Here is a 51,322-nt window from a genome sequence, read left to right as displayed (position 1 = left end):
GCCCGAGGCGGGAGACGCTTCCGACGCGATCCGTAGAGCGACGCGATTCGCGAGCAGAAACGCGCTGCTTCGTCGCATCACCGCCCAACTTCGCATTCGCTCTCTCGCCCTCTGCGCGATGGAGCGCCATCGAGACAAATACAATCAAAGGGAATTCTACCGATGAGACGAACGATCATCTCCAACCGTTTCGATTGCCCTTTCCACCACCGCCTCTGGCGCAAACCGGCGGGCCGTCCGGTTCTGCCGCGCGTGCGGCACGCTCTATCAACAGGCCGCCAGCGCCGCATCGGCGCGGATCGCGGCCGACGACAAGGACATTGCACCGCCCCAAACCGTCAAGTCGCTCACCTGTCTCGACAACATTCTGAAAGGCGTCGGCCTCAACGTCGTTGGTCAATCTCCTCGACCCTACGAATCTATTCAACGCCATCGAAGGCCAGCTCTGCAACGCAGTCACCAACGCGTGGAAAAAGGCGCTCGGCAGCGCGCAATGCGGCATCACGCTGAGCGGCTTCAATCTCGGCGCCTTCAACTTCGGCGGAAGTCTCGGAGGCGGGCTCCTGCCCCAAGCTGAGCTTCGGCGGCGGAGGCCGCCCATGGGCTACATCGGCATCGGCGGGCCGGCGGCAGCGCAGTCTCTACGTCAATGGCTCCGGCGTGCGCCGACCGGGTACGCGCTTCCCAACTCGATCGGCCTCTGGTGAGGAACAAATCCTATGAACAAGACATCTCATCTTCTTTCCGCGACGACGGGCGTCGTCATCGGCGCCATCGTCTTCGGCGCCGCCCCCCGCAAATGCGCAATTGGCTGTCGTCGACGCGACGTCGATCGCCGTTCAGCAGGCGCTGCAAAAGCTTCAGGACCAAGCCAATAGTTTCTTGAACACGATCACGAGCCAGCTCGGCCTGAGTGGTCCGCTCGCGAGCCTCCTCGGCTCCAGCACCTATGGTGACGTCACCACCCTGCTCCGTCAGGGATTTACCCAAAACGCCAATTACGCGAAAGCGCAGTCTCCCGCCCAACGACAGATCGCCGACGCGTCGAATATCGCGATGGCGCGATTCGAACGCGACAAGCGAAACGCCCTGATCCGTGACGAGCATGTCGTCAGCCCATTGCATTGCGCTCATCTCGACAATGGCCAGACGATCACGGTCGGCGCGGGGCAATCGTGGAAAGTCGCCGCGGCTATCCAGACCGTCGCCGACCAACGCGGGGAAGCGGCGAAGGGAACGCCCTCCTATTATGGAGCCTCGCAGGCCGTCGAAGCGATCAATATGCTGCACTATTCGCGATACTGTTCTGCGGACGAAGCCGCCGCGGGCCTCTGCAGCGCTTCGCAACGGGAAAACGCCGACCAGCGCGCCTCGTCGCTGTTCGGCACAGGCACCTATGATGGCCAGGACGGCGTCAATTCCGCCAATGATTTCGTCACCCATCTGATCCAGCCCATCGTGCCGACGGCGCAGCGCGGCGGGCAAATGACGTCTCGTCGCGAAGGAAGCGTCGGTCCGTCGCCGTCAATACGAGTCGCGCATTTCGCTGGCGCGCAGCGTGCTCAATGAGGTCCTCGCCGCGCAGTCGCCGTCGATTCCGCTCAACGCCGCGCAGAAGCAGCAGATGCAGAACGAAGGCCTGACCGCCGTCGACACCGGCTCCTGGGTGCAAGCCCTCCAGCTCGACGTGCATCGCCGCTACAGCGACGTCAATTGGCGCGCGTTGCAGAGCATGACGCCCGCCGCGGTCGAACGCGAAATCGCCAACGAGCTCGCCGTCACCAATTACCTGCTCCTGGAAAACTACCGGATGGCGATGAAGAACGCGAGCGTCAACGCAACGACGCTGGCCGCCGTCGCGAACGCGACCTTCAGACCCTCAAGCCCGCCGTCGAGCTGCCGACTCCGAACCTCTCCAACTGATCGACCCATGCTCTCCATCACACGAATTCCTTCTCCATTTCTCTGCTCCACGAGGCTAGAATTCCATGCCGACCGAACCCGAGAATCCTCCCACAAGCCCGATCCGACCTCTGCTTCTGAAGACCGGCGCGTCGACGCGCCCAACGCGAACATGTCGAGGAGCTCCGCGCCGAGCTGAACGGCGCCATGAACCCACGCGAACGCAAAGCCATCAGCGAAGAGTTGACGCGCGCTCGCGACTATCTGTCGACGGTCGATCTGCTCGCTCGGCTCGAGGAACATCGGCCCCAGATCGAAGCGCGCGATCCGCAGCTCGCCGGCCGGATCGACCGCGTCGCCGACACGTTTCTGGATAATCCGCACGAGCGCTCCGTGATCCCAACTTCAAGACGGATCTCGCCTACGCGCTTCAGGATGCGGAAAAGCTCGTCGAACCGCTCCGCGTCGACAGGAATCTGCGCGATGAGCTCACGCAACTCGCCGCGTCGAGCCCCGGGCTCAAGAACGAGCAGATGCGCAGTCTTCTTCAAAAAACCGAGACGCTCGACGACCCTGATCTCGTCGCGCGCCTTCGCGAGAAGGCGGCGGAAATCGCCGCCAAATCGAATCAGGCGACGAAGGCCGTCCAGGGCGAAATATTCGCCCTGTCCTTCGAGGTGCTGGAGGCCAAGCGCCGAGAGCCCGCCGTAGCGCCGTCCGCCAGCAGTCCGATCGGCTCCGAGTCCGCTACGGCGAAGGCCTCTCGGGGACGTCGAACCGCCGTCGTCTGCTTCCGAAGCCGCAGCGGACACGGGGATCATTGCCGCGAGGCAGGCGGAGATCGCGGCCTTCGACGATCCCGCCGCTCCCTCGTGGTCCGTGACGTCCAGCCGTCCTTCGCCGGATCCCGAGGGGCCATCCGAGGCCGAGAGTTCGCGAACCTCTCCCGCGGCCGCCGACGATCTTCGCCACACTGCGCCCGTTGCCTCTACCGCGGCGCCGTCGGAGGCGAACGAAGCATCGGCCGCCGAGCCGGCCGAACAAGCCGCAGACATGCAGTCGACTCCTGCGGACAAAGCCAAAATCGAGATCGCGGCCTTCGACGCTTCGTCTCCATCGGCGGCGCGCCTTCGACCACGTCCGAGCCGGTCCGGGACGTAGCGAACCCGCAGCCGAAATCTCCCCAGGCTGCCTCTCTCCAAACGCCTGCTTCGGCTGCTGGAGGCGCGGCGGCGGCTTCGACGCCGGCCAATGACGACCGCAATCTCGCCGCCTCGGCCGCACGGCCGGCCTCTCCGGCGACGTCACCGAAGGCTCCTGAGCCGCCGGAGAGGCCGGAGGAGACCGATCCCACCACGAAACATGAAGTGCAAATCGTTCAGGAAAAGCTCGTCGTCCGGCGCGTGTTCGGAAAGGCGCTCGGAGTGGTCGGACGTTCCGCCAGCGCCATCGGCCGAATTCTCGAGGCCCCACGCCGTCTGCCCAAGCAGCGTTGCAGCAAGGCCCCCAACAGCCGCGCGAACCGTCGGCGCGTGAGAAGCAGGCAAACACCGAAGACGTCCAACGGCGCCTGCAGAACTTCGAGAACACGCGCATGCAATCCAAACGCAACGACTCGATGCTCTATGCCGCCGATGCGTCCGGGCGTGCGGCCCTCGACGCGATGGGCGCTCTTCGAGACGCGCCGGGAGCCGCGATCCTCAATCGCATTCAGGACGCCGCCGCCAACAATAGGGCGGCATGAATGCTGTGATCGAGGGGATGAAGGCTGGCGGCCCGTTCGAAGGATTGCGCAAGCAGCTCGATGTCGCCCTCAACGATAATAGCGCGTTCGGCGCTGCTTACGATCGAGCCGCTGATGCGCTCGTTCGCTATGGGAGTGATCGTGAACGAATTGTTTCGGCTCTAGGCTCCCATCCAAACTCCTCGAACTGGAACGAGCATTTCAAAAAGCTCGATACCGCCGTCGGTGAGGCTGCTTCCGTTCTGCCAAAGAAAGAGGGCGACGGCAGCATGCTGGAGCATCTCGGCGAAAAGGGCCGTGAGATCGTCGAAAAAGTGCTCGAAAAAATCAAAGCCGTCTTCCACCGCGATCCCGAAGCGCGGCCCTCTCCGAGCCCGGGACCCTGACGCCTTTTTGCTTCCCGAAATCGCTTTGCCCGATCGACACGCGAGGACATCATGTCACGCCGAATCTTCCCACCCTCTCGATCGCCCTCATCGCCATCGCTTGCGCCGCGCCGGCGATCGCTCAATCCGCCACCCCGGCGGCGCCGAACTACGACGTCAGCTGGACCGCCCTCGATCCCGGTCAGGACTGGGCGGCCGAAGTGATCAAGGCGGTTTTCCCGATCAACGGCAGCAGCTGCAACGGCGGCGCGCAATCCGCGACATGCACGGGCTCCGCCGCCACCGTGATCGGTGAGCTGCTCGGCGCTTCACCGGCTTCTCCATGGCTCTCGGCATGTTCTACGTGTGCTATTTGACCATCTGGAATATCTATCGCACCGCCGAGACCCAGCAATCTCCTCACCAATGCGATGACCTCGATGTTCGTGGTGCGGATCGCTTCGCGGCCATCATGATGTTTCCGATCACGTCCGGCTTCTCGATCGGCCAGGCCGCCGTGGTCCAAACCTCCATGTGGGGCATCGGCATGGCGGGACTTCAAAGTCGCGATCAAGGCCATCGGGCCGGATGCGATGGTCATCGCCACTCCGATCATCCCCGGCACGAAGAACATCGTCCTCGGCGTCCTGGAGAATGAGCTCTGCCGGGCCTTCGTCAATGAAGCGACCGCCAATCCGCAAATCGCGCCGGCGCCGACCCCGACGCTCGTCTCCGGCGCGACCACATGGGCTATTCACTGTCCCCCGGCAATCAGACGGGTTCGCCGAGCTGCGGCACGATCACAGTCAACCAGCCCACCGGCGCGCAGCAGCCGATCGCTGGCGTCAACACCGACATGACCGCCAAGCAGAGGAAATTCTCCAGAAGGTCATCACATCGGACATTTCGTCCCGTCGTCCGAGAGCGTCGCAAAGAACTATTGGCAGACGAAGCAGACCTCGGCGCTCACCCATTGCTGGCCGCCTATCAGAAGGCGACCCGCGATTACACGCAGCAGCTCACCGCCGCCGCCAGCGACATTCAGAAGCAGCTGCAGAACGCCATCAAGCCCCAGGATGCGCGCGCGGGAAAGCTCGGCCTCATCAACAATACGACGACAGACCTATCGACGCTCGGGTGGGCGTCGGCCGGGTCCTATTATCTGACCTTCGCTCAGTTGAACGGCCGCACGCTGTCCCTGCTCAACGACCTGCCCATCGTCAACGGCCCGAGCTACAGCGGCTGGAGCAATGCGCTCAAGACCGATCTCGCCCCGCTCATCCAGGCTAGCGACAATTTCCTCGCGCAGCTTCGCACCTATGTGAACACCGCCGATGGCGCCAACCCCTCCGACCGGCAACGCCGACACTTTCGGCAACGCCGCGGCTCGTGAAGGCGGCTCCTGGGTCGAACGGGTGTTTCGTTCGATCAATCTCAACGAGCCGCTGTTGAATTTTATCGCCAACAGCATCGGCCCGACATCGAACCAATGGTCCGATCCTTTCGGCTCGCTCATCACCCTCGGCCAATACCTCATGACTGCCTCGCTGACCGCCTTCGGCCTGGCGATCGCGGCCTCGTCCGGGACGGTTCAGACGGGAGCAGCCGCCTTCTCGCGCTCCTGACCGGAAATTTTGCCGGGGCGCGGCCGCGGCAGGACTGGCCACGGTCTCGGACGTGTTCAAGGCGCTGTTGACGCCCTTGTTCTTCGGTCTTCTGGCGCTCCTCATTCCCGGCATCATGATCGCCTATGTGCTCCCGCTCATTCCCTGGGTCATGTGGATCGCCGGCGTGACCGGCTATCTGATACTCGTGCTCGAGGCGGTGATCGCGGTTCCACTCATGATGGTCGCGCATATGACCTTCGACGGCGAGGGCCTGCACGGCCGCGCCATTCAGGTCTATGAACTGCTGTTCAATGTGCTCTTCCGGCCGGGTCCTGATGCTTCTCGTCTCTTCGCCGGATATTTCGTGTTCTCGTCGGTCTCATGGCTCATCCGCATAAGCTCGTGTCGCCGTGCATTTAGTTCTCGAAAAGGGCTGGTTCGTCACCAATCTGATCGGGGAGGTCGTGCTCCTTGCGATTTTTGTTTTGCTGCATATCGTGGTCGCGATCAAAGCCTTCGGATTGATCTCGCTCATCCCACATCATGTGCCGAAGATGCTCGGCTTCTCGCCGGCCAACCGCGTCGATATGGACGAGTTCAGCAAGGCGGCCGCATGGACCGGCACGCGAGGAACGCTGCGCACGATCGATCACTATGCGAGAAGTCGGCTGTCCGACTCGGCAGGACAAAATGTCGCGAATGATGTAGGATCGTCGTCAATCCCTGCGCTTTCCGCTCCGCGAAAGGGTATTACCGGCCCCGCCAATAGCTCGACGAAAAGTGGGGGCGTGGACTCGACCTTGAGCGCACAAACTGACGTTGGAGATCATAATAAGGAGGCCTGAGATGAGTGACGATGACGAGCCCGGCTCTGGAGGCGGCCTTCTCTGGTATGAGGTCGGGCACTCTGACGGCTATTCGAGCGGCGAGACCGATGGTTTTGAGAATGGCAAAAGGCGTGGCTTTCGCAACGGCGAACAAGCGGCCCTGCGCAATCTCAACGCCCGGCAGGACGCGGAGTATCGCGCCGGCTGGCGTTCGATCCATATCAATGATTTCAACGCCTGGATGGATCTCCTCAACGAGGAGCGGCGGCGCAATGCCGAGCTAGCGGTCGAGGTCCAGTCCCTGCGCGAATCTCTGGCGATTTCCGATCGCCGGGGTGAGGAACACCGCAGGAAGCTGTCGAAGACGCAGGATTTCAGAAGAGGGATGGAACAATCTCTTTGGACTTTGCTGAAAGCCGCCGAACAGGGCAAAACTAGCCGCCGGAATATGCCGAGCTCAAGTCCATCGTCTATCAGATGGTCAATGCGTGGTCGAAAGGCGAGATCCTTTGCAGCGCTGATGCCCTTGGGCCACGTATCTCGTTTCTTTGGAAAGCGCTCGACAGCTAATACACGCCAGATAGCTCACCAAATACGCGCAGCCTCGTCGCATGATTGGCCTCTCCAAAGGAGACCATCATGCGACACTTTTTTCTTCCCCTGATTTGCCTCTCCCTCCCGCTCGCGGCGTGTTCCTCGGGAAATGTCCACGCCCCAGCGGATTACGATGCGCCCCCCGCCCCCACCGTCCGGCATCCCTTCTATGACCCCTACGCAGCCTATGGCGAAGCCAACGCCAAATGGCGGTCGCCGGTGGTCGATAGAAACGGAACAGTGGTCAAGCCGGTCGAACCCTCCACCCAGGCTACGCGGCCCAACTACGAATCCGCGCCTTGGGCGACCGGGGCCGCGGGAGGCTCCCGCAACGCTCCCCCCGGCACGTTCTGATCGGGCGCCGGCGCGAGATCCTCGGCCGCGATCCGCCGCGTCGCTCGACCGTCTGACGTCGGCGGCCCTTGCCGGAAATGCGTCGGGCGATGCGCAGATAACTTCTGCGCATCGCCCGAGCAATTTTCGCCTTGTCGCAGATCGATCGGAAAGTGCGGCGTGTAGAGCGTTGCGCGGCGCGGTCATCGACGCCGCCGAGAGCAGGCGGCGTCGAGCCGACGATGAGCGTGCGGTTCAGCTCGGCCAGAATTGCTCGGGCGTGGTGAGATATTCCCACGCCGTCGCCAGCCGCCGCGTTCGGAGTTGATAATTTTGCAACGCGCTTTGGAACGCCGTCAGAAACAGAAACAAGCAGAACGGCGCAAACTCCAGCACTGGCGCGATGCTCCAGGAAGTCCACGGAGTCGTCGCGATCTCGAACAGCCAGTAGGCGAAGAGCGCCCACGCCGATCCGAAGAAGATATAAGCCGCCAGCGCGGTTTGTCGTCGACGGCGCTGCAAGAGCCCCTCGACTTGCCAGAGCTTCATTCCATGCAGAAACGCCGTTGCTTCGAGATTGATGCGACGATCTTCGTCGACTCTAAAGCGCGTGTCGCGTGGCGCTCCGCGACGAACCGCTCCGATCAATCGCGACAGCATGCGACCCCCTTCGGTGATTTCGGGCTTCGGAAATGCGCGTCCCGGAACGGAGCCGATCCATCTGACGCCATTCCATGCGCGGTTCAGCAGCGAGGCCCTTTTCGGCGCCGTCGTTCGTCTCGGGCTCCATTTATCGTGCTGCATGGCTCTCGCTCCCTATCGATGCGATCACCGCGTTCCAATCCTCCGGCAGCCCGTCGACGCGCCCTTCGGAGCCGTCCTGCTTGCGCCAGATCACCGTCGGCGTTCCGCGCAACCCGATCGCTTCAGCGATCGCCATGTTTCGTCGAAGCAGCTCTTCCGCTTCATACGACGCCGGCCCGTTGAAATCTCCATGCGACCAGGCCGACGCCATTTGGTCGGCTGGCTTGCTCAACATCGCCAAGGCGCTCTTGGTGCTGCGGCCTTCGTCCTCGTAGTCCAGCACAGACACAGGGATGATCGCGACGAGCACTCTCCCAGCGGCGATGAAAGGCTGCAATTGCTGCAGGGCGCGGACCGAATATCCGCACAACGGATCAATGAAGACGTAGATCCTCGGCGAGGCTTCTGAGCCGATCGTTCCGAACGTCGCGCTGCGGGCGGCCTCCAATGCCGAAACGGCTGTGGTCCGGCCGGCGTTGCTTACCGCTCCAGTCTCCTTCTCTCCGCCGATCGTCACCGTCGGCGCCACTCCCGGCAGAGGAGCCACTTGTTCGCGCGTGATGTTTTTTCCGCTCGCGTCCCACATCACCCCCGGGATCACCCGCTCGCTATCCGGCGTGACATAGAACACCTGGAACTGTCGTCCGTTGCGGACGAACAGCCCACGCATCCCATGGCTCGAGCCGAGCTCCGTCACGCGAGAATCTTTTCGTCCTGCGATCGTCAGCAACAGTTCGGCCGACAAATCAGTCTGCGCGCCCGCGACGATCGCCTCGCCGTCCGGTGTGACCTGCAAGATCATGAATTCTTCGCGCTGTCGCGCGACGACTGCGCGAAGGCCATGGGCCGAGCCGGCGTCGAATAGCTGCGCGCCGCTCCTCGCGAGATGTCTGAGCGCCGGCGTCTGCTCGACAAACTCCGCCGAAAGGGACGAAAGTTTTGACGCGTCGAGAGCCATGCGCGATGCGCGCTTCGGCAATTCGGATGTGGGGGCGCCTCTCGGCGCGTCTACGTCATTCTCTGTTCCAGTCCTGGATATCCCAGGTTCGGCCTGGGCAAGCGTCGAGGCGAATATCGCGGCGATCGTTAGCGAATGCGATTTCATGGTGGTCTCCTTTCGACCACCGGACGCTAGGTGACTCCTGTGCGAATAGGAGCCGCGAAAGTTCACGGCTTTCTGATCGAATATTTTGCCCTTCGAAGCCGCTCCCGTTCCATTTCCTCGCTGGCGGCTCGCAACATGATCGCCATCACTTCCGGTCGCCTCTCGCTGAAATCTGCATATTCCCGATAGACCGCCGCTTTGCCTATCATTTCGTCGTCGTTCTCTGGGACGGTCGCCACGATCTGATTAATCATATGCTCGATATATCGAACGTCATCGGCGTCGCATCGTTGGTCGCGCCGTTTTCGTCCTCTCAACGCTGGAACAGGCGTCTGTTGACGAGAGAACTTCATTAAGCGGGCGAGCGCTTCGTCGCATTCTCGAAGCAGCCCCCCTTGAATGAGCGCCTGCTGTTCTTCGTCCGGCAAATCTGTCGACTCTTGCGCGGCAATCGTGACGCGCGGCTGCTTGCGGCGCGGCAATGATGCGGTCATTTCGCGGCCCCCTGATCGATTGAAATTAAATTGCGTGACGCACATTCCGCGTCCGCTTTCAACGTCGCTGCATCGAATTCGACGCGCACACAAATTAGAGGTGGAACCGCGCGCGCCGCCTTTGTCACTGGTCTCCCCTGAGAATACAGCAAGCTGGCCCCTACGCAATGCCACGCGGCTCCTGCACCAGGCGGAGCCATTACAGCTACGCTTTGGCGCTAACTGCTTTTCGCGACTCATTCCTTTCGGGCATTGGCCGGCTGAGCGACTCGAAATTGCCGATCCTGTCGAGTGAGTCATTTCGTCGCAGCAAAGAATCCCGCATTCGCGTCGCCGCGCCAACTTCTTGCAACATTCGCGCAGAGCCGCGCCAAAATCGACGCGCGTCGATTCGCGACGAGCATGTCCTCCGATGCAAGGACGAGTCGGATATGAAGCGAAAAGCAGAAGTGAGAGCGCCGCCATTTATTTCGGCGAATTTCCCGCTTACGCTTCAGAACCCGGAGCGTTTCGGCGCCTTCTCGATTATAAGGAGCATTCATGACGTCTCCCGTCATGCCCCCCGAAGAGATTTTGCGATCCCTCACTCGCCGCTGTTTTTACGATGGGCCCGTGCCCGAAGACGCGATCGAAGAAGCTTGCCGCCGACAAGACGAGATGTTTCCTCTCTTCCTCGTCGAAATCGAGAAATTTCTTTCTGCGTCTCCACGAGAACGCATACGCAAGCACACGCCTGTGCATTTCATCTTTTTCATTCTGGGCGAATGGGGAGATCAGAGGGCCTATCGTCCGATCGCCCGCTTGATCCGATGTCCCCAATTCACCGAACACGTGGGCTTCGGACCCGTGTTCGACGACGTCGGCCACCGTGTCATCGCGGCCGTGTACGACGGGGATCCCGAACCTCTGTTCGAAGCGGCCCGCGACCCGAAGGCGGACAGACTCGCGCGCCACTACATCCTCTGCAACGCGCTAGCGATGCTCGTGCATCATGAGATGATCGATCGTGAAGTCGTCGCCAATTTCGTGATCGACCTATACGAAGAGCTCGGCGACTACCCCTTCGTCTGGTACGGCTGGGCGAGGCTCGCGGCGCGTCTCGGTCTGTCCGCGCTTCGGCCGCTCGTCCTCCAGGCGATCGCGGAGGAGCGATTCGACGATTATGCGATCCAGGAGTTCGACGACGAGTTGAAGCTCGCGGTCGCACGACCGGGCGCTGAGGATGTCGATGAAGAATTCTTGCCGTTCGAGGGCGCCTACGACGAGATCATATCGTATTTCCCGGCCGAGAACGCATTTGCCCCACCGGTCACGCGGACGCCGGGTGACCCCTCTCAATGATGCGTATGAATCATTTGCAATCAGAGTCGGGCGACAACGCCCCGCCAGCCGACTCGACCTGAACACCGCGACCACACCGTCAAACAAAGGAGAAGAAGCGATAGCGTTCGATTTTCACGGCATTGGTTTCGCCGCGTCCGTCGACGACGCATGCGGCCGAACAATTTTCAAACCAACGATCAGGAGTTTCATCGCGCAAAAGAATAGGCCTCCGAAACGTCGCCGCTCCGGAAGCCCCTGAACATTCGCAACGTCAGGGAATCATTTCCGAGCGTCACTGTCAAGAGTCGGCGCCGTTTTGGCGAGCGGATTTCTTTTGCCTGAACGAGGCAAAGGATCATGCAGACACATTTAGCGACGCCGTTCGGGCGGCGACCGTTGTCGCTCGCCATGGTGGCTACTCAGATTGAAGCCAGCGAATTTGCGGGCCGGCCCGGCGCGACAGACGCCGTCGTCCACAAATGGCGGCTGTTTCGCTCCCTCACCGAAGCCAAGGATCTGCTCGGAGTCACCGATCGGGCGCTGACCGTCCTACACGCCCTGTTGAGTTTCCACCCGGAGACCGCGCTCGCTCTGGCGGATAAAGGCGGCGCGCCCCTTGTCGTCTTCCCCTCGAACAAGACGCTGTCGATCCGCGCCCATGGCATGGCGCCATCGACCTTGCGCCGTCATCTCGCATGCCTCGTCGATGTCGGCCTCGTCATCCGTCGCGATTCCCCCAACGGGAAACGCTTCGTTCGCCGAGGCACAGGACAGATCGACGTGGTCTTTGGCTTCGATCTCTCGCCGCTCGTGGCGCGAGCGACCGAGATCGAGCGCCTCGCCGAGGAGGTGCGAGCAGAGGAGAGCGCGATCGCTCTCCTGCGTGAACGGATTTCCCTGATGCGGCGCGACATCGTCAAAATGATCGCAACCGGCCTGGAGGAGAACATGCCCGGAGATTGGGTAGAGTTGCATCGCCAATGCCTGTCGCTCGCGGGACGCTACGCGAGAAATCTCTCGAGAGCCGAGCTCGACGCCCTGGCGGCCGAGTTCGCCCTGCTCGCCGGAGAAATCGGCAAGCTGCTGGAAACGCGCGCAAAAGAAGGAAATATGAGCGCCAATGCCGCCCCAAATGAGCACCACCAACAGAAACAAATTACAGATCTCGATGATATTGACCTCGGCCTTCGAGAAGGCAGGCCCGAAAGGACCGAGCCGAGCGGTTCGGATCCCGGCGCCCCGAGAGCGGCGCGGAGCGATCCCTCCCGCGTCCACGGCCGGGCGGCCGGAGAGAAACGCGTCGCGCCACGCGCATACTCGCTCGCAATGACGCTCGCTGCGTGCCCCGATATCGTCGATTACGCCAAGGGCGGCGACATCGGCAATTGGGCGGAGTTTCGGGCCGCCGCCGCGATCGTCCGACCTGCGCTGGGCGTCTCGCCCGACGCCTGGGCGCGGGCGCTCGAGGTTCTGGGCGAGCACGATGCGTCGATCGTCGTGGCCGCGATTCTGCAGCGCGGCGATGAAATCAAAAGCGCCGGCGGTTATTTGCGCGTCCTCACGGCCAAGGCCGAGCAAGGCGAATTCTCTGTCGGGCCGGTGTTGATGACCCTGCTTCGGCGCAAAACGTTGAAGCCCGTCGCCTGTCGGCAAGCCAGCGGCTAACCGAAATCATTGTCTGGAAAAATGATTCGGCGGCCGAGGTCGCGGTGGAGCGGATCTCGCTCGACTGCGCCGCTACGCTGCCCCCGCGCCGGCGGCGCCTCGAGTCCGTCGCCCTCCTCTGGAGACGCCATCGCCATGACAACACGTCTGGGCGATGGCGCGGTTCGTAATTCGCCGATCATCCGCGAAAGCGCTCGAGCAGATTGCTATTGATGTTTATAGGGGATGGCGTTGCCGATCCCGATCATCCCGTTCGACATCAGCGTCGGAACGCACTCGGACGCTGGTCCCGGCGGAGTCCACTTCGTTCGCCATGGCCGCAAGACGTCTTTGTGAATCCAGGCTTTGATCCTGTGGCCTCCCCAGATGATCTCGACGAAGCCGTCGACCTCGTTTAACGGCCATTTTACGAATGCGGCCCCCCCACTATGCCCGATCAACTTGGAAGCCTCGGTCGGCGCCGCGAACACCGGAGGAACCGCGCTACGATCAAATCTCCGTTCTTCGGGGATGTAGACTCTGAAGCACTTATAGCCCTCGATCGGCCTCACCGAAGTAAAATCGCCAGCCCCTCCGGTCTGGATCACGAGGAGGCTTGCGGCAAAGATCGAGCTGAACAATGGTGTCATGATGCTTTCTCCTTCGCGTAATGCGGCTAATTCAGCACGGTCTGTCCGGCAGAAGGGCCGACGCGGTTGGCGATGGATTGTCGCCAATCGCCGACCGTCGTCGTTGCCGTGATGCCGTTCGCCGCCATCGCTTGAGGCGATAAGCGAACAATTGCCTCGAGGTTGTCGCCGTTCCCAGCATTGGCCAAGTCTACGGAGTTCGATGGTCCGAACTGGTAATAGCCTCGCACGTCGGTGAAGGTGGGGTTGTCGACACCGTTCTCTTGCAGATACGTGGCGCCATTGTATTCGTATTGCGCGGCCCCCCACGCTTGATTGGCGGGGTCGTTTTTGCCGGCCAGGCTCGTGTCGATTCCGGCATTCGGATTGTCGGCCGCCGCCTGATTGATCGTCTCCGTATAAGTCGCGTTGGTCATTTGAAACGCGCCTGAGACTGTACCCGCTCCCTGAACGTTTCTGCAGTTGGATTCCATCACGCAGGTGGCCGCGAGCGACGCGCAGCTTACGCCGATCATCGTCGCAGCGTTGCACGCCTGGCCGCCCCACGACTGAGCGTTCATCGTATGCAATGGATCGCATCCGCTGCACGCCGTGTAGTCGACGTTGCCGCCGCCGGGATTATTCCCTCCCCCGGAGCCGACATCGGTCGAGCCGATCGGATAGGTGAATTTTGGCGCGCCTTTTTCCAGATAGGTCGGACGCACTGTTTCCGGAAGACCCCTCTCGGTAACGGGAACAGGATCGCCGGCGAAGGAGGGGACGGCGAACGCCAGCAAGAGAGCGGCTGCGAGCCTGGACGCATTTCGACGGGCTATATCGCCGCGATGGGTTGGACGAAATATGACTGCGAACATGGGACCTCCTCGTGTCGGAAGACGTCCCGAGCCGAACATGGAGGTGCGCGTATCTCTATCGAGACTTCCCGATCACGGGACGGTCTTGCAATGCACGGCGAATTCGCGCGAAACTCTCCGGCGGCGCTTGACCTTCGCGGCGCCGCGCGATTGCGACGGGGACCGGCGCGGCCTACGCGCTCGACCATAATGAGTCGCGATCGCGCGAACCGGTTGGCCAGTCACTGAAATTTTCACCAATCTCGAAGACGGGTCCTCATGACCGACACGACAGAGCGCCAAGGACGAGACCAAGCGCGGCGCTCGATCGACAGGGAGGCGCAAAAACGCTCCCATGCCGAAGTTCGCGCGCTTCTCGATGAATTGATCGACGCCTTCCCCGCCTGCTTCAAACCGCATGGCGTAAAAGACCAACCGCCGCTCGCCATCGGGGTGGAAGCGGACATCCTCCTCCGCCGGCCTCACATCGATTCCGACCGGCTGGGCCGGGCTCTGCAGGTCTACACCGCTGGTCCGGAATATTACCGCAGCGTGATCGCCGGATTGCCGCGCGTCGATCTCGACGGCGTCGCGCGAGCCGCGATCACATCCGAAGAGATCGGGCAGGCAGAGCGGCTCCTTCTCGAGTTCGAGAGCAGAGCGCGATCCCGTAAAATCCCCGCGAGCGAAGGTCATGCCGTGCTCGCCGAGCTGGTGACGAGCTTTCCAGCCTGCTTCAAGCCGCGCGATGTCCGCGGCCGGCCAGCGGTAGCGATCGGCATTCACAGCGACATCCTCGAGCGCCGTCCCGATCTCGATCTGGCGAAGGTGCGAAAGGCTCTCTGGGTCTATGTGACGGGCCTCGATTATTTGAGCGGGATGATTCCTGGAGCTCCGCGCATCGATCTGGACGGCGCAGTGACGCAATTCGTCACCGAGCAGGAAGCGACGAACGCCAGGCGCCGCCTCGCCTTTCTTCGTGACAGGATCAAGGCTGCACGGATTGCAGCGGAGAACAAGGTGTCGATTTCCGTCGAGATTTGACCCAGGATTTCCATTGAGAAGTGACCCGGGTTGAAGATGGCTTGCGGGTCAGTCGGTCGTCAAGTTTTGGTCTTCTCCTTTGCAGGTTTGTCCGCCTTCGCCGAGCTGTCCTTGAACCGGAAGCTGTCGTTTCCGGTTTCGAGGATGTGGCAGCGGTGAGTGAGGCGATCGAGCAGAGCCGTCGTCATCTTGGCGTCCCCGAAGACGGCGGCCCATTCGCCGAAGCTGAGATTCGTCGTGATGATGACGCTGGTCCGCTCATAGAGCTTGCTCAGCAGCTGGAACAGCAGCGCCCCGCCGGAGCCGCTGAACGGCAGATACGCGAGCTCGTCGAGTTATGTTGTGCTAAACATAACTCGATTAATGTGCAGTGTGCGGATATGTGGAGCTGCGCCGCCAACTGCCGCAATCGCGCGGGCTTCCGACGATGCCATGTGGCGAGTGCTATTCGGTGCGCAATTTTGGATGCAGATTGACAGCGGACGGCGACTTGGCAGGCGGAGTTTCGATTGGACAAGCATTTGCTTCGGAATCGTTCCGCGATGGCCCTGCGACGCCTAAAACGCATTCTGCCCAATCAGCGACGGCCTCGACGCCCGGTTCGGCACGAATAGATTGGGCGAACTCCTGCGCGGCGCGAAGGTAGCTGTCATCGCAGAGCTCGCCAAGAGAGCGCGTGGCGCTTCGAAAATTATAGCTGGAGAGCTTCAGCGATATTCCAAGGCCCAGGCGCCGGACCCGTTCGCCATGATCAGGTTGATCGCCAAAGAATGGAACGATCAATTGCGGCCTGCCCGCTCGCAATGCTTGGGCGGTCGTTCCGATCCCGCCATGATGCACGACGCATGAGGCGAGAGGGAAGAGTTCGTCGTGCGGCGCCTCGGAGCAGACGAACTCATTCGGCCCAACCGACGCCGAAAGCCTCGCGGCGTCATTCTTTCCCGCGAGCAGGATCGCTCGACGCCCGAGAGCGCGGGCCGCGTTAAGGCTGACGTCGTAGAAGTCGCCCGACACTTGTGGGGCGAAGGACCCCAAGGTGAAGACGATGGGCGCGCTCCCCGAGAACAGGAAAATCCTCAAAGAGTCGCTTAATTGGCGCCTGCCCTCGTCTCGAGGCTCGTAGAAGGGAAAGCCCGGAACCTCCATATTGGCCGGTCCATCCGCCGGGCGCGGCGCGAGACGTGGGGAATAGAGACCGAAAAGTTTTGACGCGCCGTTCTTCCTCCCGAAATCGAGGAAGAAATCTTCGTCCGTGCGCGGAAGTCCGAGGGCTCTTCGAAGCGAATGGAAGCGCTTCATCCGCATATTCACGCCGGTACGGATGAATGAGCGGACCAATTTGTTGTATCCGATCGCCGAGCGCGAATTAGGCTGAAGGATGTATGGCGCGGGAGGAGTCAGCGATGGACTCGCTGCCGACTGCACATACAACGGAGCGAGCGCGACTTTCGCAGTCGGAAGGCTAGACGCTTCTGCGGCCAAATTTGCGCCGACGAGCAGATTATGAGTTACAATCGCATCCGCCCCTTTCGCCGCAGCGAGAGTGTCGTCGTAGGTTTCGGAGAGGAAGCGAAGATAGATTTCGTCCAGGATAAAATATGGGTTCTTCAACATGATGCGGAAGGCGCCGGCAAGATCGACGCCGAGCGCGCCGACAATATCGTTTTCGTGTGGTCTCAAGCGAGCGTAGGCGATGCCCTCGCGCTCGATCGCCCCCCTATGCATTTCGGGCGCAGCAATGACGACATCGAGACCTCGTCGGCTCACTGCGTGAGCGACGGCGATAAACGGATAGATGTCGCCGAGAGTGCCGAAGGTCGCCAGCAAAACGCGCTTACGCTTCCCCATTCGCATTTTCCATAATTCATATGCTCTTCAGAAGTCATTATGATTGCCGCCTGTTTTCCGTCGTGAGCAACACGACTCGGAAAACGGCGGGCAATGTGAATTTATCATACTTCCACCTCCGTCTTGCCGATGACGCAATCGACGTCGTCCTCGGCGATCAGCACCTCCGAGCAGGTGCCTTCCTTTGCGAAACGGAAGTCGGCTGACGGATCATTGTAGCTCGCGACCAAGTCGTAGCTCCGCCACAACAGCGCATACATTTGAACAAATCGAGCGGGATCCCTGGGTTGACCAAGGCTACACCGCCGAGCGCGCAGATCGCGCCCAGGACGGTTATGGGCGTGGGAATTTCTCCGAGGATCACCCAACCCAACAGGAAGGTGGCCACAGGTTCGAGATAAAGCAGGCTCGATACTTTCGATGCGGGTGCACGCGCCAGCGCCAGAGACCACAGCGTATAGGCGAGAGCTGTCGGCACGACCCCGAGATACGCCACGGTCAGAGCCGTTGGAAGCGACACTTCGGTGACAGCGAGGGGCATTCCGGGGGCGAAGACCAGCATGGCGAGTGTTGCCGACCAGACTCCATATGCCGTGAGGTCGATGGCGCTGTAGCGGACGAGCCAAGGCTTCTGGAGAATGAAGTAGCTGGCGGACGCCGCACTAGCGACGAGACCGAGCAATATCCCCGGTTCGAAGTGGAAGCCGCGATCTCCCTCTAAGCTGATCAGTAGGACACCTCCGAAGGCGACGACCATTCCGATCCATGCCCGCCGGGACACCCGTTCCCCCAAGACGGGGATCGCCAACAGAGCACTCAGCGCCGGCGCCAACGCGATCAAGACACCGGCCATACCGGCGGTGATGCTGACCTGTGCGGCCGCCAGCGCAAATTGATAGACCGCGTGTCCCAAGACGCCGATCAGCACCAGGGTAGGCACGTCGCGCCCCGCTGGCCACCTGATCCGGCCCGCACGTTCAAGTGCAATGAAGCAGCAAGAAGCAACGAGGAAGCGCAGGAGGACCAGCGTTCCGGGCGAAACCTCTTGCAGAGCGAAGCGGATACCGACGAAGGCCGACGACCAAGCGACGACGGCAAGAAAGGCCAATAGAAGGGCCATGGGTTGGGAACTTGTCGTCGTCATCGAGGACATCGCTCCAGAAGGGTTGGCTCACTTCCAAGATGTCAAACAAGCCGATATTCAGATAGGCGGATATCGAATCATCCTGGTATCAAGCATTATGATAGTTTCAAGCGTTGACATCGATCTCCTCCGCACCTTTGCGATTGTGTGTCGGCTCGGCAACCTCAGCCGCGCTGCGGATGTCATGGGGCGCACGCAATCGGGTCTGAGTATGCAGATACGCCGTCTGGAGGATCTGCTGGGGCAGAAGCTGTTTCGCCGCACTGGACGGGGCGTTGCGCCGACACCTGAAGGAGAAATATTTCTCGGTTATGCCATGCGCATTCTTGCATTGGGTGATGAGGCGGCCATGCGCCTGCGCCAACCCCCTCTGGCAGGCACGGTCCGCATTGGCCTTCCAGAGGAAGCTATGCTCGCTTCGTTACCGACAGCGCTCGGCCGCTTCCGACGCACTCACCCAGACGTGAGTCTCGACGTCATCGTGGATAATACCATGATCATCGAGCCCCTGTGGCGCCAAGGCAAGCTCGACGTGATGATCGCGTCTCCCTCAGGCGTGTCGGACGATGCCTTAGCGAGTTGGAGCGTAGACCTGAAATGGGTCTGTGGCGTGGACTACATGCCTGAAGCGGGGAGGCCGCTCGATCTGATCGTCTTCGCCGAGCCGTGCACATGGCGCCGGCGAATGTTCGAGGTGTTGGCCGAGGCAGGGTTCGGTCATCGCGTCGCATTCACCAGTTCGAGCATGGCCGCCGTTCAGGCAGCGGTGGAGAACGGTCTCGGGGTCGCGCTCATCACACCCGAGGGCATCCGGGACATGACTATGCGGATTGTTCCTCATCCAGCCGGACTGCCAGAACCGGTGACCGTTCAATATGGCCTCTATGCTCGCATGGGTCGAACGGCCGCCGTCGAGGGAGCCGTCGGCGCATTGGTCAGCGGACTGTTCCACGGGGCAAAGCATTCTTGACCTAGGCCGATCGGCCGGCACGCGCCTCATCACGGCGCAATCGGAGCCATGACAATGGCGACGAAGTGAGTCACGAATGGCGAGGTCGCGCCAAAAGTCGCCATTCGCAGGGAAAGCCCGTAAAATGCTGGGGTTGTATGGTGCACTTTGCGATAATTGGCGCGGCTATGGGGAAGGTCAGTTTCAAGATGCGACAGGTTTTCGCGCTCGCTGCGCTCGCAATTCTCCTTCTCCCCGCCCGTGCCGAGGAGCCGGCGACCTTCCGGCAGGCCCCTAAGGAATGGCGCGCGCAGGGCGGCAACGACGCCTATTGGCGCTATTCGCCGCTCACGCAAATCACGCCGGAGAACGCCGGAAAACTGCAAGTGGCGACAATCGTTTCGACGGGAGCGCTGCGCGGCCACGAAGGCGCGCCGCTGGTCGTGGATGGCGTCGCTTATTTCACGACGCCTTTTCCGAACGAGGTGTTTGCCCGCCGTCTCGCGGATAACGCCGACAAAATCCTATGGCGCTACTACCCTCGGCAAGATCCGTCGATCTTAAAGAAAATCGGCGGCGACGCCGTCAATCGCGGCCTCGCCTATAGCGATGGTAAGGTCTTTTTATCCCAGCTCGACACGAATCTCGTCGCATTGGATCTGAAAACCGGCAGGGCGATATGGTCTCGCACCAACGGCAATCCGCAAATCGGCGAAACCTCCACCGGCGCGCCGGCGATTTTCAAGGACAAAGTGCTCGTCGGCATTTCGGGCGGCGATTTCGGCGTACGTGGCCATGTTACCGCCTATGACGCAAAGACCGGCCAGCGCCTTCGGCGCGGCTATTCGACCGGTCCAGACGCCGATACGCTGATCGACCCTGACAAGACGACGCATCTCGGCAAACCGGTCGGCAAGGAGGCCTCGCTTGCGAGCTGGGAGGGCGAACAGTGGAAGATCGGCGGCGGCGCGCCCTGGGGCGCCTTTTCCTACGACGCCGATCTGAAGCTCGTGTACTATGGCACCGGCAATCCGGCGCCCAGAAACGCCAAACAGCGTCCCGGCGACAACAGATGGACTGCGACCAATTTCGCCCGCGACCTCGACACCGGCGTGGTGCGCTGGGTCAATCAGGTCACGCCGCATGATCAGTGGGATTACGACGCGACGGGCGAGATGATTCTCGTCGATCTCGAAGTTGACGGCGCGACGCGCAAGGTGCTCACGCATTTCGACAAGAACGGCTTCGCCTATTTTCTCGATCGCGCCACGGGCGAGCTCTTGTCGGCTGACAACTTCGGCGCCCATGTCAATTGGGCGAGCAAGATCGAGCTCAACAAGAACTCGCCTTTTTTTGGCCGGCCGCTGCTCTTGGATGAATATACGCCGGAGATCCGCGGCGAAGACGTCAACACGAAGAATATCTGTCCGTCTTTCTTGGGAGCGAAAGGACCCTATTCGCCAAGCGAAAAATTGTTCTTCTTGCCGCTCACCACCAAATGTATGGACAACGAGCCGTTCGCCTCCGAATATAAAATCGGCAAGCCTTACCTTGGCGTGACAACGGAAGATTACCAAGAAGGGTATGTGACGAAGACTCATGACTACCGGGGAGGCACCCTCGTCGCGTTCGATCCGATATCGAAAACCATTCGCTGGTCGATTCCTGAACAGTACCCCATTCGTTCGGGCGCGCTCGTCACTGCGACAGGTGTTGTCTTCTACGGCACGATGGAAGGCTATTTGAAAGCGGTCGACGGGAAAAACCGGCAAGGAACTCTGGCGTTTCCACACGGGCTCGGGGATCGTAGGTGACGTCGTCTCTTACGAGCACGGCGGCAAGCAATTCGTCGCCGTGCTGTCAGGCGTCGGCGGTCTCGTCGGGCTGGAGTTGATCGATCTCAAGCGAGACGTCATGGACGGTCCGATCCGCAGTTTGCTCGACTACACCACTCTCGGCGGGATGCTGACCATATTTGCGCTGCCGAATTGAGGAGCCTCGCGGCCGCATCCAGGGCAAAGTGGAGTTGGCTACTGAATTGACCGCTTGCGGTCACAGTTCCTCCTTCGCCGTCGGGAAGGGGGAACTCGCGCCATAAGCGGACCTTCTGCACCAAGAGGGTGTGTGGCTCGGGCATGGGGCGTCATCCTCTTCGTTCACTCGCCAGGGTGATGCGGGGGCGGCACCTGAGCGCTTAAAAAAATCAAATGCGTCAGCCGGGACATGACTGGCTTTCGAAGCAGGATGGCGCTACCGACAAGACATGATAGCCAATAATCGCATCGTCCTCTCCAGCGACCACGCCGCCATTCAGCTCCGAAAGGCCATTGCCGGTCATATCGCGGAGCATGGCTGGGAGGTGGTCGATATCGGACCGACAACGCCGGAGAGCACACACTATCCTAAGCACGGGGAAGCGGCAGCGCGACTGGTCGCCTCCGGCGATTGCCGGTTTGGCATCATCCTGTGTGCCACAGGCCAGGGCATCATGATGGCGGCGAACAAGGTAAAGGGCATCCGTTGCGGCGTCTGCGCCGACACATTCTCAGCTCGCATGATCCGCCAACACAACGACGCCAACATGCTTTCGATTGGCGCGCGCGTGGTGGGCGAAGGGCTGGCTCTCGATATCGTGGACGCGTTCCTGACCGTCGACTTCGAAGGCGGGCGGCATGCCACACGGGTGGAGATGATTGGGGCGCTGGAGGGATAGCGCCTTTCTCTACTTCTCTCTTGGAAGAATTTGGCTGAATTCAAGAGTTTCGAATATCATTGTACGTATATGAAACATATAGATAACATTGCATTTTTGTGCCGTTTTGCACGGCACAGCGGCGATGCCGCTGTGTTGGAACGCCGAAAGGCTCCGCTTGGTGCTCAGCCGCTGGTCCCGACCGCGTTCATGAACTAACATTCGGCTTGACCACTCCATGATTGGCTGGCCAGTTAAAGAACGTGGCTTTGGACAGGCTTTTGACGCGAGAGTTCAACTGATGGCAATCCAGAGCTCAGTGTCATATTGGATTAAGATGGCCGGCGCGGGGTGCGGGGTAGCTGCAGCAATTATTGCCGGAGTTGCTGCTGTGCTTGGGAATATGAAGGAAATCGTAGAGTCAGCAGAAAAGTTTATAACATTGTTTCAAAAGCCGACTGTGCAGACAGAGCTATCAATCCGGGACGTTAGAGCAGTATTCGTCTATCAAGATACAGATGTATTTTTTCGTCCGAAGCAAAATATAAATGTAGGAATAGAGGCTGTTGTAACTCATTCTGGTCCCGAAAAATGCAAAGCAGAACTTGGAATTGAAACTAAAAACGGGCATGTTGTAAAGTATTACGGGAGCATGGATAAGATTGTAGGCCGTGAATGGAAGATAACAAATATTATAGATATTGGAGATGGCAGCTCAGAAATCCCATGTGCATTTCATATATCTGTTCCTCAAGAGCTGTTTGCTAAAACGGTCACGTTCCGTCTTCTGTGTGATAAGATCGTGACGCCGTATGTCAATATAGCTCTGCCGAATCCTGAGCCGCCACCATACTGAAGAAGGCGGTGATTGGGGGGCCGGAGATATAGCGATAGAGCGTCGCCTTGGAAACTCCGAAGCGCGCGGCGACTTCCTTGGAGGTCAAGGAGCCGTCCGCGAGTAGAGCCTTTGCCGCCGCCGTGTCCTTTTCCGTCAGGCGGCGAGGCCGACCGCCTTGTCTGCCTTTGCGCTTCGCCTCGGCGAGTCCGCCGGCTGTGCGTTCGCGGATCAGGGCACGCTCGAATTCGGCTGTCGCGCCGAGCATGTGAAAGACCAGCATCCCGCCCGACGACGACGTGTCGATTGCATCCGTCAGGGAGACGAGGCCGATCCCCGTCTCGGCGGTCGCTCGCCCAATAGGGTCTGGGGCGACGCGACACCCGGCTCGACAACCGTGCTGAATTTACACACCACGCTATCCGATAGCGTTAATGTGAATAGTTCCGCGCAAAGTTCTCCCCGGCGTCAAGCGTCAGATCCACGTTGCGAATTTGTTTTATGTCCAGCGCATCGGGCCGCGCCTATTTTGCGACGGCTGCCGTGGTCTTGTCGACGCAGATCGGGGCGTCTCGTGCCGAAGACTCGCCGGCTCCGTTGACCGTCCAGGTTGGCGACGTCACCGTCCCCGGTGAGGACGATGACCGGGGTGCAACCTCGCGTCCGGTCATGGACGCCCAGAAAAAGCCGAAGTCGATCGTCGTCGTCGATCAAAAGACGATCGAGGATCAAAACCTCAACCGCCTCGACGAATTGCAGCAGTTCGTCCCGAGCCTCGTCGTTCAGCCGGTGCGCAAGAGCTCTGTGGTCCTCGGAAATGTCGTAGCCCCAGTTCGGCCCCCTAATGGAGAGAGAACGACGACATCATTGTCGCGCCGAAGACGGGAGATTTCCTCGACGACCAGAGCGAAGCTTCTATCAGGTGAATTCGGCGGCAGAGTGATTCCGGCTGCCGAACTTGGCGCGCTTTCGCTGACGGAGAGGGGGCGGATTTCTATTTTGCGTCTCCGCCATCATGAGTTGCAATGTTGTCGCGTGAAACCTTTCGCGTTGCTATGGCGTTCAAATCGCGCATATGCTCATTGTTGTTAGAATAGCGCGGGAGACTTGCTCATATGACCGGGATTCGAGCCGCTTACGACGATCTCGTAAATGCTCACGGTGCGTTCTGCGACTCGTTCGAAGCCGCCGTGCGCGGCATGCTATCTCGTCCCGCGGCCGCGTCTTTGGGCGATCTTATGGACAAGGAGGTCCATGGCCACCCGGTGACGCTCGAACTGTATCGACGGGCTATCGCAGCAGCGGCAGGCGCGCTATCGCACACCGGAACGTTGGAAGGCGTCGAGCGCGCCATCGCCGACGCCGCGGGTGCGGTGGAATCGATGTTACTGCCGGACAATGTCGTAGGGTTTCCAAGTCGCAATGGAAGATGACAACGTCACGGTGAGGGGCTAGTGGCGCGATTCAGCGAGTTTGATTGGGGAAGACCGGGTAGAGGCTTTTGAGCTTGATGCGGGCGTCGGCGGTGGTGAACTGCCAGTCCGCTTTGGCCTGATGCGTGTTGCGGTCGACGACCCAGGCGGCGACTTTGGCGCGCAGGCTCTCGATGTCGCCGATGCGTCGCGCGAGACATTGCGAGGACAGAACGCTGAGCTCGCTCTCGGCCATGTCGAGCCAGCTTCCATGCTTGGGCGTGTGATGCCATTCGAAACGCTCGGTCTGCCGTCGGGCCTTCTCGGGCGCGAAGGCCTGATAGAGCGAGGCGGATTTGTGCGTGTTCACGTTGTCCTGCACCAGCACGATCTTCGTCGCCTGCGGAAACATCACATTGGTGATATGCTCGAGCGCATGCGCATAATCGATCGCCGTATGGCGCTCGGTCACGATCGCTTCGCGCCTCCCTTCGAGCGGCACGAAAATCATGAAGATGCTGGCGGTTCCGTTGCGTTCATATTCATAGTCGACGCGCTGCGGCTGCCCGGGCCGCACCGGCGAGGACGGCCGCGTCTCCTTTATCAGCTGCTTGGTCGCCTCGTCGAGACAGACCACGGGCAGCAACGGATCATGCGGACGTCGATAGACTTCGAGCACGTCCTCCATCGCGGTGACGAAGGCGGCGTCCGCATGAGGAGGAATGACTCACTGCTCCTTGCGATGGGGCTGCAAGATGTTTTTTTAAAAACACGACCGATCGTGCTGCCGCTCGCCGCATCGACGATGGTGAGCTCGACCACTTTTCGGTCCAGCAGCCGCAAGGTCCAGCGCGCATAGCCTTCCGGCGGCGCCGAGCACGACGGCGCGATCAGCTTCGCTTCCTTCTCGCCGTCGAATATGCGCGGCACGGAGGAGCGCGAGTGCTGCTTCCGCGTCAAGACCGCGTCGAAGCCTTCCTCCACCAGCTGCTTGCGCACGCGAAAGATCATCGACACGCTCGTCTCCAGCTGCTCGATGATCTCGCCGTCGCTCATCCCTTCGCCGGCCTCGGACACGTCCGCCTTCAACAAGATTCCGCTGTCGCTCGACTGTGGACCTCGAAGCGAAGGGAGGTCCCTCGTATCGACCGCGAACTCGGGTAAGCCCACAAAGCTGACCCTCACGTCCGACGACCTCGATGCGTAGAAACTTTGGTGATCCGAGGGGTCAGTTTCGTCGGCGTCACTCTCCGCGCCGATCTCAGGGAGCTTCCAAAAAACGGGCGCGCCTGCGCTTGCCTGTCCGTCGTGGGTCACGTCCCCTCCCCGGAATTTCTGGCTTTCGGAGCCTTGTCTGTAAGTCGACATCAGAAGTTGTAACATTCCGGCCATATCCAGCTTGGAAACAATCCAAATCTTTGTCATTGACCTGCCTATATACGATAAATACCGTAGTCATTACGTTATGATACGGCAGGCATGTCTTTCATTCTCCAAGCCTGGAGAATGAAAGACTTCTGGAGCGCTCGATGGTTGTTCTTTGGAAGCTTTCTCGACTTCAGGAGCATCCTTCGAGTTCGGTATGGAACCGCCTGATCGAGCATCACTCGGAGCCGCTTTTCGCGGCAGCGATCGCCTTGATCCTTACCCTCCCGTCGCCAGCGGGCGCCGGCGCCCCTGCGCCTCGCCCAACTCCGCCGAGCGCAGCCGACGTCCCTGCTCCATTCCTTTGGGCGGGCTTCTACATCGGCTCCAATTTCGGCGGCGGCTCAGGCTCGGGGTCGCGTCTTTCGGGTTTCGAGACCGAAGCATTTGCTCCCACCGGCGCGGTCTGGACATTACCCAGTCCAGATCCCGGCGGCGTCCTCGGTGGGTTCCAAGTCGGCCATAACTGGCAGGCCGGCAATGTCGTGTTCGGCCTGGAGAGCGATATTCAGGCGGCGGGCCTGAGCGGCGGCTCGAAGGCGATTGCGCCGAAAATGGCGGCCGCGCATCAGACGATCGACTGGTTCGGCACGACGCGCGCGCGCCTCGGCTATGCGCCGACGCCGACTTTTCTCGTCTACGCGACCGGCGGTCTGGCTTTTGGGGGCGGCGGCAGTCGCTTCGTTTACGTCGACGCCGTCAGCAACAATTCCGGCGAAGGCTTTCACGCCTGGACCCATGCCGGCTTCGCGGCCGGCGGCGGGCTCGAATGGGCATTTTCGCCGGAGTGGTCGGGGAAACTGGAATATCTCTATGTCGACCTCGGCCGCAGCGGCGGCCATGCGTTCAACCAGGCGAATGCCGACGGCGATACGCTTACTCGGGTTGCGACGCTGACCGGCGCGAGCAATCGCTTCCACGCAATTCGCGCCGGGCTGAACTACCATTTCGATCTGGCGGGCGGGTCCTCGGGCTCGCCTCTGGAACGAGCGCTCGCACAACCGAGCTCCGATAAGTTCCACGAGATCGACACGCATTACCTTTTCGGCTTCACCGAGGGCGCGGACATCGATGCAGAGGGCGAGAAGGAGCTCGAATTCATCAGCCTCGTCCGCTTCGGCAAGCGCCGGCTCGCCTATGATCCAGGCGCGGACGATTTCCTCGCGCGGCTCACCCGAGACGGCTATGCTGGCGACTACCGGTCGATCGAGCAGAAAGTCGAGTTCGAGCACACGCCGTCGCAGAATTTCCAATATTCCTTCGGGCTGATCGGGGCCAACCACCGCATCCGCGGCGTCGACGGTTTCGATAATTATTCCGGGACCGGCTTGCGAGGTCTGTCAGCCGAAGCCCGATATGTCCTGCTCGAACGCGGGCCCTCGCCGTTCGGCGTCACGCTGCAGGTCGAGCCGGAATGGGGCCATGTCTCGGGCAATAGCGGCCATCGCGAGACCGCATTCGAAGTCGAGTCGAAACTCGTCGTCGACGCCGAACTCGCCCCCGATCGCTTCTACGGCGCTCTGAACTTGGTCTATGAGCCGGAAATCTCACGCGGGCTCGGCGAAAACAAATGGGACCGCGAGTCGACGATCGGCGTCACGGGCGGGCTCACCTACCGAATCATGCCGATAGTGGCGCTGGGTGGCGGGCTGCAATACTATCGCCATCACACCAGCGGGTTCGCCTTCCAGAACCTCGACGGACAGGCGCTTTTCGTCGGCCCGTCCCTGCATGTGCGACTGACGAAGAAAATGTTCTTGTCGGCGGCGTTCTCCACCCAGCTTCGAGGTCATGCCGGCGGCGAGACGCATGCGCTGGACCTCACGAACTTCACTCGCCATATGGCGCGGGTGCAACTCGGCGTCGAATTCTGACGAGAAAGGTGAAAAATGAAGACTTCGGGTAAGTTCGTTCTGGCGTCCTCGATCGGCGCCGTCACGCTCGCCGCCTCGACGACCTTTGCTCTCGCAGAGCAGGCGTCGTTGAGCATATCCATCAAAGATCACCACTTCCAGCCGGCCGAAATCCACGCCCCGGCCAATACGCTGATTACTCTTGTGGTGAGGAATCTCGATTCCACGCCGGAAGAATTCGAGAGCAAGACCCTGCGGGTCGAGAAGCTCGTCGCCGGCAATGGAACGATCACCATGCAGATCCGGCCGCTGGCCATCGGCCGTTACCGCTTCTTCGGCGACTATCACGAGGACACCGCGGAAGGCTATCTCGTTATCGAATAAGGACGGGCCTCGCTCGGCGGCGATCTAACTCCGCGGCTTGCACGCCGGAGCGCCTCATATATCGGTTTGGCGTGCTCGCGTTCAGCTCGCGGCCGCGACGCTGCCCGGCAGGGTGATCACGACCTGAAATCCGTGAGGGCTGCGAGTCTCCAAGCGAAATTGTCCGCCATAGGCTTCGACGATGTCCAACGAGATCGATAGCCCGAGCCCGGCGCCTCGGTTTTTTGGTCGAGTCGAGCGCCCCGGCCTTGTGGTTGTCCGCGTGAAAGTCGGCGATGGTTTTGAAATCGGGCTTCAAGATTGCCAATGCAGTTCGCCTTCAACTTCACGCGCTGACGACAATCTCGGCAACGTCCTGTGCATGCTGGCGGCGCCAGCGCCGATCAGAGACTGGTCGATACGACGCTGCACGTAAGGCCAAACAAGATCGACGCGAATGCCATCGTCCTCACCCGTTACGTCATGTTCTAGATGGCTGATGTCGCAATATCGCGCAATCTCTTCGCCAATATCTCGCGCATGATCGCGGAACTTCGGCCGTCGTCGATCACATCAGTGGCGTAGTGCTTTCGCTTATCGAGAGTCCGATCGAAAGCGACAGGAGATATATGTCTCGATGACGGCCAATCCGGCATTTTTCCCGATAATCAACTCGGCCATACCTCGAACTACAGCCGCAGGGCGGCCGCGACGGCATGGGCTTGTCAAAATCCATAAACTCTCCCAGATTTGCCATCGTAGCAGCGTCCATCTGGAGAATGTCGGATGATGCAGTTCCTCTGAATGACTCGAAATTCGTACCCGGTGGGAGGCTTGACGATGTATAAGAAAATTCTCGTCCCTATCGATGTCGAAGAAGCCGAGGTAACGAATCGTGTGATCAAGGAAGCAGTCGCGTTGGCCATAGACACGAAGGCCCAATTGCGATTCGTCAATGTGCAAACCATGGCGTCGTCGATTTTCATCGAATTTTCTCCCCCAGATCTCGAGGGAAAAATTCAACTTGTCGCTGAAAAGCGGCTCGGTGAGATTTTGGCTGGAGCCGATTATCCGCAAGAGCTCATTTCGAGCATCGTCCGAATTGGCTCTATCTACGATGAGGCGCTGACTGAAGCTGCGGAATGGGGCGCAGATCTCATCGTCGTTGGTTCTCGACGGCCAACGACGTCAACGTATCTTCTCGGTTCTAATGCGGCTAACATTGTGAGGCACGCGAAATGCTCGGTGCTCGTGGTGCGGCAATAACCGTATTTTGTGCAAATGCGGGTTTAGACGATTGATCTGTCCCTCCGTTTGGCTGTCGCTCCAGGGCTCGGTAATCGTATCCCTCACGACGCTGAGGTCCCTCCGCAAAACGCAGGCGAACCGTTGCATCGCGTAGAGTTCCGGCTTCCGGGCATCTTCATCGAGGCTCCGAGTCTGTTGACGCTCTAGCTTTTCGGCACGCCCCGAAGTCGAATGGTGAGCCGGCACGAGTGCTTTACAGGTGATACGTCGGTGGTTGGCGGCGCGGGTATTATGACTATCCGACCTGGGGCCGAGACCGTTATGGGCCAGTCTGGGGGCGCGGGGAAAGATAGCGTCATCGTTGGCGCCAACATCGCGAATGGGACGATTGATGTGCGTCGGCGGCCTCATAATTGGATATTGGCGCATGAGACACGACACCGAGCGCCTCGCCCTGTCGATCGGTGGTTTGTACAAGACAAAGCCGGCGAAGGATGTCGTAAGGCAATACGATCTCTCATCCAGATTGCCGAGCCATCATCTCTTCACGCGCAGGACGTAAGCCGCGCGGGCGCATTCACTCCCACGCAAACGGCCCGTCGGCAGAGCCGACGCCCCCATTTTTTCGCACGCGTCACGCCGTCAAAAATATCGGCTATGATGACGAGCGCGGCCGCGATGACGCCAGCCGCGGGGACGCGGAGCCGTGACTGCTCCGATTATAGCGCCGCCGGCCGCTCCCACCGCGGCGCCCGCCAAAGTCGGACCCGCGAGACCTCCCGAGGCGAGCGCGCCGATTCCCGCGCCTCCGAGGCCGCCGATGATCGCGCCACCCGCTGCGCGTTCGCCGGGCGTGTAGCAACCCGCAAGCGGCAGCGTGCCCGCCAGTGCGACTATGAGAACGAGCCGTTTCATGGAGGATCGCTCCGTTACGAGACCGATCATTCGAACTCCTTTCCGATCTGCGAGAGGCACAGCGTATCGCATGACACGCCGCGTCCATGCCCAAGACGCGATCCTGCGGCGGGAAATGCGCCGATAGCGTGGAGCCGGACGCCGAACTTGGCCGCCTCGTAGACTTTTTGAAGAGGTGTGGCCCGATTGCAACAAGCGACATGTATGCTGGGAGCCGCGGGAGCGACCCGTCGAATGAATCGAACATTGCGACTTGTCAGCCCGTAAAATTCGCGATTAGTCGGAGGGATCGGGACATAGCTTCGATTTTCCGCAGAACTCTGTTGTCGAATCCAACACGCGCCGTTTCGAGTCGGCGACGCCCGCTATGAACGATTCTGCTCTTCGGCAGGCTGGTGTCGTCCGACGGCGGGGTATTGCTGCTGCGCGGTGTTCGTGACTGTTGTGCGTCAACCGCGAGCTTAACCGACAGGGAGAAGTGACGATGACGCAATCGATGCAACATCGACAACGCTACGGCGCTATGGCGCAGGGCCTACATTGGCTCTCGGCCCTGGCGGTCGCAATCGCCTGGGGGCTCGGCCTACTCGGTGGCCAATTTCCGAAGGGTTCGCCCCGCGAGACTGCCGAGTTCGCGCATGTCGTCGCCGGCGAGGTAGTCGTCGCAATGCTCGTATTGAGACTCATTTGGCGTTTCATCGACCCTCCACCGCCGGCGTCACCGAGCGCCATGGGCCGCGCAGCCGATCTCGCCGCGAAACTCGGCCATCTCGCGCTCTATGCACTACTGTTGGCCGTGCCGGCGGTTGGTGTTGCTACACTCTTCGCGAGCGGCGACGCGCTGTCGATTTTCGGAGTCGGCGATTTCCCCTCGCCGTGGGTCAAGGATCGAGCCTTCGAGCATTCGCTCGAAGAAATTCACGAGATTCTCGCGCACAGTCTCATCGCGCTGTCGGCAGTGCACGCCGTCGCAGCAGTCATCCATCATCGAATTTACCGAGACGATACGCTCAAACGGATGCTGCCGCCCGCTATTCTCCGCTAACGGGGCCGTTCGTATTCGAGCTTGCGGAGGTGGAACATAGAGCGCCGTTTGTCGTGGCGCTCTATTGTTCGGGCGACGACCCCCGTGTCACCGCGGCGAGGGCTCCCTAGGCTCAGCGTATCGAGTGATGACTTGGTAACCCGAACGAGGGATTTCGAATGAGCCGTCTTCGCTGGCACAGAGAGAGCCACCTCGTCGATCGCATCGGTTGGCTGAGAGCCGCAGTGCTCGGCGCCAACGACGGGATCGTTTCAACGGCGAGTTTGATCGTCGGCGTCGCCGCGGCGGCCGCGACGCGAGACGATGTCTTGATCGCAGGCGTCGCAGGTCTAGTGGCCGGAGCCATGTCCATGGCCGCCGGCGAATATGTGTCCGTCAGCTCGCAATCGGACACGGAGCGAGCCGATATCGCGCGCGAATGCAAGGAGCTCAACGAAAACGTCGCATCCGAACTCGATGAGCTTGCCGAAGTCTACGTCACGCGCGGCGTCGATCGCGTGATTGCGCGACAGGTAGCAGAGCAACTAATGGCGAACGACGCCTTGGCAGCCCACGCTCGCGACGAACTCGGAATTTCCGAGATTACCACCGCCAGGCCGGTGCAAGCCGCCCTGACGTCCGCGGCGACGTTTTCTCTGGGCGCCGCACTGCCTTTACTCATGGTCGTCGTAGCGCCTGTCGGCGTGCTCGTCCCCATCGTGTCCGGCGCGTCTTTGGCCTTTCTTGCGCTGCTGGGCGCGATCGGCGCGAGAGCGGGCGGAGCAGATGTTCTACGCGCCACGGTCCGAGTAACGTTCTGGGGCGCATTGGCGATGGCTCTCACCGCCGGGATCGGGAAGGTTTTCGGCACGGTCGTTTGACGATCTAATCCGATCGGCAACGACGCGCATTAGAAAAAGGTGAGGCCATGGCCGCCCCCGACCTTCACTCGAATCGACAGATAGACGTGAAAATGAGCTTGGTCTCACGACGGAGCGCGGCGGCTCTGATCAACCTTCCCGCGCCATCTGCAGTTCGGATTGGGGACCCCCAAAAGTAAGCGTGATCTGGCGACCGCCTACCGGAACGCATATGGAGTGGGTTAGGTGTCCACCATCGAACAGGTGGACACCAAATGTCGGCGACGAAGGATGGCGTCAAGCGGCGCATGTGGAGCCTCGAGGAACGGCAGCGGATTGTCGCGGAGGCGTTGGCGCCTGGGGCGTCTGTCGCTGCGGTCGCGCGGCGACATGGATTGAACGCCAATCTGATTTTCAAATGGGTGCGGCGTTCGCGGGAAGGCTGGCTGGATCGCCGACGCGCGCCGCCGAAGGAGACGGCGGCGGCGAGAATGTCGCCGGAACTGGCCGCGCAGACCTTCGTTCCCGTCGAGTTGCTGGAGTTGAAACCAGCCCCGATGCGTCCTGCTCTGGCGCCGTCGTCGGCGCCGGTCGCGAGGATGGCCGCCACGCCGGCGCGGGGGGCGCGCAAGAGCGTGCGGCGCGGCGCTATGGAAGTCAGCCTGCCGAATGGCGCGCGCTTGTCGCTCGACGCGGATGTGGACACGGAAGCTCTGCGCCGCGTGTTGTCTGCGCTGGGCGATCTTTGATGCTTCAGTTCGCGCCCGGGATGAAGGTCTATCTGGCGCTGAAGCCCGTCGACATGCGGCGCGGCTTCGACGGACTCGCCGCCGACGTGGCGCAGGTTCTGCGCAACGATCCTTTTTCTGGCGCGGCATTCGTGTTCCGCAGCAAGCGCGGCGACTACGTGAAGATTTTGACCTGGGACGGGTCGGGCCTGTGTCTTTTCGCCAACGATCTGCATTCATACTACACCTCTTCCAGCTTCAGCTGATCGTTTATGCCGCGCTGGTGTTTTGTGCGCGGGCAGCGGCTCGGTCAACGAGACGGTTCCATCGGCTGCATTGTTTTTGCGGTACGTCTTTGTCGGGAATTTCGTAGAGGCAAAAGTGCCCGTTGTAGGAATGCCCGGTGACGAGGCCATGTTTGACCCAGCTCGTGAGGGTGGTCTCGTGGATATTCAGACGCGCCGCGGCTTCCTTCTTGGTCAGCATTCCCCGCTCTCTCAGTCGATCGTAACGGGGACGCAGTTTGTATTCGTGAACGAGATAGGCAACCCGTTTGGGGGTGAAGCGGGCGTCGTGGCGCCCGCGGCGCGCAGCCTCGCCCGGGCGATATCCTTGCTGGTTGAGGAGTTCGGCGATCTCGGAATAGACGTGGTCGTCGAGCAGCTTGTCGACCAGTTCGACGATGCCGGGCTGTGTCTTGATCTGCTGGGCGGACGATTTCGGGCTCGAGGTCGTGAGCGTCTGGATTTTGCCGCCCTTGAACCGAACATGAACCTTGGTGGTTCCTTCCGCCTGTAGCTTGACGAGGGTGACGTCTTCGATGACGTGGGCGAGCAGCCGCTTGCGTTCTCGGTTTGGGGTATCGGGATCAGCCCAAAGCTTCTTGAAGTCCACCGTCATGGCGATGAGCCGCTTACGGATGGCGTCGTCAAGAACGAATTGATCGTGCTCGTGGGCGCGCTGGCGCTCCTCGCGGGCGTTGGCCAATATGCGGAGTTTGTCGTTCCACTCGCCTTCGAGCGTGTCGGCGACGAGGCGATTGTTGGGGTCGACCAGCATGAAGCGGCGCTGAGCGAGATCGGCTTCGGTTTGGGCGCGCTCGATCGCACGGCAACGCAACCGGTCGGCTTCCTCATGACGCGCCTGAATCTCCCTGCGCACTTCGAGCGCCAGTTCGACGGCCAACGGCGTCATCTCGTCGGCAATCAGCATGCCGACAGCTTGATCGACGGGAGGTCCGGCGATCGACTGGCACGAGGGTTCGCCGCGATAGTTGTGGGGGCGATCGCAAACATACCACGCCTCCTGTCGGCCCCGCCGGGCGGCATAGCGGACCCTAAAATGCCCGCCGCATCGACCACAGATGGCCCGTCCTTGCAGCAGCGCCGGGCCTTCTCTCGGAATTGACGTTCGCGCCGCGTCATAGCCATGGCCGTTCGCCTTGAGAACCTTCAAGTTCTCCTGGTGCCGCTCCCAACTGATATAGCCGGGATGGGCGCCGGGAATGCGGGCCAGCCAATCGTCATCGTCTCTGGCGCGCACGGTTTTCTTGCCCTCGATCGTGCGCCGGAACTGTCGTCGGCCATAGGTGTAGGCGCCGGCGTAGCGCGGATTGGTTAGGACGCGCATCGCCGTGGAAGCCGTCAGTGGCCGAAAGACCGTCTCGCTGTTGTGCAGGCGCGAGGGGAATAGAAGACCTTCCTTGCGAAAGGTCTTGACGGTCTGGGACGCGGAGCCGACGCGCGAGAAGGTCTCGAAGAAATGAGCGATTGTCTCCCTGACCTGGAGGTCCGGATCCAGCGCCACGTTGCCGGAGAGGTCATAGACCAGCCCGGTCGGCAGCGGGCAGCGGAACTCGCCACGCTTCGCCTTGTTGAGGATACCGCCGCGCAGCCTCGCCTTGATGACATGGAGTTCGGCTTCGCTCATCGTACCCTTCAAACCCAACAAAAGCCTGTCGTTGAAGCTAGCCGGATCGTAGACGCCATCCTCGTCGAGGATCAGGGTGTCGGCAAGGGCGCAGATCTCCAGCAGGCGCTGCCAATCGGCGTTGTTGCGCGCCAGACGGGAGACTTCCAGGCCCATCACGATTCCGGCGCGTCCCAGGCCGACATCGCTGACCAGTCGCTGGAATCCCTCGCGCCAAGCCGCCGATGCGCCGGACTCGCCCTGATCGTTGTCGATGACGATGATCTGCTCGTCGCGCCAACCCAGGGCGACAGCGCGTCCGCGCAGCGCATATTGCCGCTTGGCGCTCTCGGCGTTCTCGACGACTTGCCGCATCGACGACTGGCGGATGTAGAGGTAAGCGCCGCGTTCGAGATGGTGACGCTGAACTTTGATCTGTGCGTTCATGGGAATATCCCCTCATGTAAGCCAGCGTGGTTTGTGCCGGCGGCGATTGTCGCGAGCACATGAACGACGGCGCCGCGCCCGCCCGGCCTCGATGAGACGAACGGGCGCTGGTCGATCGGTTCTGGAGTGGGGTCTGCCGCCGCCGTCAGCGCCTTCGCCCATCCCCACATCCCACGGCGCAGAAACAGCATGAGGCCGCTGCGGGCCATGAGCGGCAGCGCTTCGCCGAGAGCGGCGGCGCGCAGCACCTCGTAATCGGACGCAAGAGCCGACGACGGGATCGAACAAGTCGAGGTCGCGGCGATGTTCACCGGCCCGTTTTTTTTAACGCCCGCTCGATCGTTCTCGGATGAAGCTCGACATTGAGTTCGTTGCGGACCAGCCTGGCGAGTTCCCGGGCGCGAACAGGTTCGCCAGGAACCAGTCGCGCCTTCAGGAAGACCATGATGTCGTCGTCGAGCTTGTGGGGACCGCGGGGGCCTGGCTTGGCCTGGACCAGGCCGGCAATCCCGGCGGTGTCGAAGTTCGCCTTGGCCTGATAGTAGGTCGGCCTGGAGACGCCGTATTCGTCGGCAGCCTCCGTGATCGACAACTTGTCGACGGAGACGCGGCGCAGCATCTCGTATTTGACCTGCACGGCGTCGTGCGGATCGAAGAACTCGCCGCCGCGGAACTTCGGATCGCGCACCTTGTCCGGGGTGGGATTGAATGTGCCCTCCTCGATGAGGGCGTCCCTCTTCGATCGCTTGCTGTCGGGCATCGCTGGCGCCGGGCGCGTGATTCGATATTGACGTAAACATATTTACGCCGCCATCTGAACCAGCGTCAAGACCGCGCCTACCATTTTCCGCCAGCTTATGATCGATATTGTGCAGCTTTTTGTCCATGAGAATCACGTTCGGGGAAGGATTGCGGCGCAATCTGCTTTACAATGGCGGCATAATTGCCTTTACATACCGCTTCGCGGCCGCCTCACTGATTTGCCACTGAGGCGGCTAACCAGATCGGCAAGCTCCAGGAAATCGGAAACCCGCAAAAGCGATTGCCCATGACCCATGACGACGTCCGGGTCGGGGCTCGCAACATCAGTCCATCCCGGGGGGAGCGACCAAACGGCGCCGTTGCGATCTTGCAGCAAAAGCCGTTCGCCATATCGGTTGTAGCGCCTGCCGACGCACGGCAGTTGCTGAGCAAACAGAGGATGAAACGGATGCGTCACCAGCACTAACTGCTGAGCTGTGCTTGGGGCGGCTGCATTCTCTGGTGAGTTACAAGCGGCTGGAGAAGGGAAAGTTCGTCTGGCCGCCGATCGTCGAGGGCGCGTTGCAATTGACGGCGGCGCAGCTGGCCTTGCTGATCGAAGGGATCGACTGGCGGCGGACGGTTGCGCCGGAAGCGCCGGAACGCCCAGTTTTTCTATAGATTCCTCCCATTCCGGAGCTGCGCCGCTGCGTGTTTCGTGGTAGATGAAATCATGTCGCGCGCCGCTGCCGATTTGCCCGAAGACCCCGCCGAACTGCGGCGCTTTGCGGCGGCGCTCGCCGCGGAAGTCCACGCCAAAACGCTGCTGATCGAGAAGCTGAAAATGCAGCTTGCCGTTTTGCGGCGCGCGCGCTTCGGGCGTTCATCGGAAAAGCTCGACCGCGACATCGAACAGCTCGAATTGCTGATCGGCGACATGGAGGAGAGCGACGCCGAGCGGCAGGCGCGAAGCGAAGCGGCCGAGAGCGGCGCTTCGTCATCGACGCCGAAGAAGAAGCCGTCCGTTCGCGTTCCTCTGCCCGATCATCTCCCGCTCGAGACGATCGTCCACGACGCGCCCTGCGTCTGCCCGACCTGCGGCGGGAACAAATTCGGACCGGTAGGCGCCGATGAGCGCGAGGTGCTGGAATACGTCGCCTCGCACTTCAAGCGCGTCTTGCATGTGCGGCCGAAGATGAGCTGCCGCGCCTGCGAGACGATCGTTCAGGCGCCCATGCCGACGCTGCCGATCGAGAAAGGACGGCCGGGGCCGGCGCTGCTCGCTCATGTGATCGTCTCCAAATACTGCGATCATCTTCCTCTGCATCGCCAGTCCGGCATTTACGCGCGCGAGGGCGTGACGATCGACCGCTCGGTCATGGCCGGCTGGGTCGGCCATATGGCGGCGCTGCTGGAGCCGTTGGCCCAGCGCATCGCGCGTCACGTGCGCGCCGGCTCCGCCGTCCACGCGGACGATACGACGGTTCCCGTGCTCGATCCGGGGCGCGGCAGGACAAAGACCGGCCGATTGTGGACCGCGGTGCGCGATGAAAGGCCCTATGGGTCGACGGCGCCGCCGGCCGCCTTCTACCTCTACTCGGCGGACCGCACGTCCGAGCACGCTCATGCCTTGCTGAAGGGCTGTCGCGGCCATCTCCATGCCGACGGCTATACGGGCTTCGGCGGCCTTTACGAAGCCGATCCGAAAACCGGCGCGCCGGCGCCGCTGAAGGAGGTCGCCTGCTGGGCGCATGCGAGGCGCAAAATTTACGACGTGCACGTCGAAACGAAATCGCCGGCCGCGGCCGAGGCGCTCGACATCATCGCGCGGCTCTTCGCCATCGAGGCCGGCGTCAAAGGCAGACCGCCGGCCGAGCGCGTCGCCGCGCGCCGCGAGCGGGCGAGTCCCATTCTGGATGAGCTACGCGCGTTCCTCGACGCGACGCTGGCCAAAATCAGCGGCAAGAGCGACTTCGCAAAGGCCATCCGCTACGCGACCTCCCGCTGGACGGCCTTGACCCGCTACGTCGACGACGGGCGTATCGAAATGACGAACAATGCCGCCGAACGCGCCATCAGACCCCTTACATTGGGCAGAAAAAACTATCTCTTCGCCGGTTCCGACGATGGCGCGTCATACTGCTCACCTCATCATGTCTCTGGAATATCGAGCAAATTATGCTGGCGGTCATCAGGCGGCGGACGTCGTGATCTGCGCGCTGCGGCCTGACGGCCGATCGCGTCACTTTCGATGTCCGCGCGACGGATCATCCACGGCGCGCCTTTGCAAACATGGGTCGCCGGAATAGCTCCTTCCATGATGAGTCGGCGCATCGTGGTCGCGCTGATATCCAACGAAGCAGCCGCCTCGTCGAGCGTGACCTCGCCACGCTCCGCGCGCTCGCCTTCACGATAGATTGCGATTCCATGCTGTTTGCGCAGCGAGCAGACGCGTTCCCGAGTCCAACTATTGCCATGCCCCGTCTTTTTGCCAGAGCGGTTCAGCAAAGCTGCGATTGTCTCGTCTGGAATCTGCCGCGCCAAGGCACGCACGAGATCGACGATGTCACCGTCAGTCGTCCAACGTGTGTGGCCGGCGCGGTTTTTCTTTGCTGTCAAATTGGTGTGGTCGCCTCCCTGCCAGTGGACGATCATCTGCAATTTGTCGCCGACGACATCGACGACGATCTCGGAAATGACGGTGCGAAGAATTTTTTTGCGTGTCTCCGACGTTGTTCCCGGGCTTTCCCACGCCTGCCGGAGATCTCGACCAAGAGACATGAGTCGCTCGCGATCCTCCGGCGTGAGAGCCGGCCCTTTGTCTTGGTCGAACCGTTCGAGTTCGCCTTCCAGATCACGCGCCGCGACGAGACGCTCGTTCCATCTACGCTCCAACTCCCCGGCGACCAGCCGATTTTCCGGATCGGCCGAATCATACTGGCGCTGCGCGCGAGCGGCCTCATAACGGGCCTGCTGCAAGGCCATCTCCAGCTGGTGCTTTTTATCGGACTTCTGTTGGCCACGCGCCTCGATCGCGGCGAGCGCCGCCTCGACGCCAAGAGGTTGCAGGCGATCCAGCACTTCCTTTGCGACGACGCGATCGACGCGCATGGCGCCGAAGGTGATGCATCGCGCCGCGGCTAGGTGACTGAAGGCTCCCACGCATTCGTATCGATAGCTCTGCGCACCTTGCCTGCCGCTATACCTTACATGAAGCTTCTTTCCGCATCGCGCGCAGCGGAAAATGCCAGGTAGCAGCGCCTCGCCGCACCGGACGGCGCCTCGACTCATGAAACGCTTTCCATTGGCGTTGTCGGCGATCAGTCGTTGGTTCCTTTCGAACTCCGCCCAGCTAATATAACCGTCATGATGGTCACGGATCAAAGTCTCCCAGCTCCGCCAGTCGCGTTGCATGCTTCTGACGACGCGCTTGCGTCCATCCTCGATGGTCACGCGGGCGGTTCGGCGGCCGAACACGTAGGCGCCGGCGTAGACCGGGTTGGTCAGCATGTGGTGAAGCGTTGGATACACCGGCAGCCGCCAGACGATTCTTTCGGCGGATGGTCCCACACCCAGAGCCGGCAACGAGATTTTCTCGTCCCGGCACCACACCAAAACTTGGCGGATCGTTTGAAGCTCCGCGAACTTGCGGAAGACCAGGGCGACAGCCTCCTGCACACGACGGTCGGAATCCTTTTCGATGCGGTCGCCGAGGGCTTTTACGTAGCCGACCGCCACAGTCAGAAAGAGCTCGCCGCGCCGCGCCTTCTGCTTGATCGCTTCGACCGAGCGCTGCCGAAAGACCGACAGCTCCATCTCGCTCATCGTACCCTTCATGCCGAGCAGGAGGCGGTCATTGGGCGACGCCGCATCATAGACGCCGTCCTCGTCGATTATCAATGCGCTGACCAGTCCGCAGAACTCGAGGAGCGTGTGCCAGTCTCGGCCATTGCGCGCAAGTCGCGACGCCTCCAGAGAGAGCACGGCGCCGACGCGACCTTCGCAAATCGCGGCCAGGAGCTTTTCGAAGCCGGGACGACGGCCTCCGGCTCCGGACCGGCCGAGATCATCGTCGATCACTTCCACTTCGGACCAACCGAGTTCGCGTGCGCGAGCGGCAAGGCCGTATTGTCGTCGCTGGCTCTCCAGGTTCTGTGCGACCTGGAAGGCCGATGATTGCCGAACGTAAACGATCGCGCTGCGCGCGAGATGATCAGGGCCGATCTTGCTCATCGCCCGTCTCCCTCGTATCGCCCGCCGTCATCGCTTCGTTCAATAGGGTTTGGATCTGCTCCAAGAGTTGCGTCCGCTGCGCTGGCGGAAACGTTGGTGATCTTTTCGGCGGCGTCGCCTCGAACAAGTCTGCCTGCGAGTTCTCCAATTGCGTTGCCATCGGCGCCTCCTTCGGGACCAACCCGTAAGTCGGAGGCTAAAACCGAATCGAGGAACGCTCGTAACTCGAGCAGTTGCGCAACTGGAAACCTCACCAGGTCGACGATGCCGATCGTCGACGCTTCCGATTCGACCATCCAAGCCGGAACCAGAAATGTTTCGCCGTTGTCGCCGGAAGTTAGTCTTAAGTGACTACAACCGTTATGGATTTGCTCGGCGACCACGAATGCTCGCCGGCCAGACAATGGATGGAACGGATAGGCGACCTCGACCTCACGCCCCAGATTGCGGGCGTTATGAAGCCGCTTCGGACGAAGGCGGGCGAAGGGCGGCGATCATGTATACGCTGATCGAAACCGCGCGCTTCAACGACGTCGATCCAGAAGCCTGGCTCGCCGACGTCATCGCTCGCATCGCCGATCACCCGATCAACCGGATCGACGATCTCCTTCCCTGGAAGTGGAAGCGTGAAATGTCGCAAGCGGCCGCCGCATAGCGACACGCGGTCCTCAGATCACGCTTACCCCCAAAAAGCGGTGGCCGCCGCCGCTTTATGACGGACGCGCTTCCGCCATCTTCGCAAGGAGGTCCCGCAGCCTTCGACCCGACCGAAGACCTGCCCCGCAGCCGTGCATTAAGCGATTTGACCGGCCTTCTGGTAGCTTGCGGTTACACCGCGGCGGGAGAACTCGGCGCAGGAAGAGTATGACCGGGTCCGAACCGTGACCCCTTTGAGGTGAACCCGCGGTAACTAAATCGGCGGATTGAGAGAGGAATCCCTTCGCCGAGTAACCGACAGCACCTACCCCTGGACGTAGAGGTCGCTACGATCCATCTTCCCGACGATAGGGCCCGTGTCATCTTCTATTTACATGGGCGAACGATACAAATCGAAATCAAACACCGAAACGTACGCGATCCCGCAACCATTCTGGAGCGTAGGTATTTATGCGATTAGCGGACCAAACCTCGATGGTCGCCCCGATCGGGCCTTTCATCAGCAAGGTGGCTATCGTACTCGCAATGGTTGGCGCGGCGCTGGCGACCTGGGTGCTTCGCGAGGTCATTATCATTCTGTTTGGCGCGCTGGTGCTGTCCAACGGCATGAGCGCGATGGCGCGCTTTCTCGGGAACAAGTGTGGAATTAGATACGCCTTCGGTTTGCTGCTGGTCGTGCTGATTGGCCTGTCCCTTGTTGGAACAGTAGGCTGGTTCTTTGGCGCGACGATCATTGAGCAGTTGGACGAACTGACGAAGAAAATTCCGGATGGTCTACAATGGCTTACAAATCAGATCGAAGCTCGCCCCTATGTGCGCGACTTATTTTCTAAGCTCGAGGTAACGGATTTTTCGGGGCCTACGGGGTGGATCGCAAAGGCGACGGCGCCCATCCTCAAGTCCTTCCTGGGAACCGCCGGATCGCTCGTCGTGATGGCAATAGTCTCGATCTATCTCGCGGGGCAGCCACAGCGGTATCGGTCGGGGGTCTTACGCCTACTCCCTTCGAGTGCTCGGATGAAAATGTCGCGGCTCTTCGATGCGACCGCGGCTATTCTTGGTCGCTGGCTCGTCGGCCAGCTGGCGGTAATGGCCCACAGTCGGCGTACTCTCTGGACTGGGGTTGTGGACTCTTGGCGTCAGGGCTGCGTTCGTGCTTGGTCTCGTCGGGGGACTGATGTCCTTCGTTCCCTATATAGGATCGGTGATAACGGCCGTGCTGGCCGCGTTATTCGCCTTGGCGCAAGGCCCCTATTACGCGGCAGCTGTGATCGTCATGTACATTGGAGTTCATTTCATCGAAGGCAATTTCATCACGCCGCTGATCCAAGCGGAGGCGACCTCCCTGCCGCCAGCTCTGACACTGCTTTCGGTCATCTCATGCGCGCTGTTGTTTGGCCCATCGGCCGCGTTCCTTGCGGCGCCCCTGGCGTTGTTCGCCATCACGGTCATCGAAGTGCTTTACGAGGAGCCGCTGATCGATCGGGAAAAGGGCGGTGAATGACCAAAACGGCGATGCCGCGAGCGCAAATGAGAGCTGGGCCGGCACGATGGCGACCGAAACCAGTGCAGCGCCGGAAAGTCATGGACGCGGGACGAGAGCTCAATTGCGCATTGATGGGATGAACGAGAGCGATAATGTGGACCGACCAACGGATCATTCGACGCGCGCTCTTGGCGATCCCCCTCGCCGGACTCGTGGTGGGACTTGCGGCAAAGCTCGTCGGACAGGTCGAACTGGCGCAATGGGCCTTCGCCACGGGAACGGTCCCAGTCGTTGGGAGCTTGGCGATCTCCATCATTCGCGATCTGTTTGCCGGTCGAATGGGGGTCGACGCCGTTGCGTTCATTTCAATGGCGGCGGCTTTGGCTCTGGGAGAAAACTTTGCAGGCGTGATTGTCGCCATCATGTACGCCGGCGGCAATCTGCTGGAGGATTTCGCAGTCGGACGTGCGGAGCGCGATCTGAAAGCCCTCATCGATCGCGCGCCACGTCTGGCGCATCGTAAGAACGCGAGCGCTATCGAGGATGTGCCGATCGACAAGATCGCTGTCTGGGACGAAATTCTAGTCCGCGCGGGCGAGGTCGTTCCGATCGATGGCCAAATCACGAGCCCCAGCGCTCTGATCGATGAGGCGGCGCTCACTGGCGAGCCTATTCCTGTTATGCGGAAAGCGGGGGAAGCGGTCAGCAGCGGCACGATCAACGCTGGCGAGACCTTCGAGATGCAGGCGACCGCTAGGGCTGGCGATAGCACCTATGCAGGCATCGTTCGAATGGTCACGGCGGCGCAAACCGCTAAAGCCCCATTTATCCGAATGGCGGATCATTACGCGCTTCTTCTTCTGCCTAGCACACTTTGCGTCGCTGGCGCGGCCTGGTGGTTTTCCGGCGACCCGATCCGAGCGCTCGCCGTCCTCGTCGCGGCGACGCCCTGTCCGTTGATCCTCGCGGCGCCAGCCGCGTTTATCGGGGGGACGTCGCAAGCTGCTCGTCGCGGCATATTGGTCAAGGGCGGCGGCCCACTCGAGACTCTCGCGCGCATCCGCACTGTGATGTTCGACAAAACCGGCACTTTGACAGTCGGCGGCGCCCGCCTAGTCGCCATCGAGACTGCGCCCGGGGCTGTCCCCGACGAGGCGTTGCGGCTCGCGGCGTCACTCGAGCAAGCCTCGCATCATGTCTTAGCGTCGACGATTGTTGCGACGGCGCGCAGTCGAGGCCTCTCGTTGCAGATGCCTGAAGACGTCCGCGAGGTTTTGGGCTCTGGCTTGGAAGGTGTCATAGAAGGGCGAAGAGTCAGTGTCGGTTCCCTCCAAACGGTCCATGGCGAAGGGCGATTGGAGGAATGGGCGCGACGAGCTGTGCGGCGCGCGTCCTGGCGTTCAGCGCTCACAGTGTTCGTGGCCGTGGAAGGCCGCGTGATTTCTGTCCTGCTGTTCGCCGATGAACTGCGTCGTGAAACGCCGCGGGCAATTCAAGCGCTCCGAAGAGCTGGCGTCGCGAGAATTGTCATGGTGACCGGCGATCGCACGGAGCCTGCGGAAACGATCGGCGCGGCCCTCGATCTCGACTCGGTGCTCGCCGAACGTGTTCCTTCCGACAAGGTCGAGGCCGTCGTCATTGAAAGGCGGATCGCTCCGACCTTGATGGTCGGCGACGGTATAAATGACGCTCCGGCCCTGGCCGCGGCCAACGTCGGCATGGCGATGGGCGCGCGTGGCGCAAGCGCCTCATCCGAGGCGGCGGACGCGGTAATTCTCGTTGATCGGCTCGATCGTGTCGCCGAGGCGGTGGCAATCGCTCGACGCACGCGCGCGATCGCCTTGCAGAGCATGATTGCAGGAATGACCCTGTCCGGGGTGACGATGATCGCCGCGGCGTTCGGCTATGTCACGCCTGTCGCGGGGGCGCTCATTCAGGAGGCAATCGACGTCGCCGTGATTCTCAACGCGTTGCGGGCGCTCACTCCATCCGGCGTTTTCGATCAGTCATCGATGTCGGAGGCGGCGTCGGGCGTTCTGCGTGAGGATCACGAAAATCTAGAGAAAAGCCTCGAGCGTCTTCGCCAGATCGCCGACGCACTGGATAGCGACGAAGCGCCTGACGCCGTCGACTTTATTCTCGAGGCGAATCGAATTGTAGAGACGGTGGTCGTAAAACATGAACGGGAGGACGAAGGCGCGATCTATCCACGCGTTTCACGCTTCCTCAACGACGATCATGGCTTGAACGCCATGAGCCGCGCCCATCGCGAAATCCTGCATCAGGCGAGGCTCCTCGAGCGCTTGTCGGAGGGGCTGCGGCCGAATGAAATTGAACCTTATCTGGTCCGAGATGCGCAGCGGATCATCGAGTCCCTCGAATCCCTCGTGCACCTTCACAACTTGCAGGAGGAAGACATATACGAAACTGCCGCAGCGCAATTTGGCCGTGAGGCGCATGGAGCGGGCGGCGGAAAACTGCTCGTGACGCGAGCGAACGGCGACACGCGTTTTGAACATGCGCTCGACAATGTTCCGAATCGTAAACGACTCTGGGTAATTTCATCGAGCCTTCTCATCGTCTTAGCGATTGCTGGCGGCGCGGCTTATTGGATAAGCCGCGACTTCCGTCGCATCGACCACGGCCTACGCTCTTCAGGTGTGGCGTCGGTTACCGCTCCCGCGGTCATCGTTGCTGTGACCGTGACACCGATCAAGGCAACTGTATCTGGAACGATAGATGCCGTTTATTGTGAAGTCGGCGAATTCGTGAAGAGAGGACAACTCTGCGCGAAAATTGACCCACAGCCATATCGATTGATAGTCGAGCAGGGCATGGCCGCCCTCGGGCTCGCGAATAGCTCGCGAGAGCAGGCCGGAGCGCGATTGGCGCGAGCGCAAGCGGCCTATGCGCGCAACCAGAAACGCGCCGTGCGCAGGTCGACTGCCGCGAATGTGCTAGAGGTCTCTCAGAGAGCGGTGGAGCTGAGGAAAGCCCGAGTGCTGCGCGAGGAAGCGTCCGTCGCGAGAGCGAAGCAAGCGCTTCGAGTTGCACAGATCAATCTCGAGAACACCGATATCATCGCGCCGATCGACGGCATCGTCGCTTCTCGGACCGTCGTAGCGGGCAATGAAGTCATCAACGGAGTTTCGGAGCCCCTTTTCACTGTCGCTGCAGACCACGGCGCCGTCGAAATAGTTGCGAGCGTTTCTGAAGCAGTGGTCGACGCGGTGAGGCCCGGCGACGAAGTTCTCTTTAGTTTGGACTTGATGTCCAATCAGTCATTTCATGGAACGGTGGCGCAGCTTGCGCTATCACGAGAGACCATAGACGGGGCAAAGAGATACGACCTTGTCGTGACGGCGCCAAATCCAGACCTCTCGTTAAAGCCCGGCATGTCGGCGACGATTCGAATGACGATTGGACGTCGCGACGACGACAAAGCCGCGCGGTAGCTGACCGATCCGCTCCAGCGAAATGCCGAAGCGCGCGGGAAAGCGGAACTCGAGAGGGGCGGAAAGCAAAATCAGATCGATCGACGTCACGTACTGCGTGGCTCGCGACGCTTCGAACATCGGCTCGAGTGTCACGGTCATATTGACATTCGGGAGCCGATTTGATGTAAACGACGGCATGGGGAAGCGATCTCCCCATGAGGCGACATGCCCAAGAATCGCGTCCGGTTTTCCACCAAGGGCGCGCCATGTCGTCAATCAACTCCATCTTTCCTGATAAGCTCGCGCGCCTCATCGGCGTCGCACACTGCCCTGCGGTCATCGACGTTCGGACCGAGGAGGAACACGGCGCCGATCCTCGCTTCGTGCCGGGGGCCTTACGCCGGCCTGCGGCGGAGGTTTCTGACTGGGCGCCGGAATTCGTCGCTCGCTCCGCCATCGTGGTGGACGCGAACGGCAAAGGATCGGCCGAAGGCGTCGCGGCTTGGTTGCGTCACGCTGGCGCCTCCTCCGCCGACGTGCTCAACGGCGGACATGCGGCGTGGGTCAAGTCGGGCGGCGCGGTCGTTCCCGAAGGAAAAATTCCGAAGCGCGATCCGCAGGGGCGAACCGTCTGGGTCACACGGTCCCGTCCCAAGGTCGACCGCATCGCTTGTCCATGGCTCATCCGACGCTTCGTCGACCCGCAAGCAGTCTTCCTCTTCGTTGCCGCGGCGGAGGTTTCGGCGGTCGCCGAGCGCTTCGGCGCAGCGGCGTTCGACATCGAAGGCGCGTTCTGGAGCCACCGGGGGGAGCGCTGCACTTTCGACACTATGCTCGACGAATGGGACCTGACGATCGATTCCCTTCGACGCCTAGCCGTCATCGTGCGCGGCGCCGACACCGCGCGACTGGAAATCGCCCCCGAGGCGCCGGGTTTGCTCGCCGCGTCGCTGGGCCTCTCGCGCATGTATTCGGACGATCTCGAGCAGCTCGATGCTGGAATGGCGCTCTACGACGCCTTCTACCGCTGGTGCCGCGACGCGACGGATGAACCCCACAACTGGCCTGCGACTAAACCGGGGAAGACCGCATGATTGAGCCGGCAAGAATTGAGAAGGTCGATCACGAGGTCACCTTGGCAGAGGCGTTTCGCGTCTGGGCAAGAATTGCCGTTCTGAGTTTCGGCGGTCCCGCCGGCCAGATCGCGCTGATGCACAAGGTCCTGGTCGAAGAGAGGCGCTGGGTCTCGGAGGGTCGGTTCCTACATGCGCTCAACTACTGCATGCTGCTCCCGGGACCGGAGGCGCAGCAACTCGCGACCTATATCGGCTGGTTGATGCACGGAACGCCAGGCGGCATCATGGCCGGCGGACTATTCGTCCTTCCCGGCGCGGCGGCGATCATGGTGTTGAGCCTCGTTTACGTCGTCTTCGGCAAGGTCGGCTTCGTCGCCGCGGCGTTTTTCGGTCTCAAGGCGGCCGTGCTGGCGATCGTGGTCCAGGCGGTAATCCGCGTCGGTCGGCGTGCGCTGCGAAACCGCCTATTGAAGATATTGGCCGGCGCGGCCTTCGCCGCGATCTTCTTTTTCGATGCGTCGTTTCCCGTCATCGTCCTCTCCGCCGGCCTGATCGGCTATTTCGGCGGAAAGGCCGGACTCCCGCAGTTTTCCGGCGGGGGACACGGTGCGAAGGACGATAGCCTGCTCGGCGACACGGATCGTCGGCATTCTCCATCTTCCGCCGGGAGCTCGGTGAAGGTCGCGGGGCTTTGGCTCGTCCTCTGGCTCGCGCCGGTCGTTGTCCTACTAATCGGCCTCGGCCCCAACGACGTCTTCAGCCGGATCGCAGTGTTCTTCAGTAAGATGGCAATGGTGACCTTCGGCGGCGCCTACGCCGTGCTCGCCTATGTCGCTCAGCAGGCGGTCGACAATTACCACTGGCTGGGCTCGCGCGAGATGCTAGATGGGCTCGGCATGGCGGAAACGACGCCGGGGCCTCTGGTCATCGTCTTGCAATTCGTGGGCTTCCTCGCCGCCTATCGCGACCCCGGAAGCCTGCCGCCGCTCCTTGCCGGTGCGCTCGGCGGCCTGCTGACGACTTGGGTCACTTTCGTTCCCTGTTTCCTGTGGATCTTTCTCGGCGCCCCATATGTCGAGAAGCTCCGCGGCGATGCGGCGCTCGCCGGAGCGCTGACGGCGATCACAGCGGCCGTCGTCGGCGTGATCCTCAATCTCGCGATCTGGTTCGCCGTCCACATCCTTTTCCGCGAGGCCGTCCCCATCCATGGCTTTGGTTTCTCTTTCGAGGTCCGGCGCCGTGGAGCGTCGACGCGTTGGCGCTGCTTCTGGCCATCGTCGCGGCGCTGGCGCTCTTCAAATTCGATCTCGGCGTTCCACGTACGCTCGTCGTCTGCACCGCGAGCGGCGTTCTGCTCTTCGTCGTCGGGGCAGCGACCGCGAGCGCGGCCTTCGAAGGGCGCGGGGGCTGTCACGAAATAGCGAAATGTATGTGATCATCTCGAAGGAGTACGCAAATGACGAATGAATTCGACCGCAGACTATTCCTCGGCGCGGCAGCCGGTGCGACCGCAATGCTGGGGTCGGCCCAGGCCGCAGAGCCTACGGCCACCAAGAAGAACATCGTCTACACGCCGAAGCCGCTGGCCTTCGACCCCAAGACCATCAAAGGATTGTCGGAAAAGATTCTCGTTTCCCATTACGAGAACAATTATATCGGCGCAGTGAAGCGGCTCAACGCCATCGCCGAGAAGCTCGCCGCGCTCGACTTCGACAAGGCTGCTGGATTCGAAATCAACGGACTGAAGCGCGAGGAGTTGATCGCGACGAACTCCATGATCCTCCATGAGATCTATTTCGCCGGGCTCGGCGAGGCGAATGCGCCAGGCGCCGCATTGGCCGCGCGATCACGCGTGACTTCGGCTCCTTCGATCGTTGGCGTTCGGAATTCGTCGGGATTGGCAAGGCGCTCGGCGGCGGCTCGGGCTGGGTTGTTCTCGCCAACGACCGGCGTGGAAAGCAACTCGTCAACTCCTGGGCGAGCGATCACACTCAGGTCGTCGCTGGTGGCGAACCGCTGCTCGTCCTCGACATGTACGAGCATTCCTATCACATGGACTACGGCGCCAGGGCTGGGGACTATGTAAAAGCCGTGCTATCGGCAATCAATTGGTCGAACGCCGATGAGCTGTTCGAAAAGTCCGGCAAGCTTTAGGTGTGAATCGGCTCGACGCTTTGACCCCCCAATCGGCAAGGGGTCAGGCAGCCAAGCCGTTGATTGCTCCTGTATATTATTGTGGCCCCCGCGCCGATCGGGGGGCAACACACGGCTCTGACACACTTCTGATGCACTTGCGGCGCCGAGTGGCGCTGGTTTCACAGGGAATCAGCGCCATGACGACTGTTCTGCGTCCTTCGGCAATCATTCCGTCAGGGTTCCGCGTCGAGAGCGTTTCGATTGAGGGTGCGATGACGGCGATCGAGGCGCGCGCCATCGCCGCGACGAGGACATGTCCGGACTGTGGTTCGATTTCCAGGCGCGTTCACAGCCACTACTCGAGACGGCTTTCGGATTTGCCGCTCGCGGGGCGCGTGGTTCGCATCTCCCTGACCGCGCGGCGCTTCCGTTGCGTGACGCCGACATGTCGCCGATCCATTTTCACCGAGCGATGTCGGTGATGACATTATCGCTGCCCGCGTCGGCGAACCGCCCGCTTCGAAAACGTCGTCCGTCATCTGGCCCTCGCGCTCGGCGGCCGACCGGCTGTGGGTCTAGCCCGGCGCCTCATGATGCCGGTCAGCTAATACGCTGCTCCGGGTCGTGCGCTGCAGGGGTTGGCCGTCGCCGCCGCCGCCGACCGTAATCGGCATCGACGACTGGGCGTGGAAACGCAATCAGCGCTATGGGGCGATCATTTGCGATCTTGAGCGCCGTCGTCCGATCAAGATGTTACGCGATCGGGAGCCGGCAACAGCGTAGGCATGGCTCGCCGGACAGCGGCAAATAGCCATTGTCGCGCGAGATCACGGTGGCGGCTTTGCGCTCGCCGCCAGCAGGGCGCTTCCGGCGCTCTTCAGGTTGCCGACCGCTGGCATCTGATGGAAAACGCCAGTGCCGCCTTCCTCGGCGCCGTGCGTAAATCGATGCGCTGCATACGATCCGCGCTCGGAGCGACGCTCGTCGACCCGGCACTGCTCACCGCGCGGAGAAGCTTCAATACGAGGGCTATCTGCGCCGCGAAGAAGTAAAACGCCGCTATTCTTGCGCTGGCCGAGCTCGGCGCGTCGATCAAAGAGATCGTGCGGGAGACGGGCCATAGTCGCCAGGGCTCGTTCCGAAAGATTCTGCGTGGCCAGCGCTCGGAAGTTTTCCATACGCGGGAGAGTTCACTCGAGCCGCATCTTCCATGGCTCGACGCGCAATGGGCCGCCGGCTGTCACAATGGCGCTGAACTGTGGCGACGTCTCCAAGCTGCCGGGTTTCGTGGATCCTTGCGCGTCGTCTCCAGAATGGGCGGGCCGGCGCCGCCGCTCGGAAAAGATGGACGCGGTTGGCTTGCATCGAACGCCCTCGGCGAGGACCATTGCGCGCCTGATGACGAAGTGGCCGAGACGCGTTGTCCAAGACGGAGACACTCACAATCGCAGCAATTGAGGACAGCGTTCCTGCGCTTGTCGAAGCACGCGCCGCCGTCGCCGCGTTTCAAGCCATGATCCGCAAGAAAGCCGGCGACGACCTCGACAGCTGGATCGACCGTGCAAAACCAGGCCTCCTGGCTTCCTTCGCGAGCGGCGTCACAAAGGACCGCGCCACCGTCGTGGCGGCGATCACGAACGTTTGCGCGCCGCGTTCGACCCGAACCGTGACGCCATCGACTTCGAGTTCGATCGTCGGCGCCGAATCGATTTCCGCGCGCAGGGCGCGTCGTTTGCGCTTCACCGGCGACGCGGCGCTGGCCCTTGCATGATTGCGGGAACGAACAATGGTGGCGCGCCTGCGTCCTTGCGAGCCTCGGTCTCTTTGCGCGCCTGACGACGCCACGTAAAAAGCTGCTGCGGCGTCAGACCATGCCGCCGCGCCGCTTCACAAACGCTCGCGCCCTCCGCGAAGCTCTCGGCGACAATCGCCGCCTTCTGATCCGCGCCCCACGTCCTCCGACGCCCCGCGCCCGTGAAAACCTCGATCCGCCGCGTCGGAGCCGCTTCAGGCTCCGACATATGTTTACGCTCTGAAATCGACATGTGTCGGAGCCCCTATCGCTCCGATTATCGTCGCTCCCACTCACTCAAAACAGGTGGGAGAAAAACAGCGCTTACCAAACGGATGCTGCTTCCCGCTATTCTTCGCTAACGAGGCCGGTCGCCTCCGAGTTTGCGGAGGTGAAACATAGAGCGCCCCTTGTCGGGCGCTCAATTGTTCGAATGACGCCCCCGTGTCACCGCGGCGAGGGCTCCCTAGGCTCAACGTATCGAGTGATGACTCGGTAACCCAAACGAGGTATTTCGAATGCCGCCGTCTTCACTTGCACAGAGAGAGAGACACCTCGTCGATCGCATCGGTTGGCTAAGAGCCGCAGTGCTCGGCGCCAACGACGGGATCGTTTCAACGGCGAGCTTGATCGTCGGCGTCGCCGCGGCGGCCGCGACGCGAGACGATGTCTTGATCGCAGGCGTCGCAGGACTAGTGGCCGGAAAGCGTGCTCCCGAACGGGGCACGATCAGACGCCGCGAGGTCGCATCAGAAATTTGCTCGCACTATCCGGCTGAGCGTGCGCGGACAAAATGAGGGCATGAACCCGGTTTTTTGAGCAGGATACGTGATGGGCTGCGAGT

Annotated in this window: 53 protein-coding genes and 9 pseudogenes; 39 read left to right on the top strand and 23 right to left on the bottom strand. The window is 61.3% G+C overall.

Translation table 11 applies throughout. From position 1 onward, the window contains the following. The first annotated feature begins 392 nt into the window (after positions 1–392). The 3 genes from K369_RS03550 to K369_RS24425 all read left to right on the top strand — a co-directional run bounded on the left by K369_RS03550 (position 393) and on the right by K369_RS24425 (position 2,101). Positions 393–707 (top strand): hypothetical protein, encoded by a 315-nt coding sequence (locus tag K369_RS03550; protein ID WP_051948954.1) that lies wholly within the window; start codon positions 393–395, stop codon positions 705–707. A 100-nt stretch (positions 708–807) separates the two neighbouring features. Next, entirely contained in the window at positions 808–1,569 is a 762-nt protein-coding gene (locus K369_RS03545) for a hypothetical protein (protein ID WP_051948953.1), read from the top strand. Positions 1,570–1,624: 55 nt separating this feature from the next. Then, positions 1,625–2,101: a hypothetical protein gene (locus K369_RS24425; protein WP_156967673.1), complete on the top strand. Its 477-nt coding sequence runs from the start codon at positions 1,625–1,627 to the stop codon at positions 2,099–2,101. Between the two features lie 61 nt (positions 2,102–2,162). Here K369_RS24425 and K369_RS03540 read toward each other — a convergent pair whose 3' ends face one another. Beyond that, on the bottom strand, positions 2,163–2,957 hold the full coding sequence (locus K369_RS03540; RefSeq protein WP_036287889.1) for a hypothetical protein: 795 nt from the start codon (positions 2,955–2,957) through the stop codon (positions 2,163–2,165). A 437-nt stretch (positions 2,958–3,394) separates the two neighbouring features. On the opposite strand from K369_RS03540, the gene K369_RS03535 reads away from it, so the two are divergent. Further along, positions 3,395–3,646 (top strand): hypothetical protein, encoded by a 252-nt coding sequence (locus tag K369_RS03535; protein ID WP_036287886.1) that lies wholly within the window; start codon positions 3,395–3,397, stop codon positions 3,644–3,646. Continuing rightward, complete coding sequence (locus tag K369_RS03530) at positions 3,643–4,032, top strand: hypothetical protein (protein ID WP_036287884.1); 390 nt, start codon at positions 3,643–3,645, stop codon at positions 4,030–4,032. Before K369_RS03535 ends, K369_RS03530 begins: the two co-directional genes overlap by 4 nt. Positions 4,033–4,213: 181 nt before the next feature. On the opposite strand, the gene K369_RS24420 is transcribed toward K369_RS03530, so the two are convergent. Beyond that, positions 4,214–4,645: a hypothetical protein gene (locus tag K369_RS24420; protein ID WP_156967672.1), complete on the bottom strand. Its 432-nt coding sequence runs from the start codon at positions 4,643–4,645 to the stop codon at positions 4,214–4,216. A gap of 111 nt (positions 4,646–4,756) precedes the next feature. Here K369_RS24420 and K369_RS26025 point away from each other — a divergent pair, with 111 nt between their 5' ends. The 5 genes and pseudogenes from K369_RS26025 to K369_RS26020 all read left to right on the top strand — a co-directional run bounded on the left by K369_RS26025 (position 4,757) and on the right by K369_RS26020 (position 7,109). Beyond that, positions 4,757–5,404 (top strand): hypothetical protein, encoded by a 648-nt coding sequence (locus tag K369_RS26025; protein ID WP_156967671.1) that lies wholly within the window; start codon positions 4,757–4,759, stop codon positions 5,402–5,404. Next, complete coding sequence (locus K369_RS24410; protein ID WP_156967670.1) at positions 5,346–5,636, top strand: hypothetical protein; 291 nt, start codon at positions 5,346–5,348, stop codon at positions 5,634–5,636. The genes K369_RS26025 and K369_RS24410 overlap by 59 nt, the downstream gene beginning before the upstream one ends. 52 nt (positions 5,637–5,688) lie before the next feature. Then, positions 5,689–5,949: pseudogene (locus K369_RS28130) on the top strand (hypothetical protein); the annotation flags it as partial. Positions 5,950–6,028: 79 nt separating this feature from the next. After that, positions 6,029–6,463, top strand: coding sequence for a hypothetical protein (locus K369_RS27495; protein ID WP_051948944.1), 435 nt, complete (start codon positions 6,029–6,031; stop codon positions 6,461–6,463). A 1-nt stretch (position 6,464) separates the two neighbouring features. After that, positions 6,465–7,109 (top strand): hypothetical protein, encoded by a 645-nt coding sequence (locus tag K369_RS26020; RefSeq protein ID WP_156967669.1) that lies wholly within the window; start codon positions 6,465–6,467, stop codon positions 7,107–7,109. A gap of 518 nt (positions 7,110–7,627) precedes the next feature. On the opposite strand, the gene K369_RS26015 is transcribed toward K369_RS26020, so the two are convergent. The 3 genes from K369_RS26015 to K369_RS03510 form a co-directional block, all read right to left on the bottom strand. Beyond that, positions 7,628–7,894 carry a hypothetical protein gene (locus K369_RS26015; protein ID WP_156967668.1) on the bottom strand — a complete coding sequence of 89 codons (267 nt, stop codon included), beginning with the start codon at positions 7,892–7,894 and terminating at the stop codon, positions 7,628–7,630. 268 nt (positions 7,895–8,162) lie between these two features. After that, positions 8,163–9,281 carry a hypothetical protein gene (locus K369_RS03515; protein ID WP_036287879.1) on the bottom strand — a complete coding sequence of 373 codons (1,119 nt, stop codon included), beginning with the start codon at positions 9,279–9,281 and terminating at the stop codon, positions 8,163–8,165. Between the two features lie 62 nt (positions 9,282–9,343). Continuing rightward, positions 9,344–9,775, bottom strand: coding sequence for a hypothetical protein (locus K369_RS03510; RefSeq protein WP_156967667.1), 432 nt, complete (start codon positions 9,773–9,775; stop codon positions 9,344–9,346). Positions 9,776–10,315: 540 nt separating this feature from the next. On the opposite strand from K369_RS03510, the gene K369_RS03505 reads away from it, so the two are divergent. Together K369_RS03505 and repC are read left to right on the top strand one after the other, a co-directional pair. Continuing rightward, complete coding sequence (locus K369_RS03505; protein WP_084570433.1) at positions 10,316–11,116, top strand: DUF1186 domain-containing protein; 801 nt, start codon at positions 10,316–10,318, stop codon at positions 11,114–11,116. 339 nt (positions 11,117–11,455) lie between these two features. Beyond that, complete coding sequence (gene repC / locus K369_RS03500) at positions 11,456–12,763, top strand: plasmid replication protein RepC (protein WP_051948943.1); 1,308 nt, start codon at positions 11,456–11,458, stop codon at positions 12,761–12,763. A 206-nt stretch (positions 12,764–12,969) separates the two neighbouring features. Here repC and K369_RS03495 read toward each other — a convergent pair whose 3' ends face one another. After that, positions 12,970–13,392 carry a hypothetical protein gene (locus tag K369_RS03495; protein WP_156967665.1) on the bottom strand — a complete coding sequence of 141 codons (423 nt, stop codon included), beginning with the start codon at positions 13,390–13,392 and terminating at the stop codon, positions 12,970–12,972. Positions 13,393–13,418: 26 nt separating this feature from the next. Continuing rightward, positions 13,419–14,246 carry a hypothetical protein gene (locus K369_RS03490; protein ID WP_156967664.1) on the bottom strand — a complete coding sequence of 276 codons (828 nt, stop codon included), beginning with the start codon at positions 14,244–14,246 and terminating at the stop codon, positions 13,419–13,421. 258 nt (positions 14,247–14,504) lie between these two features. Between K369_RS03490 and K369_RS03485 the strand changes: the two genes are divergently transcribed. Then, positions 14,505–15,269, top strand: a complete 765-nt coding sequence (locus K369_RS03485) for a ProQ/FINO family protein (protein WP_036287868.1) — start codon at positions 14,505–14,507, stop codon at positions 15,267–15,269. Positions 15,270–15,328: 59 nt separating this feature from the next. Here the strand turns inward: K369_RS03485 and K369_RS03480 are convergent. The 3 genes and pseudogenes from K369_RS03480 to K369_RS26005 all read right to left on the bottom strand — a co-directional run. Next, positions 15,329–15,604, bottom strand: a pseudogene (locus K369_RS03480) (ATP-binding protein); the annotation flags it as partial. Positions 15,605–15,713: 109 nt separating this feature from the next. After that, positions 15,714–17,117: a glycosyltransferase gene (locus K369_RS03475; RefSeq protein WP_245278076.1), complete on the bottom strand. Its 1,404-nt coding sequence runs from the start codon at positions 17,115–17,117 to the stop codon at positions 15,714–15,716. 157 nt (positions 17,118–17,274) lie between these two features. Next, on the bottom strand, positions 17,275–18,237 hold the full coding sequence (locus tag K369_RS26005) for a DMT family transporter (RefSeq protein WP_051948939.1): 963 nt from the start codon (positions 18,235–18,237) through the stop codon (positions 17,275–17,277). On the opposite strand from K369_RS26005, the gene K369_RS03465 reads away from it, so the two are divergent. The 4 genes and pseudogenes from K369_RS03465 to K369_RS26000 all read left to right on the top strand — a co-directional run bounded on the left by K369_RS03465 (position 18,236) and on the right by K369_RS26000 (position 22,758). Further along, entirely contained in the window at positions 18,236–19,231 is a 996-nt protein-coding gene (locus tag K369_RS03465) for a LysR substrate-binding domain-containing protein (protein WP_051948930.1), read from the top strand. The two genes, K369_RS26005 and K369_RS03465, sit on opposite strands and share 2 nt — an antisense overlap. Positions 19,232–19,419: 188 nt before the next feature. Then, a pseudogene (locus K369_RS03460) lies at positions 19,420–21,202 on the top strand (PQQ-dependent dehydrogenase, methanol/ethanol family). 271 nt (positions 21,203–21,473) lie between these two features. Beyond that, entirely contained in the window at positions 21,474–21,923 is a 450-nt protein-coding gene (gene rpiB / locus K369_RS03455) for a ribose 5-phosphate isomerase B (RefSeq protein ID WP_036287862.1), read from the top strand. A gap of 217 nt (positions 21,924–22,140) precedes the next feature. Further along, positions 22,141–22,758 carry a hypothetical protein gene (locus tag K369_RS26000; RefSeq protein ID WP_156967662.1) on the top strand — a complete coding sequence of 206 codons (618 nt, stop codon included), beginning with the start codon at positions 22,141–22,143 and terminating at the stop codon, positions 22,756–22,758. Here K369_RS26000 and K369_RS03450 read toward each other — a convergent pair. Then, positions 22,718–23,071: a recombinase family protein gene (locus K369_RS03450; protein WP_256380971.1), complete on the bottom strand. Its 354-nt coding sequence runs from the start codon at positions 23,069–23,071 to the stop codon at positions 22,718–22,720. The two genes, K369_RS26000 and K369_RS03450, sit on opposite strands and share 41 nt — an antisense overlap. A 167-nt stretch (positions 23,072–23,238) precedes the next feature. On the opposite strand from K369_RS03450, the gene K369_RS26960 reads away from it, so the two are divergent. Further along, complete coding sequence (locus K369_RS26960) at positions 23,239–23,829, top strand: hypothetical protein (RefSeq protein ID WP_198033008.1); 591 nt, start codon at positions 23,239–23,241, stop codon at positions 23,827–23,829. Between the two features lie 23 nt (positions 23,830–23,852). Then, entirely contained in the window at positions 23,853–24,170 is a 318-nt protein-coding gene (locus K369_RS03445; protein ID WP_036287859.1) for a hypothetical protein, read from the top strand. A gap of 31 nt (positions 24,171–24,201) precedes the next feature. Here the strand turns inward: K369_RS03445 and K369_RS03440 are convergent, their stop codons facing one another. Then, positions 24,202–24,837: an IS630 family transposase gene (locus tag K369_RS03440; protein WP_036287856.1), complete on the bottom strand. Its 636-nt coding sequence runs from the start codon at positions 24,835–24,837 to the stop codon at positions 24,202–24,204. Next, positions 24,753–25,574 carry a helix-turn-helix domain-containing protein gene (locus K369_RS25995; protein ID WP_156967661.1) on the bottom strand — a complete coding sequence of 274 codons (822 nt, stop codon included), beginning with the start codon at positions 25,572–25,574 and terminating at the stop codon, positions 24,753–24,755. Before K369_RS25995 ends, K369_RS03440 begins: the two co-directional genes overlap by 85 nt. Positions 25,575–25,786: 212 nt before the next feature. Here K369_RS25995 and K369_RS03430 point away from each other — a divergent pair, with 212 nt between their 5' ends. Continuing rightward, a complete protein-coding gene (locus tag K369_RS03430; RefSeq protein ID WP_198033006.1) occupies positions 25,787–27,448 on the top strand; it encodes an outer membrane protein in 1,662 nt (553 codons plus the stop codon). Positions 27,449–27,463: 15 nt separating this feature from the next. Further along, positions 27,464–27,811, top strand: coding sequence for a cupredoxin domain-containing protein (locus K369_RS03425; protein WP_036287851.1), 348 nt, complete (start codon positions 27,464–27,466; stop codon positions 27,809–27,811). 81 nt (positions 27,812–27,892) lie between these two features. On the opposite strand, the gene K369_RS28125 is transcribed toward K369_RS03425, so the two are convergent. Beyond that, positions 27,893–28,099, bottom strand: coding sequence for an ATP-binding protein (locus K369_RS28125; RefSeq protein ID WP_156967674.1), 207 nt, complete (start codon positions 28,097–28,099; stop codon positions 27,893–27,895). A gap of 531 nt (positions 28,100–28,630) precedes the next feature. Between K369_RS28125 and K369_RS03420 the strand changes: the two genes are divergently transcribed. After that, positions 28,631–29,056 (top strand): universal stress protein, encoded by a 426-nt coding sequence (locus K369_RS03420; RefSeq protein WP_036287849.1) that lies wholly within the window; start codon positions 28,631–28,633, stop codon positions 29,054–29,056. Positions 29,057–29,680: 624 nt separating this feature from the next. Here the strand turns inward: K369_RS03420 and K369_RS27490 are convergent. Next, entirely contained in the window at positions 29,681–29,983 is a 303-nt protein-coding gene (locus K369_RS27490; protein ID WP_371033286.1) for a hypothetical protein, read from the bottom strand. Between the two features lie 454 nt (positions 29,984–30,437). Here K369_RS27490 and K369_RS03410 point away from each other — a divergent pair, with 454 nt between their 5' ends. From K369_RS03410 to tnpB (K369_RS03395), 4 genes are all read left to right on the top strand, one after another. After that, positions 30,438–30,998: a cytochrome b gene (locus tag K369_RS03410; protein ID WP_036287845.1), complete on the top strand. Its 561-nt coding sequence runs from the start codon at positions 30,438–30,440 to the stop codon at positions 30,996–30,998. 158 nt (positions 30,999–31,156) lie between these two features. Next, a complete protein-coding gene (locus K369_RS03405; RefSeq protein WP_036287843.1) occupies positions 31,157–31,858 on the top strand; it encodes a VIT family protein in 702 nt (233 codons plus the stop codon). Positions 31,859–32,112: 254 nt separating this feature from the next. Beyond that, the gene (locus K369_RS03400) at positions 32,113–32,586 is read left to right on the top strand and encodes a transposase (RefSeq protein WP_036287840.1); all 474 of its coding nucleotides are present in this window, start codon (positions 32,113–32,115) and stop codon (positions 32,584–32,586) included. After that, positions 32,586–32,831, top strand: a complete 246-nt coding sequence (gene tnpB / locus K369_RS03395; RefSeq protein WP_024882267.1) for an IS66 family insertion sequence element accessory protein TnpB — start codon at positions 32,586–32,588, stop codon at positions 32,829–32,831. The genes K369_RS03400 and tnpB (K369_RS03395) overlap by 1 nt, the downstream gene beginning before the upstream one ends. Positions 32,832–32,835: 4 nt before the next feature. Here tnpB (K369_RS03395) and K369_RS03390 read toward each other — a convergent pair whose 3' ends face one another. From K369_RS03390 to K369_RS28120, 4 genes are all read right to left on the bottom strand, one after another. Continuing rightward, on the bottom strand, positions 32,836–34,920 hold the full coding sequence (locus K369_RS03390) for a recombinase family protein (protein ID WP_036286503.1): 2,085 nt from the start codon (positions 34,918–34,920) through the stop codon (positions 32,836–32,838). Continuing rightward, positions 34,917–35,231 (bottom strand): hypothetical protein, encoded by a 315-nt coding sequence (locus K369_RS03385; RefSeq protein WP_036286502.1) that lies wholly within the window; start codon positions 35,229–35,231, stop codon positions 34,917–34,919. Before K369_RS03385 ends, K369_RS03390 begins: the two co-directional genes overlap by 4 nt. After that, positions 35,228–35,680: a helix-turn-helix domain-containing protein gene (locus K369_RS03380; protein ID WP_036286500.1), complete on the bottom strand. Its 453-nt coding sequence runs from the start codon at positions 35,678–35,680 to the stop codon at positions 35,228–35,230. Before K369_RS03380 ends, K369_RS03385 begins: the two co-directional genes overlap by 4 nt. 189 nt (positions 35,681–35,869) lie before the next feature. Continuing rightward, positions 35,870–36,139 carry a DUF5372 family protein gene (locus K369_RS28120; RefSeq protein WP_198032986.1) on the bottom strand — a complete coding sequence of 90 codons (270 nt, stop codon included), beginning with the start codon at positions 36,137–36,139 and terminating at the stop codon, positions 35,870–35,872. Between the two features lie 23 nt (positions 36,140–36,162). Here K369_RS28120 and tnpB (K369_RS25985) point away from each other — a divergent pair, with 23 nt between their 5' ends. Continuing rightward, positions 36,163–36,342, top strand: a complete 180-nt coding sequence (gene tnpB / locus K369_RS25985) for a transposase (protein ID WP_245278075.1) — start codon at positions 36,163–36,165, stop codon at positions 36,340–36,342. A gap of 52 nt (positions 36,343–36,394) precedes the next feature. After that, positions 36,395–37,891, top strand: a complete 1,497-nt coding sequence (locus K369_RS03370; RefSeq protein ID WP_371033285.1) for an IS66 family transposase — start codon at positions 36,395–36,397, stop codon at positions 37,889–37,891. Here the strand turns inward: K369_RS03370 and K369_RS03365 are convergent. Together K369_RS03365 and K369_RS25980 are read right to left on the bottom strand one after the other, a co-directional pair. Continuing rightward, the gene (locus K369_RS03365; RefSeq protein WP_051948924.1) at positions 37,813–39,894 is read right to left on the bottom strand and encodes a recombinase family protein; all 2,082 of its coding nucleotides are present in this window, start codon (positions 39,892–39,894) and stop codon (positions 37,813–37,815) included. The two genes, K369_RS03370 and K369_RS03365, sit on opposite strands and share 79 nt — an antisense overlap. Beyond that, positions 39,891–40,277, bottom strand: a complete 387-nt coding sequence (locus tag K369_RS25980) for a hypothetical protein (protein ID WP_156967659.1) — start codon at positions 40,275–40,277, stop codon at positions 39,891–39,893. The genes K369_RS03365 and K369_RS25980 overlap by 4 nt, the downstream gene beginning before the upstream one ends. Before the next feature lie 77 nt (positions 40,278–40,354). On the opposite strand from K369_RS25980, the pseudogene K369_RS25175 reads away from it, so the two are divergent. The 9 genes and pseudogenes from K369_RS25175 to K369_RS25165 form a co-directional block, all read left to right on the top strand. Then, positions 40,355–40,549 (top strand): annotated as a pseudogene (locus tag K369_RS25175) (transposase domain-containing protein); the annotation flags it as partial. Positions 40,550–41,001: 452 nt separating this feature from the next. Next, positions 41,002–41,634: pseudogene (locus tag K369_RS28115) on the top strand (AI-2E family transporter); the annotation flags it as partial. Between the two features lie 28 nt (positions 41,635–41,662). Then, positions 41,663–42,055, top strand: a pseudogene (locus K369_RS27900) (AI-2E family transporter); the annotation flags it as partial. A 134-nt stretch (positions 42,056–42,189) separates the two neighbouring features. Next, a pseudogene (locus K369_RS03345) lies at positions 42,190–44,478 on the top strand (heavy metal translocating P-type ATPase); the annotation flags it as partial. A 42-nt stretch (positions 44,479–44,520) separates the two neighbouring features. Beyond that, on the top strand, positions 44,521–45,492 hold the full coding sequence (locus K369_RS27480) for an efflux RND transporter periplasmic adaptor subunit (protein ID WP_245278077.1): 972 nt from the start codon (positions 44,521–44,523) through the stop codon (positions 45,490–45,492). A 248-nt stretch (positions 45,493–45,740) separates the two neighbouring features. Continuing rightward, positions 45,741–46,568, top strand: coding sequence for a sulfurtransferase/chromate resistance protein (locus tag K369_RS03340; protein WP_036287832.1), 828 nt, complete (start codon positions 45,741–45,743; stop codon positions 46,566–46,568). Further along, positions 46,565–47,971: a chromate efflux transporter gene (chrA, locus tag K369_RS03335; protein WP_371033284.1), complete on the top strand. Its 1,407-nt coding sequence runs from the start codon at positions 46,565–46,567 to the stop codon at positions 47,969–47,971. Before K369_RS03340 ends, chrA begins: the two co-directional genes overlap by 4 nt. A gap of 140 nt (positions 47,972–48,111) precedes the next feature. Continuing rightward, positions 48,112–48,704 (top strand): annotated as a pseudogene (locus tag K369_RS03330) (superoxide dismutase). A gap of 179 nt (positions 48,705–48,883) precedes the next feature. Continuing rightward, positions 48,884–49,168, top strand: a complete 285-nt coding sequence (locus tag K369_RS25165) for a transposase family protein (protein ID WP_198033005.1) — start codon at positions 48,884–48,886, stop codon at positions 49,166–49,168. 345 nt (positions 49,169–49,513) lie between these two features. Here the strand turns inward: K369_RS25165 and K369_RS25970 are convergent, their stop codons facing one another. Next, on the bottom strand, positions 49,514–49,864 hold the full coding sequence (locus K369_RS25970; RefSeq protein WP_156967657.1) for a hypothetical protein: 351 nt from the start codon (positions 49,862–49,864) through the stop codon (positions 49,514–49,516). Between the two features lie 242 nt (positions 49,865–50,106). Between K369_RS25970 and K369_RS25965 the strand changes: the two genes are divergently transcribed. Continuing rightward, complete coding sequence (locus tag K369_RS25965) at positions 50,107–50,457, top strand: hypothetical protein (protein WP_156967656.1); 351 nt, start codon at positions 50,107–50,109, stop codon at positions 50,455–50,457. Here K369_RS25965 and K369_RS28110 read toward each other — a convergent pair. Continuing rightward, on the bottom strand, positions 50,426–50,707 hold the full coding sequence (locus tag K369_RS28110; RefSeq protein WP_036287828.1) for a transposase: 282 nt from the start codon (positions 50,705–50,707) through the stop codon (positions 50,426–50,428). The two genes, K369_RS25965 and K369_RS28110, sit on opposite strands and share 32 nt — an antisense overlap. 289 nt (positions 50,708–50,996) lie before the next feature. Here K369_RS28110 and K369_RS25155 point away from each other — a divergent pair. Further along, a pseudogene (locus tag K369_RS25155) lies at positions 50,997–51,203 on the top strand (VIT1/CCC1 transporter family protein); the annotation flags it as partial. Between the last annotated feature and the right edge of the window lie 119 nt (positions 51,204–51,322).

Source organism: Methylosinus sp. PW1 (assembly GCF_000745215.1).
Taxonomy (GTDB): Bacteria; Pseudomonadota; Alphaproteobacteria; order Rhizobiales; family Beijerinckiaceae; genus Methylosinus.
This window is presented reverse-complemented; position numbering and strand designations above follow the sequence as displayed.

Coding starts and splice junctions, on each gene's coding strand:
- K369_RS24425 (WP_156967673.1), top strand. CDS start 1,625: ATGCAGAACGAAGGCCTGACCGCCGTCGACACCGGCTCCTGGGTGCAA.
- K369_RS03540 (WP_036287889.1), bottom strand. CDS start 2,957: ATGTCTGCGGCTTGTTCGGCCGGCTCGGCGGCCGATGCTTCGTTCGCC.
- K369_RS03530 (WP_036287884.1), top strand. CDS start 3,643: ATGAATGCTGTGATCGAGGGGATGAAGGCTGGCGGCCCGTTCGAAGGA.
- K369_RS24420 (WP_156967672.1), bottom strand. CDS start 4,645: ATGTTCTTCGTGCCGGGGATGATCGGAGTGGCGATGACCATCGCATCC.
- K369_RS26025 (WP_156967671.1), top strand. CDS start 4,757: ATGGGCTATTCACTGTCCCCCGGCAATCAGACGGGTTCGCCGAGCTGC.
- K369_RS24410 (WP_156967670.1), top strand. CDS start 5,346: ATGGCGCCAACCCCTCCGACCGGCAACGCCGACACTTTCGGCAACGCC.
- K369_RS26020 (WP_156967669.1), top strand. CDS start 6,465: ATGAGTGACGATGACGAGCCCGGCTCTGGAGGCGGCCTTCTCTGGTAT.
- K369_RS03515 (WP_036287879.1), bottom strand. CDS start 9,281: ATGAAATCGCATTCGCTAACGATCGCCGCGATATTCGCCTCGACGCTT.
- K369_RS03510 (WP_156967667.1), bottom strand. CDS start 9,775: ATGACCGCATCATTGCCGCGCCGCAAGCAGCCGCGCGTCACGATTGCC.
- K369_RS03505 (WP_084570433.1), top strand. CDS start 10,316: ATGACGTCTCCCGTCATGCCCCCCGAAGAGATTTTGCGATCCCTCACT.
- repC (WP_051948943.1), top strand. CDS start 11,456: ATGCAGACACATTTAGCGACGCCGTTCGGGCGGCGACCGTTGTCGCTC.
- K369_RS03495 (WP_156967665.1), bottom strand. CDS start 13,392: ATGACACCATTGTTCAGCTCGATCTTTGCCGCAAGCCTCCTCGTGATC.
- K369_RS03490 (WP_156967664.1), bottom strand. CDS start 14,246: ATGTTCGCAGTCATATTTCGTCCAACCCATCGCGGCGATATAGCCCGT.
- K369_RS03485 (WP_036287868.1), top strand. CDS start 14,505: ATGACCGACACGACAGAGCGCCAAGGACGAGACCAAGCGCGGCGCTCG.
- K369_RS03475 (WP_245278076.1), bottom strand. CDS start 17,117: ATGGGGAAGCGTAAGCGCGTTTTGCTGGCGACCTTCGGCACTCTCGGC.
- K369_RS03465 (WP_051948930.1), top strand. CDS start 18,236: ATGGGTTGGGAACTTGTCGTCGTCATCGAGGACATCGCTCCAGAAGGG.
- K369_RS26005 (WP_051948939.1), bottom strand. CDS start 18,237: ATGGCCCTTCTATTGGCCTTTCTTGCCGTCGTCGCTTGGTCGTCGGCC.
- rpiB (WP_036287862.1), top strand. CDS start 21,474: ATGATAGCCAATAATCGCATCGTCCTCTCCAGCGACCACGCCGCCATT.
- K369_RS26000 (WP_156967662.1), top strand. CDS start 22,141: ATGATTGGCTGGCCAGTTAAAGAACGTGGCTTTGGACAGGCTTTTGAC.
- K369_RS26960 (WP_198033008.1), top strand. CDS start 23,239: ATGTCCAGCGCATCGGGCCGCGCCTATTTTGCGACGGCTGCCGTGGTC.
- K369_RS03445 (WP_036287859.1), top strand. CDS start 23,853: ATGACCGGGATTCGAGCCGCTTACGACGATCTCGTAAATGCTCACGGT.
- K369_RS03440 (WP_036287856.1), bottom strand. CDS start 24,837: ATGGAGGACGTGCTCGAAGTCTATCGACGTCCGCATGATCCGTTGCTG.
- K369_RS25995 (WP_156967661.1), bottom strand. CDS start 25,574: ATGACAAAGATTTGGATTGTTTCCAAGCTGGATATGGCCGGAATGTTA.
- K369_RS03425 (WP_036287851.1), top strand. CDS start 27,464: ATGAAGACTTCGGGTAAGTTCGTTCTGGCGTCCTCGATCGGCGCCGTC.
- K369_RS03420 (WP_036287849.1), top strand. CDS start 28,631: ATGTATAAGAAAATTCTCGTCCCTATCGATGTCGAAGAAGCCGAGGTA.
- K369_RS27490 (WP_371033286.1), bottom strand. CDS start 29,983: ATGATCGGTCTCGTAACGGAGCGATCCTCCATGAAACGGCTCGTTCTC.
- K369_RS03410 (WP_036287845.1), top strand. CDS start 30,438: ATGACGCAATCGATGCAACATCGACAACGCTACGGCGCTATGGCGCAG.
- K369_RS03405 (WP_036287843.1), top strand. CDS start 31,157: ATGAGCCGTCTTCGCTGGCACAGAGAGAGCCACCTCGTCGATCGCATC.
- K369_RS03400 (WP_036287840.1), top strand. CDS start 32,113: ATGTCGGCGACGAAGGATGGCGTCAAGCGGCGCATGTGGAGCCTCGAG.
- tnpB (WP_024882267.1), top strand. CDS start 32,586: ATGCTTCAGTTCGCGCCCGGGATGAAGGTCTATCTGGCGCTGAAGCCC.
- K369_RS03390 (WP_036286503.1), bottom strand. CDS start 34,920: ATGAACGCACAGATCAAAGTTCAGCGTCACCATCTCGAACGCGGCGCT.
- K369_RS03380 (WP_036286500.1), bottom strand. CDS start 35,680: ATGCCCGACAGCAAGCGATCGAAGAGGGACGCCCTCATCGAGGAGGGC.
- K369_RS03370 (WP_371033285.1), top strand. CDS start 36,395: ATGTCGCGCGCCGCTGCCGATTTGCCCGAAGACCCCGCCGAACTGCGG.
- K369_RS03365 (WP_051948924.1), bottom strand. CDS start 39,894: ATGAGCAAGATCGGCCCTGATCATCTCGCGCGCAGCGCGATCGTTTAC.
- K369_RS03340 (WP_036287832.1), top strand. CDS start 45,741: ATGTCGTCAATCAACTCCATCTTTCCTGATAAGCTCGCGCGCCTCATC.
- chrA (WP_371033284.1), top strand. CDS start 46,565: ATGATTGAGCCGGCAAGAATTGAGAAGGTCGATCACGAGGTCACCTTG.
- K369_RS25165 (WP_198033005.1), top strand. CDS start 48,884: ATGACGACTGTTCTGCGTCCTTCGGCAATCATTCCGTCAGGGTTCCGC.
- K369_RS25970 (WP_156967657.1), bottom strand. CDS start 49,864: ATGGAAAACTTCCGAGCGCTGGCCACGCAGAATCTTTCGGAACGAGCC.
- K369_RS28110 (WP_036287828.1), bottom strand. CDS start 50,707: ATGTCGGAGCCTGAAGCGGCTCCGACGCGGCGGATCGAGGTTTTCACG.